The following is a 56,587-nucleotide window of genomic DNA, read 5'->3' as shown; positions in this document are numbered from 1 at the left end:
GGCCGTCCTGATCGAACGCAACGGGCGCGGAATCAGGCTCACCGACGCGGCCGGCCTGCTGGCCGACCACGCCGACCGCATCCTGGCCATGGTCGAGACCGCCGAGGCGGACTTCGAGGCGCTGCGCGGCGCGGTGGTCGGCCGGCTCTCGGTCGGCGCGTTCCCCACCGCCGCCAGGGGGTTGATGCCGGAGGCCATCCGGTTGCTCCGCGAACGCCACCCCGAGCTCGAACTGGTCATGTACGAGCGTGAGCCGGAGCGGCTGACCAACGCGGTGAGCCGCGGGGAGATCGACCTCGTCGTGGTGCAGGACTGGTTCAACCAGCCCATGGCCGTACCCTCCGGGCTGTCCAAGTCCATCCTCACCGACGACCAGGCGGACGTCGCGCTCCCCGCCGGGCACCCGCTCGCCGACCGCGACACGGTGCAGTTCTCCGACCTGGCGGGGGAGCGCTGGATCAGCTCCTCGCCCGGCACGGTCTGCCACGGCTGGCTGATGTTCACCCTCCGCTCGGCCGGGGTCGAACCCGACATCCGCTGCATGGCGGACGAGTACGCGACCCAGTTCGCCCTCGTCGCCGCCGGGCAGGGCTGCGCGGTCGTCCCGCGTCTGGGCCGGTGCGAGGTGCCCGCCGGGGTGCGCATGGTCGCGGCGGCACCTCAGCTCACCCGGCGCATCTACGCGCTGTGGCGGACCGAGACCGCCAGGCGCCCGGCGGTCCGCGCCGCCGTCGACGCCCTGCGGCACGCGGTGCGGCAAGACCCGTCCCGGCCGGCTTACGGGACGTAAGCGGGCAGGTGGGGAGAGGGCGGCGCCCCGGTCGGCCGGTAGGCTGAACCGCTGACGGAACACTCGGCGAGGAGCTAGGTTGAGCATCACCACAGTCGTTCACCTGCTGCGGCATGGTGAGGTCGAGAACCCCAACGGCATCCTGTACGGGCGGCTGCCTGGCTACCATCTCTCCGAGAACGGTCGGCGGATGGCCGAAATCGTGGCGAAAGCCGTCGCCCACCGGGACATCGTCGCCCTCTACAGCTCACCGCTGGAGCGCGCGCAGGACACCGTCAAGCCGATCGCCGAGGCGCTCAGCCTGGAGGTCCGCACCGACGCCCGGCTGATCGAGTCGGAGAACGTCTTCGAAGGGCTCACCGTCGGGGTCGGGGACGGCTCGCTGCGCAGCCCGCGCCACTGGAGGTACCTGTGGAACCCGTTCCGCCCGTCGTGGGGTGAGCGGTACATCGACGTGGTGCAGCGGATGAAGGCCGTGATCGACGAGGCCAGGGAGTCCGCCCGGGGGCACGAGGCGCTCCTGGTCAGCCACCAGCTCCCCATCTGGATCATCCGGATGGCCACCGAGGGCCGCAGGCTCTGGCACGACCCGCGGCGGCGGCAGTGCATGCTGGCGAGCCTGACCACCCTCACCTTCGACGGCGACCGGCTGATCAGCGTCGGCTACTCCGAGCCCGCGGCGGAACTGGTGAAGCGCCCCAATGCCAGAGGCGCCCGTCCTCGCCGATAGAGTGATGCTCTACCGCCTGTAGTTGGAGACCCTCCCTCATGCCCATTGATCGCCGTGGTCGAATTCGCATGGGCGCCGCCGTGGCCGCGGCGGCCGTGCTGCTGCTCGGCGGCTGCGCGGGAAACTCCGGGACGCAGACCGGCCCGGGGACCGACGACACCAGGTTCATCGGCGGAACCGGCCAGGTCCAGAAGTTCACCGAGCGCAAGCCGGCCCCGGCCGTCGAGGGCACCACGCTCGCCGACAAGCCCTTCAAGCTGAGCGACCTCCGCGGCAAGGTGGTCGTGATGAACTTCTGGGCGTCCTGGTGCGCGCCCTGCCGCTCCGAGGCCCCCGCGCTCAAGCAGGTCTACGACGAGACCAAGGCCCGCGGCGTGGAGTTCGTCGGCGTGGACTTCAAGGATCAGAAGGAGAGCGCCAAGGCGTTCGAACGGACCTACAAGATCGAGTACCCGAGTCTGTTCGATCAGCCGGGCCGGGTCGCGCTCGCGTTCCAGGGGTTGGTGTCACCCAACGCCATCCCGTCGACCCTGATCATCGATCGGCAGGGGAAGATCGCGGTCCGGATCACCGGGGAGGCCGCCTACAGCCGGTTGAAGGCCGTCGTCGACGAGCTGGCGGCCGAACGATGACCTCGCTCGTCGAATCGGGCTCCCTGCTGCTCGCCCTGCCCATCGCGGTCCTCGCCGGCATCGTCTCCTTCCTCTCCCCCTGCGTCCTGCCCCTCGTCCCCGGCTACCTCTCCTACGTCACCGGGATGACCGGGGCCGACGAGCGACGCAGACGGATGATCGCAGGCAGTCTGCTCTTCGTGGCCGGCTTCGCCGCGGTGTTCGTGTCGGCAGGGGCGCTCTTCGGGGGTCTCGGTGCCGCGCTCCTCATGGAGCAGGAGCTGATCACCAAGATTCTCGGCGGACTCACCATCCTGCTCGGCCTCGCCTTCCTCGGGTTCATCCCCGGACTCCAGCGCGACATGCGGATCAACCGCGTGCCCGCGGCCGGGCTGGCGGGCGCCCCGCTGCTCGGGGTGGTCTTCGGGCTCGGCTGGACCCCCTGCATCGGCCCGACCCTCGCCGTGGTGCTCGCCCTCTCCCTGGACCAGGGGAGCGCGGGCCGCGGCGCCGTACTCTCCCTCGCCTACGCACTCGGGCTCGGCCTGCCGTTCGTGCTCGCGGGCCTGATGTACGCCAAGGCGCTGAAGGCGATCCCCGCCCTCAGGAAGCACTCACGCACGATCATGAGAGTCGGCGGGGGCATGCTCGTCGTGGTCGGGCTGCTGCTCGTCACCGGGCTGTGGACCGACTTCGTGGTGAGCCTGCAGACCTGGGTCGGCTCGTTCGAGCCGGTGCTCTGATGGGGATCGTCGGCTGGGCCAGATGGGCGTGGCGTCTGCTCACCTCGATGCGGACGGCGCTCATCCTGCTCTTCCTGATGGCCCTCGCCTCGATCCCGGGCTCGCTGCTGCCCCAGCGGGGGATCGTGCCCGAGGACGTCGTCGCGTTCTACAAGGAGAACCCCACCCTCGCCGAGGTCTTCGACCGGCTCTGGCTCTTCGACGTCTTCGCCGCCCCCTGGTTCGCGGCGATCTACCTGCTTCTGTTCACCTCGCTCACCGGCTGCGTGCTGCCGAGGCTCCGCAAGCACCTGGCGGAGATCCGCCGCAAGCCCCCGGCCGCGCCGCGCAACCTGAACCGGCTGCCCCACCACGGCTCCTACCGGACCGACGTCGAGGGGGAGCAGGCGCTCGCCGCGGCGCAGACGCTCCTGCGCAAGCGCCGCTACCGGGTCGTCGCCGGTCCCGGCTGGGTCGCCGCGGAGAAGGGGTACCTGCGGGAGACCGGCAACCTGTTCTTCCACTTCGCCCTGCTCGGCCTCCTGTTCGCCATCGGAGCCGGGGCGCTGTACGGCTACCGCGCCAACGTGATCGTCACCGAAGATGAGGGTTTCGCCAACACGGTCGCCGTCTACGACAAGTACACGCCGGGGAGCCTGGCGACGGAGGAGTCCCTCCACCCGTTCTCCTTCCAGCTCGACGACTTCAACGCCACGTACGTGCTCCAGGGCGACCGGCGGGGACAGGCGCTGGACTTCGTGGCCAGACTGCGGGTCCAGGACCGGCCGGGCGCGCCGGAACGGACCTTCGACCTGCGGGTCAACGAGCCGCTGGAGACCGGCGGGGCGCAGGTCTACCTCCTCGGCCACGGCTACGCGCCGACCTTCCGGGTCGTGGACGGCGAAGGCAAGGTCGCCTTCGACGGGCCCGTGCCCTTCCTCCCCGCCGAGCAGGCCACCTTCACCTCCGAAGGGGTGCTGAAGGTCCCGGACGCCAAGCCGGCCCAGCTGGGGGCGCTCGGGCTCTTCCTCCCGACGACGGTCCCGGTGGGGGAAGGCTTCGGCTCGGCGTTCCCCGGCATGATCAACCCGACCGTGAACCTGTTCGCCTACCACGGCGACCTGGGGCTGCGGAAGGGACCGCAGTCGGTCTACCAGCTCGACACCGACGAGATGACCCTCGCCGCCAAGACCGAGAAACCGCTGAACGTCGGTGAGACCCTTACCCTCCCCGAAGGACGCGGCTCGATCACCTTTACCGGGGTCCGCGAGTGGATCAGCCTGCAGATCGCCTATGACCCGGGCCGTCTCCCCGCGCTGATCGCCTCCAGCGTCGCGGTGCTCTCCCTGGTGCTCTCGCTGACCGTACGGCGCCGCAGGGTGTGGGTACGGCTGTCCGACGGCAACCTCGAGGTCGGCGGGTTGCTCAAGACCGAAGGCTCGGCCGACGGTTTCGCCGGCGAGTTCGGCGACATCGTCACATCGCTGCGCGGCGTCGTGCAGCCCGTCAAGGAGTGATCAGTATGCCTCCCGCACAGGCGGACACCGGCCTGGCCGCGCTGAGCGACCAGCTCATCCTCTTCACCGTCCTGCTGTACGTCGTGGCGATGTTCGCCTACGCGATCGAGCTCGCCGGCGCCCGCGCCCGCCGTACCGCGCAGAAGGCGAAAACCCCGGCGCTCGCCACCGTCGGCGGCGACACGGCGCCGCCCGAGGCGCCGGAGGAACCGGCCGGGCCCGCTCGCGCGTCGGACCGCCTCGCGCTGGTCGGCAAGGCCGCCGTCTGGCTCACCGTCGCCGGCTGGGCCGCCAACCTGGGCTCCGTCGTCACCCTGGGGCTGGCCACCGGCCGGTGGCCCTGGGGGAACATGTACGAGTTCGTGCTCGCGGTCTGCCTGACCGCGGTCACCGGGTTCCTGGTGATGCTCCTGCGTCACCGGGTCCGTTACCTCGGCGTCTTCGTGATGGTGCCGGTCGTGCTCGGGCTCGGCATCGCGGTCCGCTACCTCTACGTGCAGGCCGGTCCCGTCGTACCCGCGCTGAACTCCTACTGGATCGCGATCCACGTCAGCGCCGCGATCATCGCCAGCGGCGTCTTCATGGTGGGCGGGGTCGCCGGGATCCTGTACCTGATCCGCGGCCGGCAGGACGAGAAGGGCCTGCTCAGCAGGCTCCCCTCACGGGAAGACCTGGACCGGGTGGTGCAGCGGACGATCGTCTTCGCCTTCCCGGTGTGGACCTTCGCCGTCATCGCGGGCGCGCTGTGGGCCGACCGCGCGTGGGGGCGCTACTGGGGCTGGGACCCCAAGGAGACCTGGTCCTTCATCACCTGGATCGTCTACGCGGCCTATCTGCACGCCAGGGCGACCGGCGGGTGGGGCGGCAAGCGGGCGATGCTCATTCAGCTGGTGGGGTTCGCCTGCCTGCTGTTCAACCTCTTCGGGGTGAACCTGTTCATCTCCGGCCTGCACTCCTACGCCGGCTTCTAGGTCTGGCCGCGGGTCGCCGTACGCCGTCGGTGACCCGCCCGACCGCACGGGGCCGGGCAACGGACGTGGTGTTCGCTTCGAACCACGGACCGGCCCCGGCCTACTCCGCGCCGGAGGAACCGCTCATTTGGCCTGGGTCGGCGCGTTCAAGCAGCCGCGGGTGTCCGCTGCGCGGCAGGCGGGCCGGCACGTCGCGTGCCGACTGCCCGAGGTCGGCGCGCGGGTGTGCTCCGGCCACGGCGATGATCCCCGGGTGGCCTCCGCCCGGCGTTCACCCTGCTCGCCTCGGCCGACGGTGCCCGATCAGTCGGTTTCGCCCTTGAGGCGCCGATCCAGGTCCCGGAGGAAGTCGGGGTCGTCGTCGGGGCCCCGTGGAGCCTCGCGAGGGGCCCGCTCAGGCGGGAACACGGTGTTCCGGGGTTCTACTGACGGGTCGGTGCGCACGCGGCTTGCACGCCCCAGCAGAAGCCATAGCAGGCTGCCCGCGAGCGGTACCAGCACGATGACCAGGACCCAGAGGAGTTTGGGGAGGTTGCGGGTCTCCTCGTCGGGGGTGGTGATCACGTCGAAGAGACAGTAGAGCCAGAGCGCGAGGATGGCGAGTCCGACCAGCATCGTGGGCATGTCGGCAGCGTAAGCCATCTCAGGGTCGCACGCGTATGGAGGGAACCCGATGGCCGCGCGGAGGTGACGGGGGAATCCGGGGAGGCGTACGGTATGGAGGACCGTTCCTGCGCCACGGCCGCATGGGAGGTGGCATGCGGTATTCAGGCGACCGCTTCTCCGCTTCGGACGATCCGCAGCGGCGGGGTCGTCACCGGCGGGTCAAGTCGGCCTCTGACCGTGTCGATCAAGGCAGGTCGCCCACACGGGCGCCCCGCTGGTGGCAGATGCCGTACTCCTCGCCGTACCGCGGCGGCTCCGCGGACCGGCCGATGGAGCAGCCGGGCTCCTGGGACAGGCGTCAGACGCCGCCGGATCGGCCGCAGTACACCTGGCGCGACTTCGAACTCGACGACGAGCAGCCCCGGGTCCGCCCCAATCCACCGGGCACCCCGTACCTGGGCGACGGCCGGCGCCACTGCGGCGACCTGGAGCGGGTCATCCACCGGCAGTGGGACCACATCCCGCCACCCGAGGCGGTGCGCGCGGTGGAGAGCCTGGCCGCGCTCCCCGAGCAGATCAAGAAGAGGCTCGCCGAGGGGCTCGACGGCATCTACATCGGCCCCGGCGGTGTGCCCGACCTGGACAGCATGGGGTATCTGCGCGGTGCCCCGCTGCCGTCGGGCCGGGCCACCTGGGACGTCTGCGCCGGTGCGTACGGGGATCGCAAGATCGTGGTCGGGGATCGGCCGTCGCCCACCCCGGACGTGATGATGCACGAGGTGGGGCACGCGCTGGACGACATCGACGCGCCCCCCGGAGACTGGCAGTCGGACTCCCCGGAGTTCACCGCGCTGTACCAGCGCTGCCTGCCACACCTGTTCAGCGGATTTCACCGCCAGGGGGCGGGGCTCGGGAAGAAGGAGTTCTTCGCGGACGCCTTCGCCGCGATCGCGTCCCGGCAACGCCCGGCACTGGTGGATATGCTCGGCGGCGACACCCGCACGGCTCTTGACGTGATGCTGTTCTTCAACCGGCGCTACGGGATCTAAGCGGGAGGGCGCGAACTTTCATGTACGTCATCCGGCGGCAGGACGGCATACTGCAGGTGCCGCAGAGCCTGAACACCGAGGACGGGCGGCTCGTGGGTGACGCGTACGTCGAAGTGGGCCCGGACGATCCGGAGTACGAACGGCTCCTCGCCGAGTCGATCACAGAGGAGGAGCTGGCCGGACACCGGCATCGCTGGCGGGAGGAGAACGACGAGCTGGAGCGGCAGTTCCTCGCCTACAAGGCGGAGCAGGAGGCGGAGCCCGACCGCTGACCCGGCGTTCGCGAAAGCGGTTGTGGAAAAAGCCCGGTGCTCACGGCCGGCGCCACCGTGAGCTGGGCGTTACAACCCCGACCCGTTAAATGCGCGGCGAGTCGCCATTCACCCGTTCTGCGATGATCTCCTCGCCTCGCAGTAGGGCGTGTACTTCCGATTCACGGAAGCGCCGATGACCGCCGGGGGTGCGGATGCTACTGATCCGTCCTGCGGCGGCCCACCTAGTGACCGTTTTTGGGTCGACCCTGAAGAGGGCGGCTACCTCTCCAGGTGTTAGCAGACGCTCGCTGCTACTCTCCACAATCTACTCCCCCTCGCGTCCCGCGTCCTGGTGCGGGCGGACAGGCAACCAGTGTGCCGAGCGAAGCCTGATTTATCCGTGGTTTTCACTAAAGATCACGGGATGTTATCGGCTAACTGCCCGATTGTTATATGATAGAGCCTCTTTGGGGCTCTCGTGGGCGTTTCTTTACGAAAACACGTGTTGGGCACACTAGCAGTGACGGCGCCCTGCGCGAAGGGCGACGGACCAATTACCTGTCAGGGATCTGTCCAGGGTGGTGTCGAATGCGCGTAGGCTCGAACCGTGCATCCGATAGTCGTCTACTCCCTGTCGCGGCTGGCCCTGTTCGCGGTCAGCCTGGGCGTGCTGTACCTGATCGGTGCGCGCGACCTGTTGTTGCTGGTCCTCGCCATCTTCGTGAGCGGGCTCGCCAGCTATGTGCTGCTCTCCGGTCAGCGTGACCGGGTCGCCCTCCGCATCACCAAACCGGGCCACCGGACGGCCAAGGAGCGGGTGACCCCCGCCGAACCCGGAGACGGATCCAAAACCTCCGGGTGAGCTTCGCCACGGTTTAGCCACCGCTGGGGAGGGGGAACAAGCCCACCCGCGCGTGGTACTCCCGGCCCAGGGTCACGGTGTCGCTGCCGACCAGCAGACCGCCCGGGTAGGCCAGGAATGCCTTCACGCCGATGCCGCGCTCCCGGGTGGGATTCCAGGGGAGCGCCTTCCCGGTGACCGGGTGGATGGCGCCGATACCGGTACGGGCGACAGCGCCCGGACCTGCGGAGTTGGCCCCTTTGGGGTTGTTCAGCCAGCGCTGGTGACCGCCCACGTAGACCGCGCTTCCGGTGACGGCGACGCTATACAGCGAATCGCCCCCCGTGTAATTAACCCAGGTTGGTGAGAGATTGGCGGACTCCTTGTAGGTTTCCCACCGCGCTGCCGTGTCACATAATTTCGTCGCCCCACCTATCCCACCCGTTGTGACGACAACGAAATACTTTCCATCTGGTGAGAAATCCAAGCCGCGCACATATGAGGGAAAGACCGGACGGCATTCCGCCGCGTAGGCATTGGTCCGCCACTTCGCCACTCGCGCGGTCGCCCCGCCGATGTCCACCAACCCCAGCTGGGGCCGGGAGAGTCCGTTCAAGCGGGTGAACGAGCCGTCCACCGCGAGCCGATCGCCTTGCCGGTTCACCGCGAGCGCGTAGACCTTGGTCGCCCCCTCCCGCGGATGCGAAGGCGTGACCTTGAACGACGGGTCGACCCCGCCGTTCGCCGCGTCGAGTCGCGCGAGCGCCGTACGGGAGCCGCCCACCGCCGTGAAGTCACCCCCCACGTACAGGTGGGATCCGCGGCGGGCGAGGGCGAAGACCGAGCCCCCCGAGACCCCGGCGACGGCGAACCCCGGCACCGGGGCGCCGTCGGCGAGCCGGAGCCGGGTCAGCCCCGGGCGGGGTTCGGCGTCCACCCAGCCGAAGGAGCCGCCCGCGTAGACGGTGCCGCCGTCCCCGGGCGCCAGCGCCCACACGGTGCCGTCGAGATCGGGGGCGAACCCCCGGTCCACCCGTCCGGTGGCCAGGTCGAAGGCGAAGACGTTCCGCCGATCGAACCGCTCGCCCTCCCCCTGCCGCGTGCTCGCCTCCTGGACCTCGGTGAAGCTCCCGCCCACCACCACCCGGTCGCCCACGATCGCGAACGCGTTCACGATGCCGTCCAGCACATGCGGGGTGTGGTCGGCGGGGTCGGCCGAGACGACCCGGCGGTGCGGGACCGTCCCGCCCGCGGCGGGCGCCGGGACGGCCGACGCCCAGGCCAGAGCGATCAGCACGGCCGACGCGGCGACCAGGGGGAGCCGTGGGTGCAGCATTCCTCAAGACCTATCACGCCCGGCGTGTTCGAGTGGTAACTTTCCGTGCGGTTCCGGGCCGTGCCGGGCGACCGATTAGGCTGTTCCGCATGATGCGCGCATCGCTGGAGAAGAAGCCACACGAGGTCGCCGCGATGTTCGACCGCACGGCCGGACGCTACGACCTGGTCAACGATGTGCTCTCGCTCGGCCAGGACCGGCTCTGGCGCAAGATCGTCGCCCAGGCCGTGGACGCGGGCCCCGGCGAGCTCGTCCTCGACCTCGGTGCCGGCACCGGGACCTCGACCGACGCCTTCACCGCGCTCGGGGCACGCGGCATCGCCTGCGACTTCTCCCTGGGCATGCTCGGCACCGGGGTGGCCAGGCGCGGAAGCTCCGGGCTGTACGGCGGCGGGGTCCGCGGGGTGACCTTCATCGCCGGCGACGCGCTCCGGCTCCCGTTCCGGGACGAGACCTTCGACGCGGTGACGATCTCCTTCGCGCTCCGCAACATGGCCGACACCGGCCAGGCGCTGAAAGAGATGCTTCGGGTCGCCAAACCGTCGGCACGGCTGGTGATCTGCGAGTTCTCCCGGCCGACCGTCAAGTCCTTCGACCTGGTCTACAGCCAATACCTCATGCGCCTGCTTCCGATGGTCGGCCGGATGGTCAGCTCCAACCCCGACTCCTACGAGTACCTCGCCGAGTCGATCAGGGACTGGCACGACCAGCCGGCCCTGGCCCGCCTCATCCAGGCTACGGGCTGGAGCAAGGTGGCCTGGCGCAACCTCTCCCTCGGCATCGTCGCCGTCCACCGCGCGACCAAGCCCGCGTAATCCTAAGGAATCCGGCGAATCGGATTCTGCGCGATCGGCGCAGGGAACGATCATCATGGACCCATGGGGGGTTCACCGCGTTCCACCGTGACACGACCGGGCTTGGGGAAGGGCCGGGGCCGCCTCGCCGTGCGGGTGCCCGCCTTCCTCGCCGTCGCCTTTCTCAGCTGGTTCGCGCTCGGCCTGGCCGACATGCTGGACACCGGCTGGAAAGTGCTGGTCATGGGGTTTTTCGGGCTGATTCTCCTCATCGCACCGATCATGCTGTACGTGTTCAGCGGCAAGAACGGGAGGATGGGCTGGCCCACATCGGTTGGCTTCGTGCTGATTCTCCTGCTCTTCTACTGGACGCAGACCGTTCCGGGTGACTGGTATCTGCAGCTGTTCGGGGAGCGGGTCACCGCTGTGGTGACAAGTGAGCGGGAGCGGGTCGACGGCAACGCCGTCTTCCACGATCACCGGCTCGCCCGGCCGGACGGCAGGCCGCTGAACGGACGGCTGGAGTCGTGGGAGGCCTATCCGGTCGGGGAGTCGGTGCTCGTCCTGGCGGATCCGCTGGGGGTGTTCAATCCTCGGCATCGGGGCGGTTGGGCCGAGACTTGGGATATCGTCCTGACTCCGATCTGCTTCGCGGGACTCGTCGTCGTGGGGGCCGCGGCAGTGGCACGCGGCGAGCGCGACCGCCGCCGTGCCCCGGAATCCCAATCGTGACCACGGCACCCTCCGCATCGCGATGGGCGAAGGCGGAGCCGGGGCGTCCAGCCGCAGGAGAACCCGTGAACGTGCCGCCAAAGCGAGCCGATTTCAGTGGGCCTTGTAGATAGGTATCCAGTGGGCCTGATTCTCCACGGTCGGCCCAGGGAGCGGTCACGATGGAGACATGGGTGGTTCGCGGCGTTCCATCGTGCTCCGGATCTTCACATTCCTCGCGGCGCTGTTCGTGGTTCGACGGGTCGTCCGTTCGGCGAGGCCCCAGACATCGGGGTGGCTGGGCGGACGAGGAGGAGACGGCGCTGACCCTGGCGGGCTTCGGCGGTTTGGCGGTCCTGGCGGCCGTCGGCTCGGTCCTCGGGGAACGCAGGCGGCGGACCATGCGAGCACCGCTCAGGCGGTGGCCCCGGCCCGGCGACGTATGGGAGGAGATCCCGTCCTACTTCTAGGACTGCCAAGACCCACCCGAGCCCGGAGCCGACCGTGCGGTCGAGCGAGGTGCGAATCATCATGGAGAAATGGGGTGTTCGTTGAGTACCACCATCGTCTTTTCCGGGTCGGAGCTCGGGTCGCGGTGGGCACTCGGCAAGGTTTGGGTCCGGCTTGATCGTTCTATCGCGGGACGGGATCGCATAGCCGAGGCGAACAAGCCGAGAAGGCGGCGTCGCCGTAGGCGGAGGGCTCGGATCGGCGCAGGGGAGGAGCAGGGCTCCTTCGGTCCGGTTCTCGCCGGCGGAAGCCATCCGGTGGGATCGGGCGGTATCCCGGGACCACGGCGCCTGCGGCCGCGTGCCGCGTGGCTGAAGCCGGGCTGGACCCATACCGTGCTTCGGATCGTGGTCTGTCTTCTCCTCCTGTTCGGTTCCTGGTTCATGATCGGGATAGGCCACTCGCTGGACACGGGGTGGAGGGTGCTGATCGTTCTCCCCGGCATGGCGATGCTCATCGCCCTGCCTCTGGCGGTGACCTTGCTCAGGGAGTGGATGGGTGGGGAGGCGCTCCTCACCTTGATGCTGTGCTTGTTGCTGACCGAAGCTGTACGCACCTTGCCCGGGGACTGGTATCTGCGGGCGTTTGGGGAGCGGGTCACCGCGGTGGTGGCGAGCGAGCGGGAGCGGGTGGACGACGGTGTCACCGTCTACGACTACCGGCTCAAGCGCATTGACGGACGAGCTGTGAACGGGCGGCTGGAGTCAAATGAGAGGTATCCGGTCGCGGAACATGTGCTGGTTCTGGCGGATCCGCTCGGCGTGATCAACCCCCGGCATCGGGGTGGCTGGGCCGTACCGGAGGACGGCCCGGTGACCCTCCTCATCTTCGGCGGCCTGGTGATCGTGGTGATCACGGCGGGAGTCCGCGGTGAGTTCAGGCGCCGCACCTTACGGCCGTGGCCGGGACGGCGGCCTCGCAACCGGGAATTCTGGGCTTACGTCCGGGAGTGACGCGGATTCGGCCGGCGTAGGGCGCAGACCTCCGCAGTGCCTGCCACCACTCCCGATCCGGAAGAGGGAACCTGACCGGTATAGGGATGAGTGGTCGTAAGGATCATGTTATGTCCCCAATGGGAGGTGGGCGGCATCCTTGGGGACTATGTTGAGTTCTCGGGTTGCCGTGCTGCTCAGAACGGGCTGGGGCCGCGTTGTCGTGCAGATCCTCCTCTGGCTTCTGGCCGTCTTCGTGTGCTGGTTCGCGGTCGGGATGGTGGCCGGAATCAACACGGGATGGCAGTGGCTGATCGTCTGGTCACTCGTCGGGGTGCTTGCCCTCGTCGTCATGATCGCGCCGTTCACGATCGTCGATCGGACGAGCTGGTACATATGGTGCTCGTATGCCTTGTTCCTCCTCCTGGCCGTGCTTGTCAGCACCGTGCCCGGGGACTGGTACCTGCGGGCCTTCGGTGAGCGTCTCACCGCGACGGTGGTGGCGAGGGAGTCGAATCCCCGCACCGACGGCTACGACTACCGGCTTGCCGGGCCGGACGGCCGGCCGCTGAGCGGGTTGCTGGAGCTGGATGAGAAGCACCAAGTCCAGGACGAGCTGCTCGTCACCGTCGATCCGCTCGGTGTGCTCAGCCCCCGGCCGCGGGCCGGCTGGTCGAGTGAGTTCGAGTCCATTGTGGCGCTGGCCGGCTTGGCGGGGTGGGTGGTGTTGGAGATCGCAGACGGAGTCGCCGAAGAACGCGAGCGGCGCAGGGTGGCTGCTGCCCCCTCTCCCGCCCCCACGCCAACGAGGAGTCCTGAACGGCACAAGAGCGTGAAACGGCGACGTAAGCGCAAACGTCCTCGGATCGATTCCACGGCGGCCCGGGACAAGTCCCCCGAGTCTTCGTGAACGGGGAAAGTCCGGTGTCCGGCGGCGCTGGACTCGGACTTCTGCGGCGACCGGGTCTGCCATGCCTAATGTTCTCGATAATTCCTGTAGGAATAGTCTAATTGAGATAGAAATCCGGCTATTTCCCTCTTGCGGGGGAAGCGTCATCATTGGCGGTCGTGATGAGTTCTCCGCCGGCCGCGCTGTTCAAGACAGGCTGGGGTCGTGTCGCCGTACGGATCCTCCTCTATCTTCTCGCCCTGTTCGTCTGCTGGCTCGGCATCGGGATCGCCGCGGGGTTGAACACCGGGTGGCAGTGGCTGATCGTGGTGCCGTTCGCGATCGCGCTCTTCCTCGTCCCGGCGGCGCTGGTCGCGATCAGCGAGCGGATGTACTGGCACATGTGGGTTTCGATCGCGGTGTGCGTCGTGCTGTTCGCGACCGGCTTCACCGTGCCGGGCGACTGGTACCTGCGGTTGTTCGGGGAGCGCGTCACCGCGACGGTGCTCAGCCAGGAGAAGACCGTCGACTCCGACGGCGCCACCGTTTACAACTACCGGCTCGCCCGGCCGGACGGCCGTCCGCTGGCAGGGAGGCTGGAGTCCTATGAGGAGTACCGGCTCCCGGCGGACGTGCTTGTCACGGTCGATCCGCTCGGTGTGCTCAGCCCCCGGCCGCGGGGCGGCTGGGCGAGCGGGGTTGAGGTCGAGGTGGCGTTGGTCGGGTTCGCGGTGATGGCTGCGCTGGCGATCGTCGCCGGGCTCAAGGGGGAGACCCGGCGCCGTGCCCTGGGTCCGCCGGTCCGGCGGTGGCCTCGGCCCCGCGACGTCTTCGTATCGCCTGCCGCGGAGAAGCCCGCACCGGCCCCATCCGCCGCCGCCCGCCGGAAGAAGCCGGCTCGGCTCAAGAGCCAGAAGGGCAAACGTCCGCGCTGAGGGGAGTACGTGCCGGTCTTCCGGATCGTGATCCCGGTGCAGCGGATGGTCTCTTTCCGTCTGGATGGTCACACGTCGGGCTCAGCGGTCGTGACGTAGCCGGTACGGCTCCGCGGCTCCGTTCGGGTTCGGTTTCCGAAGGCGCCGCGACCCGCCGTACCGTCCGGACCCCGGCAGGTTCTCCGAATAGGGGGAAGGGCGGACGGTGACCGACGGGGTGACGTCCGATCGGCTTTCGCCGGTGTTGCGGAGAATCGGCCGACCGGTTTCCGCACGGCCGGAGCAAGGAGAGATCACCATGGAGTCATGGGAGGTTCGCCGAGTACCACCTGCCTAGAACGTGGGGATCGCGGCTGGGGTTCGCGGGGAGCTCAAAGCCCGAGAACGTCCCGGCGGAGCGACCTTGTGGAGAGGAGCGGCTCGAGGTCCTCGGCTGGACGCGTGAACGGCCCGGCGGCTTCCGGGCTCCTCGGGTGAGGTGCACGAAACGCCCGAAGAGGCCGCGTGTCGCCGTACGGCGTCCAGGGTCAACAACATGTCTCGCTTAGCGGATGAGCAGCATTATTTGGGGGCTGTGTTGAGTTCTCGGGTCGTCGCGCTGGCCAGAAGGGGCTGGAGCCGCGCCGTCGTGCGGATCCCTTTCCTTCATCTCGTCTTCTTTGCCTGCTGGTTCGTCTTCGGGATGGCAGCCGGACTCGACGCCGGATGGCAACCGCTGCTGATGTGGATTCTCGGGCTGCTTCTCTTTGCCATTTGGTGTGTGCTGGTTGGGAGCGGCGATCGGACGGAGTGGTACGGCGTCACGTTCTTTCTGGGCCTCATGGTGGCGCTGGGTGGTTTCATCGCGCTTGGTGATTGGTACCTGCGGTTGTTCGGGGAGCGCGTCACCGCGACGGTGCTGAGCCAGGAGAAGACCGTCGACCCCGTAGGCGACACCGTTTACAAGTACCGGCTCGCCCGGCCGGACGGCCGTCCGCTGACCGGGAGGCTGGAGTCCTATGAGGACTATCGGCTCCCGGCGGACCTGCTCGTCACGGTCGATCCGCTCGGCGTGCTCGGCCCCCGGGAGCGGGGCAGCCAGGCGGATGAGGACATGCAAACAGTCACGCTGATCTGCTACGCGGTATGGATCGCCGTGGAGATCCTAGATCAAGGCATCATGCGGCGGCGTGGGGCTCGGATCCCTGCGCCTGACCCTGAAGAAGAAGAGGCCTGACCAGCACAAGAGCGAAAAGCGGCGACGTAAGCGCAAGAGCTACCGGACCGATTCTCCGGCCCAGGTCGAGTCCCCGGTTCTCCCGTACCGGAGAAGGTCCCGATTCCCCGTAGGCATGGATGTCTTCGAGGTACGGGCCGCCGCCAAGAAGTCGGCTTCGCCTCCCGCCTCGACCTTTGTGGAGAAGCAGGACCCACCCCAGGGCCGGAAGCGAAAGCCCAAGAGCTGACCCGGCGCACGGATGGGCAGGGGCGCCGCCGTCGGTCGGGCGGCGTGTCGCCGTACAGTCCTGTGGTCGTCGGTGCGGCGACTTGGCGCTAGATCGTTAAATCCGACTATTTCCGGATGGGCGAGAACGCGGCAGGATCGGGGGTCGTGACGTTTCCGGTACGGCTGCCGCGGCTCGCGCCGCGCGGCCGGTCCGAAGATCGTCACGAGCCGCGCAGGCGCGCCGCCCGAAGGCCGATGGAGAAAAGAAGTGTGAGGTCAGCGGCGGATCGGGTAGGCGTGGGCGGTGACCGACGGGGCGACGTCCAATCGGTTTTCCGGAAGCACTAAACTTCTGTTTGACATGCTTGTGAAGGCCTTCACAAACGGGCAAAGGGGCGGTCACGGCACAAGCCGTACCTCCCGGGGGGCTGTTTGTGGGGCCACGCCCAGTAAGGCACACCACCATAATCCAGTAGCCACCCCGGTAGGACAGGACAGCCCGTGAGCGAGCCAGCCCCCGCAGTTCAGTCACCGCGCGGCGAGTCGGAAGCCGATGTCATCGTCGTCGGAGCCGGGCCCGCCGGTTCGACGACCGCTTTTTATCTGGCGCAGGCGGGTCTGGACGTTCTCCTCTTGGAGAAGACGCGCTTCCCCCGCGAGAAGGTCTGCGGGGACGGTCTCACCCCTCGCGCGGTGAAACAGCTGATCGCCATGGGTATCGACGTCGACGCGCCCGGTTGGATCAAGAACCGCGGGCTGCGGGTCATCGGCGGCGGGATGAAGATCGAGCTCCCCTGGCCGGAGCTGGCCGACTACCCCGAGTACGGGCTGGTCCGCACCAGATACGACTTCGACGAGATCCTGGCGAACAACGCCGTACGCGGCGGCGCGCGGATGCTGCAGGGCGTCAACGTCACCGGTCCGATCCTGGACGAGCGGAGCGGTCACATCGTCGGGGTCACCGCCAAGCGGGACGGGGAACCCACGACGTTCCGGGCCAAGCTGGTGATCGCCGCGGACGGCAACTCCAGCCGCCTGTCGATCTCGATGGGTCTCAACAAGCGGGACGACCGGCCGATGGGTGTGGCGGTCCGCACCTATTACACGAGCCCGCGGCACGAGGACGACTATCTGGAGTCGTGGCTGGAGCTCTGGGACGACGAGCGGCTGCTCCCCGGCTACGGCTGGGTTTTCGGGGTGGGCGACGGCACGAGTAATGTTGGGCTTGGGCTGCTCAACACGAGTGCGGCCTTCCAGAACATTGACTATCGAGATCTGCTCCGCCGATGGACGAAGAACATGCCGGCCGAGTGGGGTTACGTCGAGGAGAACATGACCGGGCCCATCAGGGGCGCGGCGCTGCCGATGGCCTTCAACCGCCAGCCGCACTACACGCGTGGGTTGTTGCTCGTGGGAGACGCGGGCGGGATGATCAACCCGTTCAACGGCGAGGGCATCGCGTACGCCATGGAGTCCGGCTGTCTCGCGGCGCAGATCGTCGCGCAGGCGCTGGCCCGGCGGACACCGGCTCAGCGTGAGCGTGCGCTGCTGACCTATCCGCGGGTCGTCAAGGACACTTACGGGGGCTATTACACTCTAGGTCGGATTTTCGTGAAGGCCATCGGAAACCCAGAGTTGATGAAGTTCGCGACGCGGCACGGGGTTCCGCACCCGACCTTGATGCGGTTCGTCCTTAAGTTGCTTGCTAATCTCACCGATCGGCGAGGCGACGCCTCAGACAGGATCATCAACGCGCTGTCGAAGATGACCCCCGCGGCTTAACCCATGAGGACCCCGATGATCGCCGTGCCTAGACTCTACGAACGAAACTCCAAGACAAGGGGGGACGCGTAAGCGATGGAGCTGTATGTGCCCATCCTCATTCTCGCCGTTCTCGCGGCGGGGTTCGCGATCTTCTCCGTGGGGATCGCCCCCTTCACCGGTCCCGCACGATGGAACCGGGCGAAGCTTGACGCCTACGAGTGCGGCATCGAGCCCACTCCGCAGCCTGTCGGCGGTGGGCGATTCCCGCTCAAGTACATGATCACGGCGATGCTCTTCATCGTCTTCGACATCGAAATCATCTTCCTGTACCCCTGGGCGGTCGCCTTCGACCAGTTGGGGCTCTTCGGGTTGGTCGAGATGGTGCTGTTCATCGTGACCGTTCTGGTCGCCTACGCCTACGTGTGGCGCAGGCGCGGTCTGGACTGGGACTAGCGGTGTTCACCACAGCGTCGTTCACATCGGGCCCGCCGTCGCCGGCACGGGCGGCCGGGTCCGCAACCCCCACCCGGACGAGGAGGTGACGAGATGGGTCTTGAAGAGAAAATCCCCGGCGGGGTGATCCTGACCACAGTCGAGCAGGTGGCCGGCTGGGCGCGGAAGAACTCCGTCTGGCCCGCGACCTTCGGCCTGGCCTGCTGCGCCATCGAGCTCATGGCGACGGGTTCCCCCAAGCACGACCTCGCCCGGTTCGGGATGGAGCGGGCCTCCGCATCGCCGCGACAGGCCGACCTCATGATCGTGGCCGGTCGGCTCAGCCAGAAGATGGCCCCGGTACTGCGGCAGATCTACGACCAGATGGCCAACCCCAAGTGGGTCATCGCCATGGGCGTCTGCGCCTCCAGCGGCGGCATGTTCAACAACTACGCGATCGTCCAGGGCGTCGACCACGTGGTTCCGGTCGACATCTACCTCCCGGGCTGCCCCCCGCGACCCGAGATGCTGATCGACGCGATCGTGAAGCTGCACGACAAGATCCAGAACACCAAGTTCGGCGTTCACCGCCAGAAGCAGATCGATGAGCTGGAGCTCGCCGCGTTGCGTGCCCTGCCGTTGGTCGATCAGGGGACTGCGAAGTGACAGAGCACGCTGAGGATCCCGTTCACCGGCAGGGCATGTTCGGGACGTCGGGCTCGGGTGACACATCCGGCTACGGCGGTCTGGTCGTACGGCGCGGGCAGGGGCTCTCCAGCCCCCGGCCGTACGGCGGCCCCGACGGCGGCGGCACCCCCGGGGAGTTCGACGAGGTCGCCGACGAGCTGGAGCGCTCGCTCGGCGACGAGCTGGCCGACGCGATCGAGCGGGTCGTGGTGGACCGGGGCGAGCTCACCTTCCACATCAAGCGGGAGCGGCTGGCGCAGGTCGCGGCCCATCTGCGGGACAACGCCGCACTTCGCTTCGAACTCTCCCTCGGTGTCTCGGGTGTGCACTACCCCAACGACACCGGACGGGAGCTGCGCGCCGTCTACCACCTCTGCTCGATCACCCACAACCGGCGGATCCGGCTTGAGGTGAGCTGTCCCGACTCCGACCCGCACATCCCCTCCACGGTGTCGGTCTACCCGACGCACAACTGGCACGAGCGCGAGACCTACGACTTCTTCGGAATCGTCTTCGACGGGCATCCCGCGCTGACGCGGATCGAGATGCCGGACGACTGGGTGGGACATCCGCAGCGCAAGGACTACCCGCTCGGCGGCATCCCCGTCGAATACCGCGGCGCCGAGATCCCCGCGCCGGACGAGAGGAGGTCGTACGCATGAGCCCCACCGCGCAAGAGGACGTCTACGCGACTCCGGGTGAGGCGACCGAGGGCAAGGTCTTCACCGTCACCGGCAACGACTGGGACGAGGTCGTCGACGCGGCGGCCCAGCACGAGCACCTTGTGATCAACATGGGCCCGCAGCACCCGTCCACGCACGGGGTGCTCCGCCTGGTGCTCACCCTCGACGGCGAGACCGTGGTCGAGGCCCGGACCGTGATCGGATACCTGCACACCGGTATCGAGAAGAACATGGAGTACCGGACCTGGACCCAGGGGACGACCTTCGTCACCCGCATGGACTACCTGGCGCCGCTCTTCAACGAGGCCGCGTACTGCTTCGCCGTGGAGAAGCTGCTGGGGATCGCCGACCGCATCCCCGAGCGCGCCCAGGCCATCCGGGTGATGATGATGGAGCTCAACCGGATCTCCTCCCACCTGGTGGCCATCGCCACGTACGGCATGGAGCTGGGTGCGACCACCCCGATGCTCTTCGGTTTCCGGGAGCGGGAGATGGTGCTCGACCTGTTCGAGTACATCACCGGCCTGCGGATGAACATGGCCTACGTCCGGCCTGGCGGCGTCGCCCAGGACCTGCCCGTGGGTACCGTCGACAAGGTCGGCGAGCTGCTCAAGGCCATGCCGAAGCGGCTCAAGGAGATGCGCAAGCTTCTCGACGAGAACCCCGTCTACCTGCGCCGGACCAAGGACGTGGCCTACCTCGACCTGACCGGCTGCATGGCGCTCGGGATCACCGGCCCCATGCTTCGGGCGGCGGGCCTGCGCTGGGACCTGCGCAAGTCGCAGCCGTACAGCGGTTACGAGAAGTACGAGTTCGACGTTCCGGTCGAGACCACCTGCGATGTGTACGGGCGATACATCGTGCGCATGGCGGAGATGGACGAGTCGCTGAAGATCATCGAGCAGTGCCTGGACCGGATCGCCGGATCCGAGCTCAAGGGCAAGCCCGTAATGATCCAGGACAAGAAGATCGGCTGGCCGTCGCAGCTCTCCCTCGGGCACGACGGGCTCGGCAACTCCCCGGACCACATCGCGCACATCATGGGCACCTCGATGGAGGCGCTCATCCACCACTTCAAGCTGGTGACGGAGGGCTTCCGGGTACCCCCGGGCCAGGCCTACTCCGCGGTCGAGTCGCCGCGGGGCGAGCTCGGCGCGCACGTGGTCAGCGACGGCGGCACCCGCCCGTACCGGGTGCACTTCCGCGACCCGTCGTTCACCAACCTGCAGGCGGTCCCCGCGACCTGCGAAGGCGGCATGATCGCCGACGTCGTCTCGGCCGTCGCCTCTATCGATCCCGTCATGGGAGGTGTGGACCGGTGACCCCGGAATCCCGAGAGTCCGCCGTACGAGTGCTCTACGAGCGTCTGGAGAGCGACGCCAAAGAGATCATCTCGCGGTATCCCAAGCCGCGCTCGGCGCTGCTCCCGCTGCTCCACCTCGTCCAGTCCGAGGAGGGCTACGTCTCCGACGCCGGCCAGCAGTTCTGCGCCGAGATGCTCGGAATCACCAAAGCCCAGGTCGTGGCGGTGTCGACCTTTTACACGATGTACAAGCGCGCTCCCGCGGGCGAGTACCACGTGGGCGTCTGCATCAACACCCTGTGCGCGGTCATGGGCGGCGACCAGATCTGGGAAGAGCTCACCGAGCACACCGGTGTCGGTCACGAGGGGACGACCCCCGACGGCAAGGTCTCGCTGGAGCGGCTGGAGTGCAACGCCGCCTGCGACTTCGCCCCGGTGATGATGGTCAACTGGGAGTTCTTCGACAACATGACGCCGGAGTCGTCCAAGCAGCTCGTGGACGACCTGCGGGCCGGCAAGGAGGTCGTCCCCCCGCGCGGGCCGGACAAGCTGTGCACCTTCAAGCAGGCCTCGCGCGTCCTGGCGGGATTCCCCGACGGCCTGGCCGGCGAAGGCCCCACCGCGGCCGGGCCCTCCCTGGAGGGGCTGAAGCTCGCCCGGGAGCACGGCTGGACCGCGCCGTCCCCCGATCGTGAAGGGGAGTTCGAATCATGACGCAGCTGACGCCGGTTCTCACCGAGAACTGGGACCGTCCCGACGCCTTCACCCTGAGCGGGTACGGAGACTACTCGGCCGCGCGGACCGCCCTCGGCACCGATCCCGACCGGCTCATCCAGACGGTGAAGGACTCGGGCCTGCGCGGACGGGGCGGCGCCGGCTTCCCCACCGGCCTCAAGTGGGGATTCATCCCGCAAGGGGACGGCAAGGCGCACTACCTCGTCGTCAACGCCGACGAGTCCGAGCCGGGAACCTGCAAAGACATCCCGCTCATGATGGCCAACCCGCACGTGCTCATCGAGGGCGTCCTCATCACGGCCTACGCGATCCGGGCCAACCACGCCTTCATCTACGTGCGCGGCGAGGTGCTGCACGTCATCCGGCGGTTGCAGGCCGCGGTCCGCGAGGCGTACGAGGCCGGATACCTCGGGTCGAACATCTTCGGCACGGGCTTCGACCTGGAACTGGTCGTGCACTCCGGCGCCGGCGCCTACATCTGCGGTGAAGAGACGGCTCTGCTCGACTCGCTTGAGGGATATCGCGGCCAACCTCGGCTCAAGCCCCCCTTCCCCGCCGTCGCAGGCCTTTACGCCTGCCCCACTGTCATCAACAACGTCGAGTCCATCGCCAGCGTTCCCAGCATCGTGGCGAACGGCGCGGGCTGGTTCGCCGGGATGGGGACCGAGAAGTCCAAGGGCTTCGGGATCTTCTCCCTCTCGGGGCACGTCACCAACCCCGGCCAGTTCGAGGCGCCGCTCGGGATCACCCTCCGCGAGCTGCTGGACATGGCCGGCGGGATGCGCGGCGGGAAGCGGCTGAAGTTCTGGACCCCCGGCGGCTCGTCCACCCCGATCTTCACCGAGGAACACCTCGACGTCCCGCTGGACTTCGAGTCCGTCGGGGCGGCCGGGTCCATGCTCGGCACCCGGGCCCTGCAGATCTTCGACGAGACCACCTGCGTGCTGCGCGCCGTGCTCCGCTGGACCGAGTTCTACGCGCACGAGTCGTGCGGGAAGTGCACGCCGTGCCGTGAGGGCACCTACTGGCTCAAGCAGATCCTGCGCCGGCTGGAGAAGGGCCAGGGGACCGAGGAGGACATCTCCACGATCACCGACCTCGCCGACAACATCCTGGGCCGCTCCTTCTGCGCACTCGGCGACGGAGCGGCGAGCCCGATCCACTCGTCGGTGAAGTACTTCCGCGACGAATACCTCAAGCACTTCGAGCTGGGCCACTGTCCGTTCGACCCAGCCGCCTCGACCCTCTGGGGGGCCGGCAAATGACCGTGCAAAGTACTGAGCAGGCTCGGGTCCCGGTCGAGCTGGTGACCGTCACCATCGACGGATTCCAGATCTCGGTGCCCAAGGGGACCTTGGTGATCCGCGCGGCCGAGCAGCTGGGCATCCAGATCCCCCGGTTCTGCGACCACCCGCTGCTGGACCCGGTCGGCGCCTGCCGGCAGTGCCTGGTGCACATCGACGGCATGCCCAAGCCGCAGGCCTCCTGCACCATCACCTGCACCGAGGGCATGGTGGTCAAGACCCAGCTGACGTCCGAGGTCGCGGACAAGGCGCAGCACGGGGTCATGGAGATGCTCCTGATGAACCACCCGCTGGACTGCCCGGTCTGCGACAAGGGCGGCGAATGCCCCCTGCAGAACCAGGCGATGTCCAACGGGCGCGGCGAGTCCCGGTTCGAGGAGACCAAGCGGACCTTCCCCAAACCGATCCCGCTCTCCACGCAGGTGCTGCTCGACCGGGAGCGCTGCATCCAGTGCGCCCGGTGCATCCGCTTCCAGGACCAGATCCCGGGCGACCCGCTCATCGAGTTCTTCGAGCGGGGGGCCAAGGAGCAGGTCGGTGTCGCGGACGGCGAGCCGTTCCAGTCCTACTTCTCCGGCAACACCATCCAGATCTGCCCGGTCGGCGCGCTGACCGGCGCGGCCTACCGCTTCCAGGCGCGGCCGTTCGACCTGGTCTCCACCACCACCGCGTGCGAGCACTGCGCGAGCGGCTGCGCGCTGCGCACCGACCACCGGCGCGGCAAGGTCACCCGGCGCCTGGCCGGGGACGACCCGCAGGTCAACGAGGAGTGGAACTGCGACAAGGGCCGCTGGGCGTTCGCCTACGCCACCCAGCCCGACCGGCTGCGCACCCCGCTCATCCGGGACGAGGAGGGCAAACTCGTGCCCGCCTCCTGGCCTGAGGCGCTGGAGGTGGCGGCCAAGGGGCTCGCCGCGGCGGCGGGCCGGGCCGGTGTGCTGGTCGGCGGCAGGGTGACGGTCGAGGAGGCCTACGCCTACGCCAAGTTCGCCAGGCTGGCCCTGAACACCAACGACATCGACTTCCGCTCCCGTCCGCACTCGGCGGAAGAGGCCCAGTTCCTCGCGCACGCGGTCGCCGGGCGCGGGATCGAGGTCTCCTACGGCGATCTGGAGCAGGCGCCCGCCGTACTCCTCGCCGGGTTCGAGCCCGAAGAGGAGTCCCCGATCGTCTTCCTGCGGCTGCGCAAGGCGGTACGCAAGCGCGGCCTGCGGGTCTTCGCGCTGGCGCCGTACGCCACCCAGGGGCTCGGCAAGCTGGACGGGACTCTGCTGCGGGCCCTGCCCGGCAGCGAGGCCTCGGCCATCGGCGAGCTGATCACCGGTGACAACCCGCTCCCCGAAGGTTCGATCATCCTCGCCGGAGAGCGGCTCGCCGCCATGCCCGGCGCGCTGTCGGCGCTGGTACGGCTGAGCGCCACCAGCGGTTCGCGGCTAGCCTGGGTGCCCCGGCGGGCCGGTGAACGCGGCGCAGTCGAGGCCGGCGCGCTGCCGAACCTGCTGCCGATCGGCCGCCCGGTCGTCGACGAGACGGCCCGTGGCGAGGTCGCCAAGCTCTGGAACGTCGGCTCCCTCCCCGCCGAGCCCGGCCGGGACTTCGCCGGCATCCTGCGGGGAGCACTCGACGGCGAGCTGGACGCCCTGCTCATCGGCGGGATCGACCCCTACGACCTGTCCGATCCGGCGGCCGCGCTGGCCGCGCTGGAGAAGACCCCGTTCATCGTCTCGCTGGAGATCCGGGCGAGCGCGGTCACCGACCGGGCCGACGTGGTCCTGCCGGTCGCGACGGTCGCCGAGAAGTCCGGCACGTTCGTCAACTGGGAGGGCCGCGGACGGGTGTTCGAGGCCGCGCTCCCCGTCCCGGGCGTCATGAGCGACCTGCGGGTGATCGGCGCCGTCGCCGACCGGATGGACGTGCACCTGGCGCTCCCCGACCCGGCCGCGGCCCGGCGGGAGCTGGGTACCCTGGGTGCGTGGCGCGGATACCGCCTCATGGCACCCTCGATCTCCGGCGGGGCCCCGGCCGCTCCGGAGCAGGGTGAGGCTATCCTCACCACGTGGCGGCTGCTCCTTGACGACGGTCGTCTCCAGGACGGGGAGCCCTTCCTCGCCGGTACGGCCAAGGCGGCCGAGGCGCTGATCTCGCCGGCCACGGCCGCGGAGCTCGGCGTCGTGGACGGGAGCAAGCTCACCGTGTCGACGCATCGGGGGTCGGCGACCCTCCCCGTCAGGGTGGGCGACCTGCCCGACCGCGTCGTGTGGCTGCCGGAGAATTCGCCGGGCTGCGCCGTACATCGTGATCTCGGTGTCGACGCGGGCGCCGTGGTGGCGATCAGGAGCGCGGAATGAGAGCGACGGATGAGCACCGCACGCGTGGCGAGCGAGGAATGGTGAGCTACCGATGACCACAATGCTGGCAGGGCCGATCGGGCCCAGCCTGGCCGACTTCGGCAAGGATCCCTGGTGGATCAGCCTGATCAAGGCCGTGTTCATCTTCGTGTTCTTGATGCTCGGAGTGCTGTTCGGCGTCTGGACCGAACGCAAGCTCATCTCCCGCATGCAGAACCGGTACGGCCCCAATCGGGCGGGTAAGTTCGGCCTGCTGCAGTCGGTGGCCGACGGCCTCAAGATGGGGTTGAAGGAAGACCTGATGCCACGCACGGTGGACAGGGTCGTCTTCTTCCTGGCGCCGGTCATCATCGCGGTCCCCGCGTTCCTCGCGTTCTCGATCGTGCCGTTCGGGCCGATGGTGTCGATGTTCGGGGTGCAGACCCCGCTCCAGCTCACCGACCTGCCGGTCGCGGTGCTCTTCGTCCTGGCGATGGCGTCCATGGGCGTCTACGGCATCGTGCTCGCCGGCTGGGGTTCGCGTTCGCCGTACGCGCTCCTCGGCGGTCTGCGGTCGAGCGCCCAGGTGATCTCCTACGAGATCGCCATGGCGCTCTCCCTGGTGGCGGTCTTCCTCTTCGCCGGCACCCTCTCCACCTCGGAGATCGTGAACGCGCAGGCGGCCGGGGGAACCTGGGAGATCGGCGGACTGAGCATCCCGCTGCCCTCGTGGTACGTGGTCATGCTCTTCCCGTCCTTCCTCATCTACGTCGTCACCATGCTGGGTGAGACGAACCGGGTCCCGTTCGACCTGCCGGAAGGCGAAGGCGAACTCGTCGGCGGATTCCACACCGAGTACTCCTCGTCGCTGAAGTTCGCGATGTTCATGCTCGCCGAGTACGTCAACATGTTCACCGTCTCGGCGCTCGCCATCACCATGTTCTTCGGCGGCTGGCAGGCGCCGTGGCCGATCTCCCTCTGGGACGGGGCCAACACCGGCTGGTGGCCGATGCTCTGGTTCTTCGGCAAACTCGTGATCGCCTTCTGCTTCTTCGTCTGGGTGCGGGCGTCGCTGCCCCGGGTCCGGTACGACCAGCTCATGGCACTCGGGTGGAAGCTCCTCATCCCGATCAGCCTCGCCTGGATCGTCCTCGTCGCCACCGTGCGGGCGCTCCGCCTGGAGGGCGGCGACAGGACCCTGGTGATGGCGATGCTCGGGGTGATCGTCGTGGTGATCGGCGTCCTGTACTACGCGTTCGACACCTCGCGCGAGCGGAAGAAGAAGGACCAGCAGGCCCAAGTACGGGAGGAGTTCGCGCGGCTGCGCAACGAGCCCACCGCCGGTGGCTTCCCCGTACCGCCGCTTGACCTGCCCCACTACCACGGCGTCAGCTCGCGGCCGGCCGTGACCCGGGCCGACTCCAAGGAGGTCACGAGTGAAGCCAAAGTCTGAGCCCGCCAAGGGACTGACCGACTGGCTGAACCCCGTCAAGGGGTTCGGGGTCACCTTCTCCACGATGTTCAAGAAGGTGGCGACCGTTCAGTATCCCGAGGAGAAGCGGCCCACCGCGCCCCGGTTCCACGGCCGGCACCAGCTCAACCGCTGGCCGGACGGCCTGGAGAAGTGCGTGGGCTGCGAGCTCTGCGCCTGGGCCTGCCCGGCGGACGCCATCTTCGTGGAAGGCGCCGACAACACCGAGACCGAGCGCTACTCGCCCGGTGAGCGGTACGGCCGGACGTACCAGATCAACTATCTCCGCTGCATCCTCTGCGGACTCTGCATCGAGGCGTGCCCGACCCGGGCGCTCACGATGACCAACGAGTACGAGCTCGCGGACAGCAGCCGCGAATCGCTGATCTACACCAAGGAGATGCTGCTCGCGCCGCTCAGCCCGGGGATGGAGGCGCCGCCTCACCCCATGCGTCTGGGCGACACCGAAGAGGACTACTACCGGTTGGGACGTAAAGATGGGTGAAGCCATCACGTTTTGGGTGCTCGCGGTGGTGTCCGTGACCGCGGCGCTCGGAATGGTCTTCAGCCGCCGGGCGGTGTACTCGGCCCTCATGCTGGCCGTGGTCATGCTGTCGCTCGCGGTGCTCTACGCCGTACAGGACGCCCCGTTCCTCGCCGTGGTCCAGGTGATCGTCTACACCGGCGCGGTGCTGATGCTGTTCCTGTTCGTGCTCATGCTCGTGGGCGTGGACTCCTCGGACTCACTCGTCGAGACGATCAAGGGTCAGCGGTTCTACGCGGCGATCGCCGGTCTCGGCTTCGCGGCGCTGCTCGGGCTCGCGATCGGCAACGTCGCCCTCGGCGCGCCGAAGGGCCTGGCCGAGGTGACCAAGGCCGGTAACGTCCCCGCGGTCGCGGAGCTCATCTTCACCCGGTACGTCTTCGCGTTCGAAGTCGCCTCGGCGCTGCTCATCACCGCGGCGCTCGCCGCGATGGTGCTCGCGCACCGGGAGCGGCTGCGGGCGAAGCCGACCCAGAAGGACCTCTCGCGCGACCGGTTCCTCACGGACAACCCGGCGGGCCTGCCCGGCCCCGGCACCTACGCCCGGCACAACGCGATCGACATGCCCGCGCTGCTGCCGGACGGATCGGTCTCGCCCCTCTCGGTCAGTCCGGTCATCGCCCGGCACGAGTCGGGGGCGGTCGTCCGCCCCACCGACCCCGAGATGGTCAAGTCCTATGTGGCGGCCGCCCGCGAGCGGGACGCCGAGGAGGAGTCCATGAGTCTTACCCGCGAGGCTGAGGCGGAGACGCCCGGCGGGGAGAAGGAGGAGAAGTGACCACGCACTACCTGGTGCTCTCCGCCCTGCTGTTCACCATCGGCGGGATCGGCGTGCTGGTGCGCCGCAACGCCATCGTGGTGTTCATGTCCGTCGAGCTCATGCTCAACTCCTGCAACCTCGCGTTCGTCGCGTTCTCCAGGATGCACGGGAACCTCGACGGGCAGCTGATGGCGTTCTTCGTGATGGTCGTCGCGGCGGCCGAGGTCGTCGTGGGTCTCGCCATCATCGTGACCATCTTCCGAACCCGCAGGTCGGCGTCTGTTGACGATGCCAACCTGCTGAAGTACTGAGGGGCCACAAGTGTCGCCTGCTGAGATCACCCAGTACTCCGGCGGTGGCGTGATCGGCGTCTCCTGGCTGATGATCGCTCTGCCGCTCGCCGGTGCGGCCATCCTGCTACTGGGCGGACGCCGTACCGACCGCTGGGGTCATCTCCTCGGCGTCGCGATGTCGCTCGCCTCGTTCGTGGTCGCGGTCCTGACGTTCGTCGCGCTGCTCGGCCGGGACCCGGCCCAGCGCCGGCTGGACATCGCCCTGTTCGACTTCATCCCCGCGGGTTCGCTGGACGTCAAGATGGGTCTGCTGATCGACCCGCTCTCGATCTCCTTCGCGCTGCTGATCACCGGTGTGGGCACGCTCATCCACATCTACTCGATCGGCTACATGTCGCACGATTCCGATCGCCGGCGGTTCTTCAGCTACCTCAACCTGTTCGTCGCCGCGATGCTCCTGCTGGTGCTGGCCGACAACTACGTGGGCCTCTACATCGGCTGGGAAGGCGTCGGTCTCGCCTCCTACCTGCTGATCGGGTTCTGGCAGTTCAAGCCGTCGGCGGCCGTCGCGGCCAAGAAGGCGTTCATCATCAACCGGGTCGGCGACGTCGGCCTGGCGATCGGCATCTTCACGCTCTTCGCCACCTTCGGCACCGTGGGCTTCAAGCCGATCTTCGAGAACGTGGGCGGAGCCTCCGCCGGCGTGATGACCGCGGTCGGCCTCCTGCTCCTGCTCGGCGCGGTCGGCAAGTCCGCCCAGCTCCCGCTGCAGGCCTGGCTCTTGGACGCGATGGAGGGCCCGACCCCGGTCTCGGCCCTCATCCACGCGGCGACCATGGTCACCGCGGGCGTCTACCTGATCACCCGGTCCAGCCCGATCTTCGAGGCCGCGCCGACCGCCCAGCTCGTCGTGACGATCGTCGGAGCGGCGACGCTCCTGTTCGGTGCGATCATCGGTTGTGCCAAGGACGACATCAAGAAGGGCCTCGCCGGGTCCACGATGTCGCAGATCGGGTACATGTTCCTGGCGGCGGGGCTCGGCGGGGCGGTCGGCTACGTCGCCGCCATCGCCCACCTGCTGACGCACGGCTTCTTCAAGGCCGGCCTGTTCCTCGGCGCCGGCTCGGTCATGCACGCCATGAACGACGAGGTCGACATGCGCAGGTACGGCGGGCTGCGCAAGATCATGCCGATTACGTTCGGCACGTTCATGCTCGGCTACCTGGCGATCATCGGGATCCCGCCCTTCGCGGGCTGGTTCACCAAGGACTCGATCATCGAGGCCGCCGTGCAGAAGCACTGGATCCTCGGTGCCGCGGCGATCCTGGGCGCGGCGCTCACCGCTTTCTACATGTCCCGAATGGTCTTCATGACCTTCTTCGGGGAGAAGCGCTGGGAGCCGGACACCCACCCGCACGAGTCCCCCGCCAACATGACCGGGCCGATGATCCTGCTCGCGATCGGTTCGGTGTTCGGCGGTGCCTTCCTCGTGCTGGGCGACCGGTTCATGACCTTCCTCGCCCCGGTCATCGGCGCGCCCGGTCCGGAGTACCACGGTTTCCAGCCGCTCGCTCCGCCGGGGATCATCACGTTCGTGCTGGTCCTGGCCGGTATCGGGATCGCCTGGACGATGTACGGCAAGCGCCCGGTCCCCGTGGTGGCACCGCGTGGCTCGTTCGCCACCGTCGCCGCCCGGCGGGACCTGTTCGGCGACGCGCTGAACGAGGCGCTGTTCATGCGGCCCGGCCAATGGCTCACCCGGGTCTCGGTCTGGTTTGACAACCGAGGGGTGGACGGCTTGGTCAACGGCCTCGCGGCGACGATCGGCGGAACGTCGGGCCGGCTCCGGCGGGTACAGACCGGCTTCGCCCGCTCGTACGCAATGTTTGTGTTCGTCGGTGCGGTCCTCGTGACCGGCGCCCTGCTCCTGGTAGGGACCCTGTGATGCCTTGGCTCTCGATCCTGATGGGCGTGCCGGTACTGGGCGCCGTCGGCGTGGCGCTGATCCCCAAGGGGCGTGAACAGCTCGCCAAGCAGCTCACCCTGCTGGTGTCGCTGATCGTCTTGGCGCTGACCGTCGCCATGGCGGTTCAGTTCAACCCGTCGGGCGACCGGTTCCAGTTCGCCGAGAAGTACAGCTGGATCCCCAGCTTCGGGGTGAGCTTCGGCGTCGCGGTCGACGGGATCGCGCTCGTCCTCATCGTGCTCTCCGCCATCCTCGTGCCGATCGTCGTGCTCGCCTCGTGGCGGGAGGCCGACCAGGCCGGGACGGTGCCGGAGTCCGGTGCGGCGGCGCCGAAGCCGAAGCGGTCCGCCAAGACCTACTTCGCCCTGCTGCTCGTCCTCGAGGCGATGATGATCGGTGTCTTCGCGGCCACCGACGTCTTCCTCTTCTATGTGTTCTTCGAAGCGATGCTCATCCCGATGTACTTCATGATCGGGTCGTACGGCGGTCCGCAGCGGTCCTACGCGGCGGTCAAGTTCCTGCTGTACTCGCTCTTCGGCGGCCTGCTCATGCTGGTGGCCGTCATCGCGCTCTATGTGGTCGCCGACAAGAACACCTTCATGTTCCCCGAGCTCATCGGGGCGATCCAGGACCCGAACGTCCAGAAGTGGCTGTTCCTCGGATTCTTCATCGCGTTCGCGGTGAAGGCCCCGCTGTGGCCGTTCCACACCTGGCTGCCCGACGCCGCGGCCCAGGCGCCCACCGGCGCCGCCGTCCTGCTCGTGGGTGTGCTGGACAAGGTCGGGACCTACGGAATGCTCCGGTTCTGCCTGGAGCTCTTCCCGGACGCGTCGAAGTACTTCGCCCCGCTCGTGATCACCCTCGCGGTGATCGGGATCATCTACGGGGCGATCGTCGCGATCGGCCAGAGCGACATCAAGCGGCTCATCGCCTACACCTCGATCTCGCACTTCGGGTTCATCACCCTCGGGGTGTTCGCGATGACCCGGGACGCGGGCGCGGGGGCGACCCTCTACATGGTCAACCACGGGTTCTCCACCGCGGCGCTCTTCCTCATCGCCGGGTTCCTCATCTACCGGCGGGGATCGCAGCGCATCGACGACTTCGGCGGCGTGCAGAAGATCGCTCCGGTGCTCGCGGGCGCCTTCCTGATCGCGGGTCTGTCCGGTCTGGCGCTGCCCGGCCTGTCGACCTTCGTCTCGGAGTTCCTCGTGCTCATCGGGACCTATGAGCGCTACATCGTCCCGGCGGTGATCGCGGCGCTCGGCATGGTCCTGGCGGCGATCTACATCCTCTGGATGTACCAGCGGATGATGAACGGGCCCACCGCCGAGTCGGTGCGGAACATGCCCGACCTCAACGGCCGGGAGAAGTGGGTGCTCGCCCCGGTCATCGCGGTGATCATCGTGCTGGGCTTCTATCCCAAGCCGGTGCTCGACGTGATCAACCCGGCGGTCCACCACACGCTGCAGAGCGTCTCGGTGACCGAGCCGCAGCCGGCCGTACCGGCCAGCGCCGACAAGAAGGGGGCAGGCCAGTGATCTCGGCGCCCACGATTGAGTACCTGGAGATCGCGCCGCTTCTGCTGGTGTTCGGCGCGGCCATCATCGGCGTGCTGGTCGAGGCGTTCGCCCCGCGTCACCTGCGCTCGGCGTTCCACATCCCGCTGACCCTGCTCGCCATCGCCGGCGCGTTCGTCCTCACCGTGCTGCTCGCGGTGGACAAGACCAGGACCGTGGCGGTCATGGGGGCGCTCGCCATCGACGGCACCACGCTCTTCCTCTGGGGGACGATCCTGGTCCTCGCCTTCATCAGCGTGCTGCTGATGAACGACGAGGGGCAGTTCGTCGCCCAGGCGGCCGCGGTGCCGGGCAGCGCCGAGGAGCAGGAGGCCGTCCTGGAGGGACAGGCGCAGACCGAGGTCTACCCCCTCGCGCTCTTCGCCATCGGCGGCATGCTGATCTTCCCCGCCTCCAACGACCTCCTCATGCTCTTCGTGGCCCTGGAGGTCATGTCGCTCCCGCTGTACCTGCTGTGCGGGCTCGCCCGCCGTCGCCGCCTGCTCTCGCAGGAGGCCGCGGTGAAGTACTTCCTGCTCGGCGCGTTCTCCTCGGGATTCCTCCTGTACGGCATCGCGATGCTGTACGGCTACGCGGGCTCGCTCGACCTGGCGAAGATCAGCGCCGCTCTCGGCACCGTCAGCGGAATGGACCCGCTGCTCGTCCTGGGTACGGCCCTGCTCGGGGTCGGCATGCTCTTCAAGATCGGTGCGGCGCCGTTCCAGGCGTGGAAGCCCGACGTCTACCAGGGCGCGCCCACCCCGGTGACCGCGCTGATGGCCTCGGGCACGCTGGTCGCGGCGTTCGGCGCGCTCCTGCGGGTCTTCTGGGTCGCCCTCGGCAACCTGGACTGGGACTGGAGCCCGATCCTGTGGGGGGTCGCCATCCTCACCATGGTGATCGGCGTCATCCTGGCTATCACCCAGACCGACATCAAGCGGATGCTCGCCTACTCCTCGATCGCGCACGCGGGTTTCCTGCTCACCGCGTTCGTGGCCACCGGGGGTCCGGAGCAGAACCGGGTCGCGCTCTCCTCGATCCTGTTCTACCTGGCGGCGTACGGTGTCACCACGGTCGGCGCGTTCGCGGTCGTCACAATGGTCAGGGACACCGGTGGCGAAGCCGGGCACCTGTCCCGCTGGGCGGGGCTCGGCAAGAGGTCGCCGATTCTGGCCGGGGTGTTCGCGTTCTTCCTTCTGGCATTCGCCGGAATCCCGCTTACTTCCGGATTTCTCGGGAAATATGCTGTTTTCCAGGCGGCTGTTGCCGGAGGGGCGACTCCTCTGGTGATCGTGGGTGTCGTGACGTCGGCGATCGCGGCGTTCTTCTACGCTCGTGTCATCGTGTTGATGTTCTTCAGCGAGCCGGCGGCCGACGGGCCGGTCATCGCGGCGCCCACGGTGGGCACCGCGCTGGTCGTGGCCCTCGCCGCCACGGTCACCGTGGTCCTCGGGGTGCTGCCCCAGCCGATGCTGGACCTCGCCGGGGCCGCCGCCCGCTCGCTGTTCGTTTACTAAAGGAGTCTGATGGGTTCCCCGCCGGTTGTGGACCTCCCGTTCGTCGACGAACAGGTGGCCACCGCCCTGTCCACCGGGTTGGAGGCGGTCGAATCCCGACTCCGTGAAGCGGTCGTGAGTGAGGACGCCTTCATCACGGAGGCGTCCCAGCACCTCATGCCGGGAGGCAAGCGGTTCCGGGCCACGCTGGTGCTGCTCGCGGCCCAGTTCGGCGCCGCCGACGCCCCCGGTGTGGTGCCGGGGGCCGTGGTGGTCGAGCTGACCCACCTCGCCACCCTCTACCACGACGACGTGATGGACGGGGCACTCGTCCGGCGGGGCACGCCCTCCGTCAACGCCAGGTGGAGCAACACCCTGGCCATCCTCGTCGGCGACTACCTGTTCGCCCGGGCTTCCCGGGTCCTCGCCGACCTCGGCGAGGAAGCCATTCAGATCCAGTCGGAGACCTTCTCCCGGCTGGTCCGCGGCCAGATCAAGGAGACCATCGGACCGGCGGACGGGGACGATCCGATCGAGCACTACCTCCAGGTGCTCGCCGACAAGACCGGATCCCTCATCGCCACCTCCGGGCAGTTCGGGGCCATGCTCTCCGGCGCCCCCGCCGACGTGGTGAACAGGATCACCCGGGCCTGCGAGGCGATCGGGGTGGCATGGCAGCTCTCCGACGACATCCTCGACATCGCCTCCTCCTCGGTCGAATCCGGGAAAACCCCTGGTACCGACCTGAAGGAGGGCATCCGTACCCTTCCGGTCCTGCATGTGCTCGCCTCCACCGACCCCGGTGACGACAAGCTCAGGGACCTGCTCAGCGGAGACCTCACCGACGACGGCCTGCACGCCGAGGCGCTCGCCCTGCTCAGGGCCAACCCGGCGATGGACCGTGCCCGGGCCGAGCTGCAGTCCTGGGCCGACCGCGCCCAGGCCGACATCTCCGGCCTGCCGGACATCCCCGCCAAGGCAGCCTTCGAAGCTCTCTGCGGCTACGTGGTCAGCCGTACCGGCTGACCGTTCCATCCTTGACCGTCCCGTCCGGCGACCACGCTGTCGCCGTACGGGATGCAGTCGTTTTCCGGCCGTTGGGCCGACGCCCGATCAGGGACGTGTACAGACCCGCCTCCGGCCTTCCGCGAGGGTCAGATCACACCCCGCAGTTGAACCGGTCACACCATGCGCCGAACCCACAGATGATCGTTGTGGTGTGCGCACCCCATGGGGTGCAGTCAGCGCAACGATCACCTGGTGAACGGGCTGCGCCGGCTTGGTGTTGGTGGAGTCCCGGGGCCCGCGTGTCTGTGGCCGTGCGTTGTTCGCATGATCGTTGTGGTGTGTGCCCCCTTGGGGGTGCGGATAGCGCAACGATCACCTGGTCTGGGTTGCCGGGCGGGTGGGAGCCTGGTTCGGCGTGGACACCGACCACAGTGACCAGGCTGTCGCCGTACGGGACCGGGGGTGGAGTGGGCCGCGTGCCGCCGTACGGGATGCCGGGTCAGACCCGCTCGGGTTCGGGGAGCGGAGGAGTGCTTTCGAGGGTCCTGGCCTTGGCTTTGGCGGTTTCGCGGAGACCGTCCCAGGTGAAGATCATGAGTGCGACCCAGACGATGGCGAAACCGATCCAGCGGCTCGGCGGCATCGCCTCGCGGGCGATGAACACCCCGGCGAGGAACTGCAGGACGGGCGCGATGTACTGAAGCAGGCCGATCGTGGTGAGCGGCACACGGAGGGCCGCCGAGGTGAACAGGATGAGCGGGATGGCCGTGACGATCCCGGATGCCACGATCAGAGTCGTGTGAGCGGCCCCGTGGTCTCCGAAGGTCGACGCGCCCTGGCCGTAGAGGAAGGCGATGTATCCGAGCGCGGGGATGACCAGGAAGAGCGTCTCGACCGCGAGGCTTTCGGCGGCGCCGACTTGGGCCACCTTCTTGACCAAGCCGTAGGTGCCGAAGGTCGCCGCGAGGATCAGGGCGATCCATGGCGGTCTGCCGTAGTCCACCGTCAGCACCAGTACGGCGACGGCACCGAGGCCGACCGCCGCCCACTGCCACGGACGCAGCCGCTCACGGAAGACCACCACACCGAAGAGGATGCTGACCAGCGGGTTGATGAAGTACCCGAGGGAGCTTTCCACGACTCTGTCGGTGTTGACACCGTAGATGTAGACGCCCCAGTTGACGGAGATGATGAGGGCGGCCAGTGCGAGCAGGCCGATGGTGCGCGGTCGGCTGAGGAGTTCGCGCACCCAGGACCAGTGTCGGCGTAGGGCCAGAATGGCGATGACCACCAGGAGGGACCAGGCGATCCGATGGGCCAGGATCTCCACGGCGCCGGAGGGCTTTAGAAGCGGCCAGTAGAGCGGGAAGAGCCCCCACATGCCGTATGCGGCGGCGCCGTACAGCACCCCCCGCTGGGACTCACGCATCGTTCACTTTCATAGGATGATTCTGCGTCTTCAGCATGTTTCACGACAAATTAGATCTAGTCTTGAGATTTATTAAGGAATACTAAACAGTCCGGCGGGGTTGTCGCCCTACGCTGGGGCGTCTGCCACAGTGGGGCGTGGAGGTGGCACCATGGGCTGGCTGTTTGGACGTGACAAGACCCGAATGATCTCTGCGGAGGAGGCACTCCCCGGACGGGATGAGAGCATCCCCGTGCCCGCACGGCACGCCGTCCTGGACGCCCCTCTTGCCCCACCGTACCCGGACGGGACAGAGATAGCCGACTTCGGGCTCGGCTGTTTCTGGGGGGCTGAGCGCATCTTCTGGCGGACCAAGGGCGTGGTCTCCACCCTCGTCGGATATGCCGGTGGATACACCCCTAACCCCTCATATGAAGAAGTGTGCAGCGGGCGGACGGGCCACACCGAGGTCGTCCGGGTCGTCTACGACCCCGCGCAGGTTTCGTACGGCGAGCTGCTCCGCGTCTTCTGGGAGGCACACGACCCCACCCAGGGCATGCGCCAGGGCAACGACGTCGGCACCCAGTACCGTTCCGCGATCTACACCCACTCCCCGGAACAGCAGGAGCAGGCCCTCGCGTCAAGGGACTCCTACCAGAAGGTCCTCAACGACGCCGGCTACGGCGACATCACCACAGAGATCGCCAAAGCGGGTGAATTCTATGCAGCTGAGGACTATCACCAGCAATATCTGCACAAAGTGCCCAACGGCTACTGCGGCATCGGCGGTACGGGCGTGAGCTGCCCCGTCGGCCTCACCACCGGCGAAGCCTGATCCACATCCGGCTGTGTCGAAGCCCGGTTAGGGGGTCACTGCGCCTGCACTCGGAATATGGCAGCGGCACTGGTCAGCCTCTCCGTTGGAGGAGGAGGGTGACGAAGCCCAGGATTCCCCGGTAGCCGTGCAGCCACATGGCGCGGTGCTCCAAGGCGGCCGCGCGGGCTGTTTCGGCGTCCGGGCCGGGGTTCTCGTTGGCCCAGCGCAGCAGGGTCCCCGTCCAGGACCATTCGTAGTCGTCCCATTCGGATAGGTCACTGGTGTACGCATAGACCGTGTCGAAGCCGGCGGACTCGGCGACGGCGACGGTACCCGCCAGATCGAGGTACTCCGAGGGCTCGGTGCCCAGCCGGGTGAGCGCCTCCGGCGTCGGCTCCCGCTCCCAGAAACCCTCGCCGATGAGCGCCAGCCCATTCGGCCGCAGGTAGCGCCGTACGCGTTCGACGGTGGGGCGCAGACCGCCGAACGCGTGCGTCGCCCCGACGCAGACCACCAGGTCGTATCGCTCGGCCACCGGGAAATCCTCGGCCGACCTCTTGTGCAGCCGAATGCGCTCCCAGACGCCCTGGATCTCCGCGTGCCCCTCGGCCGTGTTGAGCGCGTCGGCGGAGATGTCGACGCCGTCGGCGGTCGCGTCCTCGTACAGCGCGAGCGCACGCAGCGTCCAGGATGCCTCGCCGCAGCCCAGATCCAGGATTCTCGCCCCTTCCGGTAGCCGGGCCCGGCGCAGCAGCCGGGTGACCTGTGCGCCGGAGACGGGTGCGGCGATGGGATGGTCTCGATGAGCGAGATGGCTGATGAACTGGCGTTCCATGGAATCAATCAGTACATGTTTTAGATCCCCAACGGCTACTGCGGCCTCGGCGTCGCGTGTCCGATTGGAGCCGTCCATGTCCGGTAGGGACCGGGAAGAGCGCATATCGTTACGATCATGCTTCCTGCGTACCGTCGAATCCATCTCCGGCTGATGGCGGAGGCCCCACCCGAGAACAGCGGTGCCATCGCTGCCGAGCTGGTGCGCGTGCTTGGTGAATATGGCGAGGTGACGGTCACAGAGGACGGCCCCTACTGGAAGATACCGGAGCATCTTGAGTTCAACGCGGAGTTGATTCCGAGAGGCGGTACCGCCGAGTGCTTCGACGATCTGAGTAAGGGGAGCGGCTGGACGGGCACGGGCGACGACGGCCGTGTCTGGAACCGGGCGGAAGAGGATTTCCTGCATCCCGCTCTGCGCTGGGCCTCGCTCGACGCGCTGGAGGCGCCGTTCCCGCCGCGATTCAACGCGGATGACCTGGTTATCATTCGAGACTGTCAGACGGCTCGGGATGGAAAACTGGTCGGAGTGGAGGCGACCGTGGTCGGCTTCTCGCCCCCGTCGCCCGATGTATGGGAGTACCTGGTGCTTCCGGTCGGCCGAGAGCTTGTCGAGGACTTCGCAGAGCACGAGTTGGCGCCCACCGGGCGTCGTACGGAGGCCGCCGGCGAACCGATGCGGATCAGCGTCGGCCGGGACGGCGAGATCACCGGCGTTTCCCAGCCGCCGACTCGCTGACAGCCGTCCCTCCGGAAGCGGCGGCTTCGTGTCATCGGCTCTCGGCGTGGAAGCCTCTCACATCCCCGTCCTGGTGAGAAAGCCGACGATGCGGGTGTTGAGATCGGCGGCCTCGTGCCATGGCATCGCGTGGTGGGAGAGGGGCAGCACCGCGGTCTCCGCGTGTGGCAGGAGGCGCCGGACGGCGGATGCGACACGGTGATGGGCGTGGGTCCTGCCGCGCCCGGCGAGGAGCACCAGGGTCGGTGTCGTGAATGCGCGCAGCTGGTCCGGCTTTGGCCGCTTCCCGATCACATACTTCACGTCGGGAAACCGCACAGTCAGGTCGTACAGCCGTAGCCAGGTGGGGTCGAATTCCAGGCCGCCGGTCTCCCAGGCCAGGAAGGCCCGCGAGCGAGAGGCGGTCGGCTTGATGAGGGCCGGTAGCGCGTGTGCCAGGTAGTTCACCCGGAAGCCGCCGAAACAGTGCGACGGGTCGAGGAGAACGAGTTGCCTGACCCGCCCCGGTGCGTGGAGGCCGTAGGTCAGGGAGAGCCACCCGCCGTAGGAGTGCCCGCATATGGCGGTGCTCTCGATCCCGAGCCCGTCGAGCACCCCGTCCAGCCAGCCGAGCAGGTCGGGGACCGTACGAGGAGGACGCTCACCCCGGATGCTCCGCCCCGGCTCGCCGATGCGGTCCACGGCGTACACCCGATGCCGGCGCGCGAGCTCGCCGACGTTGGCGAACCAGATCGTCGCGGTGGTGCCACCGCCGTTCAACAGGATCAGCGGCGGGCCGTCCACGGGCCCGCACGCGTTCACCCGCGTCACGCCGTACGCCGACGGCAGGTCGATCGGCTCGACCTGGACCGGCCAGCGCTCCAGCACCGCGTCATAGGCGGCGAGAAAGGCCGTGCTCGCGCCATGGCCGTTGTCGGACATGCCTCACCTCGACAATTGGCTCGCCCAGCGAGAATCTCGATGAGCAAGATATTGTCATAATAGGTGCGGCAGTGAGGATGCGGAAGGTGGCCGACGACGTGCACGACCAGGACGCCGGAATGCGGGTGGTGCATCTGCTGCGCGCCATCACCGTGGAACTCGACCAGCTTGGGGCGAGGTTCGCCGCCCGGCACGCTCTCCACCCGACCGACGTGCGCGCGCTCATCTGCCTCCTGGACGCCGCTCGTACGGGCGAGCCCGCCACCCCGGGAACGTTGGGAGCGCGCCTCGGTCTCAACTCCGCCGGCACCACGGCGCTGGTCGACCGTCTGGAGAAACTCGGTCATGTACGCCGGGAACGCGACAGCCGAGACCGCCGACGCGTGCTGCTTAACGTGGATGAGAGCGCCGTCACCCTCGGATGGAGCTTCTTCGGCCCGCTCATCCACGAGGTCGTCGCCGTCATGGGACGGTTCGACGCCGCGGACCAGGCGACCATCGAGCGTTTCCTGACAGACGTACACGAGACTGTCACCCAGCAGCGAACCTGCCAGGAGTAGTAACCGTTGCTGAGCACAATGCCGATCAAGTGAGTCCGCTTACCTTCGTTCTTGCCCAAGCAGCCGAAGGGGATCCTGTAGCGCAGCCTCACGGTGAGCTGACGACTTGGCAGGACGGCGCGTCGACATCTTCTGCTCAGAACGTATTCTGACTTATGCTGGTGGAGTGAGCATTAGCCATGCGGACGCTGTCACCTTCTCTGATTTGTCCAGGAATCCCCGAGCTGTCGCCGAACGAGCAGCGCGTCTGGGGCGAGTACGCGTTACGCATCGCGATGCCCCGGACTTCTACCTGACTGCGGCAGATCGCGAGGAGGAGCGCGACCGAACTTTGGCGACGGCGTCCCGCCTGTTCCTCGCCTTGATCAAACATGATCCGACCGCGCATGCCCTGGTCATAGCCATGCCGGAGGTTTTCCCCTGGGTGCGCCACCTTTCTCCGGCCGAGCTACGTGCTTTCACGCTCGAGCTGGTCGAGGCGCTCTCCGACGCCGCAGAGTTGGACGTCGATGCCACCAGCCAAGAGGTCATTGCAGGCTGGCGGGCAACTGCACGGATCAAGGCCGATCCCGCACAGTACGCTGAGGCCCGCAAACCGACGAGTGGTGACTTCGGCCCGGTAGAGGTCTCGGTATGAGCCCGAAGCGTGGAAATCGGGTTACAGTGCCACCGCTGGATAGCGAGTGGGACGTTCGGTTTGGCACCAGCGACGCGGTCAGGGGCTGGGAAGAGTTATGCCGGCATGCCCTGGCCAATACGCGCCATACTGCGTGCTGATCCCCGCTCACGCGGCAAGCCACGACCGTCAACATCGCCTCCGCGGAGATCTTGCCGTTCATCGCCACAACGGAAAGGACCTTGAGCAATGGGAGTTCGAGGTCACCAGCGGTGGACGTGTCCGCTACGCCATTGACGACATCACCCGCACCGTATGGGTTGTCCATGCATCGCCGCGACACCCGAAGGACACAGAGTAGACGGTGAGAACGGCGATTCGAAGGTGATCATCACGCTGGTGCCCAAGCCTGCGGGATCCCTCTCCAAACCGCTTTCGCAAACTCGAACCCGAGGTTCCTTCACTACGACTCAAGAGCGGAATCGACCTGAGGCCGTACGACCGGCAGGTGATGTCTGAAGCGAAGTGTCACTTGGGGCGGACACGGCGGCTGGGTATCGTCACGCGGGATGTCGGCCACGTCGGGACCTGTAGACGGTGAACGTCCGGGTCGGCCCATGTGGGGTCGACCCGGACGTTCACTATCGGGCCAGGGCTATCGGCTGAGGTCGAACCGGTCGAGGTTCATGACCTTGGTCCAGGCCGCGACGAAGTCGGTGACGAACTTCTGCTTGGCGTCGTCGCTCGCGTAGACCTCGGCGAGCGCGCGCAGCTCGGAGTTCGATCCGAAGACGAGGTCGGCCCGGCTGCCGGTCCACTTGACCTCGCCGGTGGCGTCGTCGCGTCCCTCGAAGGTATTCGCGTCCGCCGACGTCGCCGTCCACGTCGTGCCCAGGTCGAGCAGGTTGACGTAGAAGTCGTTGGTCAGCGACCCCGGGGTGGCGGTGAAGACGCCGATCGGCGACTGCTGGTGGTTCGCGCCGAGGACGCGGAGGCCACCGACGAGGACCGTCAGCTCGGGCGCGCTAAGGGTCAGCAGGTTCGCCCGGTCGATCAAGAGGTACTCGGCCGGCAGCCGGACGCCCTTCCCGAGGTAGTTGCGGAAGCCGTCGGCGACCGGTTCGAGCGCCGCGAACGACTCGACGTCGGTCTGCTCCTGCGACGCGTCGGCGCGGCCGGGCGTGAAGGGGACCTCCACGTCGAAGCCGGCGTTCTTGGCGGCCTGCTCGACGCCCGCACCTCCGGCGAGCACGATCAGGTCGGCGAGGGAGACCTGCTTGCCGTCCGTCTGGGCGGCGTTGAAGGCCTCCTGGATCCCCCGCAGGGTGCGCAGCACCGTCGCAAGCTGGTCGGGGTCGTTGACCTCCCACCCGCTCTGCGGCTCCAGGCGGATACGCGCGCCGTTGGCGCCGCCCCGCTTGTCGCTGCCGCGGAAGGATGAGGCCGACGCCCACGCGGCGGACACCAGCTGGGACACCGACAGGCCGGAAGCGAGAACCTTGCTCTTCAGCGCCTTGACGTCCTCGGCGTCGACGAGCTCGTGCGTCACCGCGGGGATGGGGTCCTGCCACAGGAGCGTTTCGGCCGGGACCTCAGGGCCAAGGTACCGGGCGATCGGGCCCATGTCGCGGTGGGTCAGCTTGAACCAAGCCCGGGCGAAGGCGTCCGCGAGCTCCTCGGGGTGGTCGAGCCAGCGCCGGGTGATCTGCTCGTAGACCGGGTCCACGCGGAGCGAGAGGTCGGTCGTGAGCATCGTCGGGGCGTGGCTCTTCGCCGAGTCGTGGGCGTCGGGTACGGTGCCCGTGCCGGCGCCGTCCTTCGGCCGCCACTGGTTCGCGCCCGCGGGGCTCTTGAACAGCTCCCACTCGTAGCCGTACAGGATCTCCAGGAAGCTGTTGTCCCAGGTGATCGGGGTGTTCGTCCAGATCCCCTCAAGACCGCTGGTGATCGTGTCGCCACCCTTGCCGGTACCGAAGGTGCTCTTCCAGCCAAGGCCCTGCTGCTCGATCGGAGAGCCCTCGGGCTCGGCGCCGACGTGGTCCGCGGGGCCGGCGCCGTGGGTCTTGCCGAAGGTGTGACCACCCACGATCAGGGCGGCCGTCTCCTCGTCGTTCATCGCCATCCGGCGGAACGTCTCACGGATGTCGCGGGCCGCGGCGAGCGGGTCCGGGTTGCCGTTCGGGCCCTCCGGGTTGACGTAGATGAGCCCCATCTGTACCGCACCGAGCGGGCTCTCCAGCTCCCGGTCACCGGTGTAGCGCTCGTCGCCGAGCCAGGTGCTTTCTGGACCCCAGTAGACGTCCTCGTCGGGCTCCCAGACGTCCGCGCGACCGCCGGCGAAGCCGAAGGTCTCAAAGCCCATCGACTCCAGGGCGACGTTGCCGGTGAGGATCATGAGGTCGGCCCAGGAGAGCTTCTGGCCGTACTTCTTCTTGACCGGCCAGAGCAGGCGGCGGGCTTTGTCGAGGTTTCCGTTGTCCGGCCAGCTGTTGAGCGGCGCGAAGCGCTGCTGACCGGCCCCGCCACCGCCGCGGCCGTCGCTGATCCGGTACGTGCCCGCGCTGTGCCAGGCCATCCGGATCATGAACGGGCCGTAGTGGCCGAAGTCGGCGGGCCACCAGTCCTGCGAGGTCGTCAGCACCTCCGCGATGTCCCGCTTCACGGCGGCGAGGTCGAGGGTCTTGAACGCCTCGGCGTAGTCGAACTCCTCACCGAGGGGGTTGGCCACGGCGGGGTTCTTGGCAAGAATCTTCAGGTTGAGCCGCTCAGGCCACCACTGGCGGTTTCCGCCACCCTGAGTCGGGTGCGGGGCCCGTCCGTGCGCGACCGGGCAGCCGCCGCCCTCGGTCTTCGCACCTTCGACTATTGGATCATGTTTCTCAGACATGGGAATCCTTCCGAGTGGTGGAACAATTGGGGCATAAGCCCCAATAGATGACCTCGGCCTCATCGATCGAGAAGCCCCGGTCGTCGGACGCGGTCAGACAGGGCGCCTCGCCGACCGCACAGTCGACATCGGTGACGACACCGCACGATCGGCAGACGAGATGGTGATGGTTGTCCCCGACGCGGCCTTCGAACAGGGCCGGGCTGCCGGGAGGCTCGATGCGACGGATGAGCCCCACCGCGGTAAGCGCGTGCAGGGCCTCATATACGGCTTGAAGCGAGATATGACCTACGCGATCGCGTACTCCCGAGGCGATCGCCTCGACGCCGAGGTGGTCACCGTTGCGGACGGTCTCGAGCAGCGCGACGCGGGCAGCCGTCACCCGCAGTCCCACACTGCGCAGGTCGTCGGCGGTGGTCGGAGCCTGGGGTCCGGTCATTGCCCCAACCTACCCGCCTAAACACGAACCATGCAAAATAACGACTTGTCCAAGTTTATTGCGATGTGGGCTGGTCGGCCGGGCATGGGCTTGGGGTTTGCCCTGGTCAGGGGTTCCGATGGCGGTGCGTACGGCGGAGCGAGGGACGGAGGCGTCGTTGGCCGACCTCGTCGCCGCTCGTTTCGACGTGTTCACTTCAGGAGTGGTACGGGGCAAGCCGGCGAAGTCGCCGACCGAGAAGGCCGGACTGTTCGGGGGCTTGAGTGGCTGGGGCAGGCACAGGCCGTACCGGAGTCGGTCGGCGAACTCGTAGGCCGAGGTTCCAGTAGGCGGATGACGCCATGTCTCAACGGTCCCGCCGCTATCACGGATCAGCGGCGGCCCTCACGTCACCTGTTCGCCCCTGCCTGGCTCACCGAGCTTCTATGGAGTCGTCGATGACCTGGACCGTTGGGTCGCTCTCGGTTCGTTCGGGCGCATGGCTCACGCCTCAGTCGTATGTCACCTCATCGCGACTGTTCGACGGCAACTCATCAAAACTGTGAAGTACAACCCTTGCCGAGCTCTTGATTTGTGATCCACCCCTGTCAGAATGGCGTACATAACCAGTCAAGTTCATAGTTGGGAAGCGGGAAACAGGTGGTGTTAAGGAGGGTTTCCTGCTGAAGGGAGCATGAAGTGACTACGCGGCGAGTGCGTCTCACGGTGCTGGCGACGTTCATAGCCGGCTTGCTCACGGTATTCAGTGGAATAGCCAATGCGGAAGCCAGTCAAGGATACGCCGTCAGGGATGAGGGGCCATTCATCACACAACCCGGCTGTGAATCCTTTAGAGCCTGGATCCACAACCCGCCGAAGTACATCGCCGAGGATCCCTGCTTCCAGCGTGTTGGCGGCCCTCGCCATGGTTACTGGTACTTCCGCTTGGTGTACTCCATCGATTCGGAATCCTAGAAACCGATCCCACATTCCCGTCGCGCGGCAGCGTAGGGCGTGCCCTGGTAGAGAGCTTCAAATCTGCGCGTGTCATGCGTTCTCATCATCGATGTGGGCGCCTTGATTCTTGACTAAACATCTGAAATACGGAAAGACTCCCCCGAAGGGAATACCAAGTGACTGCACGAAAATTGCGTCTAGCGGTACTGGCAACCCTTATGGTCAGCATGTTCACGGTAAGCAGCGGCATCGCGAACGCGGACGCCGCCTGGACTTACAGATCGAGGGTTGTGGGACCATACAGCACCTTCGCGGCATGTGACTGGGACAGGTACTGGCTGCACTATCCGCCAGAAAGTTCCACCGGCTCCTGCTATCAGGACACAGGTGGCTGGTACTTCGTCAACATATATTCCATCGATTAGAATTCGCCGATCAGGTCGGCTGCGATGCTACGGAACATCGAGTTTCGTCAATGTCTTGCGTATTAGGCTTGCGAGTTGCTGGTTGAGCCAGCCTCCCAGCTGAAGGGCGGGTGAAATGGATAGACAGCGAGTACGTCTGGCGCTACTGGCGGCAAGCATGATCGGATTTCTCGCGGTATCCGGTGGTGTCGCCAATGCGGCATCCGGTCCCATCTATGCAACCAGGTATGAAGGGCCATTCGCCACGCAGGCAGCCTGTGAATCCTATCGGGCTTGGATTCACGATCCGCCGTGGTACATCGCTCAGCACCCCTGCTGGCAGCGGACTGGCGGTGCCGACCACGGCAAGTGGTTCTTCACCCTGCTGTACGACATCAGATAAGCAGCCGGGTTTCAAACTCGACTTCATCATGGTGCGTTACCCCGGCTCACCAGAGGCCGTGATAGGTGAGGTTCACCGCCAAGGTGGCCACTGCCAGGGAGAAGAACACGGACCAGAAGCGGAAATCGTAGTCACGGGCTCGTAGGTGGGCACCGAACGCGCCAAGGAAGTACAGCACCAGGCCGGCGGCGGCCAGCGTGCCCAGCAACGGGACGACAAGCCCGACGAGCAGCCCCAGCGAGCCGGCCGCCAGCAGCGCACCCAGGAAGGGGAGCCAGGACCAAGGCACGCGCATCTTCTTCGCCTGGGCCTTGGGGGTCGGGTGGCCGGTCAAGTTGGCGAAGGCGACCCAGCCGTTGGCGGCCGAAGCGAGGACGGTGACCACGAGATAGACGGCGAACACGAAGATTTCCTTGTCTCTGTGAGGTTGTCCGCCTCACGGACGGGACAGGGCTCCAAAGAGTGACGGATCCTCCTGTGGTATGGGTCACATCTCGACGCCGGTCAGTTTCTCCGGGTTGCTGACCACGTGCACCGTCTCGATCGCTCCGTCCAGCAGATGCAATGTGATCGCCAGCACCGGGCTGCGTCCCGAGTAGACGACGATCCCCGGGCCGCCGTTGACCTGGAGTACCTGCGCGTGTGAGCCGTCGGGTCTGCGCTTGGAGAGAATGACGATCGCGCGGGCCACGTACTCGTACCCGTGAATCGGCTTGCGGGGCGCGCCGGTGATACCACCGCCGTCGCTCACCATCGTCACGTCCGGCGCCAACACCTCCATCAGGGACTTCAGGTCGCCGCCGAGACAGGCGGCCAGGAACCGTTCGGTGACCTGCCGTTTGGTCGCCTCATCGGTGTCGTAGCGGCGACGGCGGGCCTCGACCGCCTTCTTGGCGCGGTGCGCGACCTGCCGTACCGAGGCGTGGTTGCGCCCGAGCAGGCGCGCTGTCTCCAGATGGCTGTAGCCGAAGGCCTCACTCAGCACGAACACCGCGCGTTCCATGGGTGACAGCGTCTCCAGCACGAACAGCATCGCGGTCGACACCGAATCGGCGAGCACCGCGCTCTCGGCGACATCCGGGCCGGTGAGCAGCGGCTCCGGCAGCCACGGGCCGACGTAGTGCTCTCGCCGTACCTGCGCGCTGCGAAGCCGGTCGATCGCCAGCCGGGTGGCCACCCGGACCAGGTAGCCTTCCGCGTCCACGACCGTCGCCACGTCGACGCGGCTCCAGCGCAGCCAGGCGTCCTGCACCACGTCCTCGGCTTCGGTGACACTGCCCAGCACCCGGTACGCCACCGCGTGCAGCAGTCCGCGATGTTCGGAGAACGTCCGCTCGGCCGACACGGGTTTCAGCGTTGGGGGGTGGGGAGGCGGTCGTAGCGGGAGAGTTGGCGGGTGCCGAAGGACCAGTGGGCGGTTTGGCGGAAGCGGGGGTCGTTGTGGAGTTCGAGGGCGTTGCCGTAGCTCTTCTTGTTCTGCACCAGCCAGATGCGGGTGAGGCCGGTGAGCGCCTGGCGGAGGCGGTCGGGGGGGAGTTCGCCGAAGAAGGTGTCGGCGTGGAGGGTGCGGGTGTCGAGCCCCGCGACGGAGTCGGGGTAGGGCAGGACCGACATCCAGTTGCCGGCGGGCACGTAGAGGACGGCGTCGCCGGGGCGGGCGTGGTCGCGGAGGGCGTGGGCGAGGGCGCGTAGATCGTCGGGTCTGGTGCCGGGTTCTCTGATGACGGCGTGGGCGGGGCCCACGAATCCGGCGATCAGTGCGAGCAGGACCACCGGCACCAGGTAGGCCGGTGCGCGGCGGGTGACCCAGGTGACGGTACGGGTGACTCCGGCTCCGGCGGCGAGCGCCAGCGCGCCCACGCAGTACAGGACGTAGCGCGGGTAGAAGATCGGCTGCACGGTGAGGGAGATGGCGACCATCAGGCCGATCGGGAGCACCAGCCAGGGAAGGGCGACGGTGCGGACCGTCGGGGTGAGCGGCACGCACAGTCCGATGACGGCGAGTGCCAGGACCGTCCAGATCACCACGGGGTTTCCGCCGAAGACCAGCCAGCGCAGGTGCCGGATCGTGCCGAGGTCGGGCCGGGGAAGCCAGGAGATCAAGCCGACCTGACTCCGGGCGGCCAGGGCGAGCGGGGCTGCGAGCGCACAGGCGGTGCCGGCCGCGAGGAACCAGCGGGACCAGACTCCCTCCTGGCGCCGCCGGAGCAGGACGGCCGCATGGGCGGGCAGGATGAACAGGGCGTAGAGGTGCAACCAGGACGCCACTCCCAGCATGAGCGCGTAACCCGCCCATGGCCGTACCCGCTTCGGATCCTGCTCGACGGTGACCACGAGCAGGTAGGTGGCACCGATGACCAAGGCGGTGACCAGGGCGTACTGGCGGGCCTCCTGGGCGTAGCGGCTGACCATGGGGAGCAGGGCGTAGATGAGGCCGGCGCACAGGCCTGTGGTGGTGGAGTCGATTCTGCGGCCGAGGGCGGCCAGGATTCCGGCGGTCGCCGCGGTGGCGATCACCGAGGGCAGCCGGGTGACGATCTCGCCGGTGCCGCCGAGCCAGATGACGCATTTCAGCAGGACGTAGTAGAAGGCGTGCGCCAGATCCATGTGCTGCAGGATCGTCGGCAGGTCCGACCAGGGGCGGCCGGCGATCGAGACGGACACCCCTTCGTCGGCCCAGTAGGACACGGCGTCTATCCGCCACAGGCCGAGGGCCAGGGCCACCGCGGCCGGCATCAGCACGATCAGCGTGGAAGCGCGAGGCGCCCGGATTCTCAACGTTCCCCCGAGTCATACGGGCGCACGGGCGGCCGGCGTCTTCTCACCCCACGAGACGACGTCGCTCGTTGTCGTGACCTATCGGAAAGATCACAAGCACCCCTTTAGGTAAGGATACTGACGTTGCTTGACATGAATCGGCTGAACTCTGTGAGTGGCATATTCATGTCGTGGAAGCCTCGCGATCTGAATTCGGTCCCAATGACGGTCTGGCTGTCAAAGTCGGCGTTGCCCCGCACATCGCGAGTATCGGTGAGCGAGCAGCGGTGAGTAGCCCGCCCGCGAAGTGCGTCCTGAAGCGCTACGTGACGATGCTGCAGCACTTTTCCACGCTGTGAAGTCCACCACTGAGTACGACGAATCCGGAGGCTGCTTCAGAACCAACGAAATATGGGCCTGAGCTGCGGTAAGGCGGTGTCTCGTGGTGGATCTGCCGAGGGGTACATGGTGAATCTGCCGCAATGGTCGTGGTGGATCTGCCGCGTGATCCATGGTGGATTCGCCGGTTCACACGGGGCCGTGGAAGAAAGAAGAGAAGCAGGAGAGGCGGTCACCTGATGGGGAAGGTGACCGCCTCTGGGAGGTCTCGGCCTGAGGAGGGTGCGGGACTCAGGTCGAGATCAGGGTGTCAGCAGGGGAGCTTGATCTTCGAGGCGTTCTCGGCGACCTTGGGCAGGGAGTCGGCGAGGCTGACCTTGATGACGGCGGAGCCGTTCTTGGCGCCCTTGGGGACGGTGAAGGTCTGCTCTTTGCCGTCAGGCTTCCGTTGGCTGTGCTGCACGTCCTTCCCGTGTACATACTGCTCTCCGAGGTAGCGGTAGGTCTGCTTGTCGAAGACGAGCTGGGATTTGACGCCCCTGTCGTCGACCATGCCGAGGGCGAAGCCCGGCCGCCCGGCGGCGTCTGTGGCGTTCGCGTCGACCTCGATGCCGTCGATCTCTTGGGCGAGCTGGAGGAGGGCGGCGGTCAGCTTGGGGTTGAGTACGGCTTGGTTGACGAGCGTCTGGATGGCACCCCAGTACCGGAGTCTCTTGGGTATCGCGGTGTACTTCGCCCCCTCCGCCTGGACCTTGGCTCGCAGTGCGTTCAATTCGGTCGGCCAGTCCGCGAGCTTCCCGGCTTGGGCGCTGTCGTCTACGGGCTTGGTGCAGGTGGGAATGTGCAGCGTGTCGTGGGTTCCGCCGCGCTCGGCGGGGACGGCCAGCCCCGGTAGCTCGATCTTGGGGGTTGTCTCGCGGACCAGGGACGGCTTTCTTCCGGTCACCGGGGTCCAGCGTTCCTCCGTGGCGTCCACCTGCTTGCCGCCCTTCGGCGACTGCCAGTAGGAGGTGGTGCGGAGCTCGGTGTGGAGGTACTGGTCCGGACGGGGGTTGAGCGTGTCGTTCAGCGCGGTCTGCGCGGCCATCTTCAGGATCTGCTGGGCGTTGGCAGGCGGAGCGGCGAGGATGCCGCCGATGCCCCCCTGATCGGCCGATCCTCCCATCCCGACCTGGACGACGATGACTCCGCCGACCATCGCCGCGGCGAGGCCGCCGGCCAGGCCCAGCCGCAGGCCGTACCGGCGCAGAGGGGAGGTCCGCCGCTTCGACGCGTGTGTCTGCCGGAGCAGCAGGGCCCGGGAGCCGGAAAGCTCCTTGGCGGACGCTTCCGGGATATCCGACCAAAGCGTCTTCAGCTCGGTCATGTCATTCATCGTCGTTCTCCTTGAGGGCGTCGAGGCCCAGTGAGCGCCGGACTTTGGTCCGGGCCCGGTTGAGCCGGGATCGCACGGTGCCGAGCGGGATGCCCAGAGCCCCCGCGACCTCTTCGTAGGTGAGTTCGGCCCAGGCCACGAGCAGCAGCACGTCCCGGTCGCCCTGTTTGAGGCCGGCGAGCGCGGTGACGAGTGGCTTGTTCACGGCCAGGGTGGTGAGGTTGTCCTCGACCAGGCCGCCGGTGATCTCGGCGGGGTGGACGCCGCTGCGCACGTACGCGCGGTAGCGGGCGATCTCGCGGCGGCGGCGTTTGCCGATCACGTTGGAGGCGATGCCGTACAGCCAGGGCCGGGCGTCGGTGTGGTCGAGGTGGTATTTGTGTCGGTGCTGGAACGCCGAGAGGAATGTCTCGGACACCACGTCTTCGGCTGAGTCGGGGCCGAGTCGGCGGGCCGCGTACCGGTGGAGCTGCGGTGCGTGCCGGTCGAAGATCTCCGCGAAGGTCTCAGGCTCCTGCCACGACCGCCGGATCAGGTCCGTGTCGGTGTCTTCAACGATCGTGGGCATAGGTTGTTCGCTCCTTCATGCGGTGCCTTCCGAAGCGTTTGGCGGGGATGTCGGACACCGGGTAATTACCGCTGCGCCCGGGATTGGTTCACGGCAGGAGATATTCCGTTGAGTGGTTTCAGGCCGTCTGATACGACTTACCAGGATCTGGCGGCAAAGGGATGGACGGTGGAGCTGTGCTAACCGGTGACCTGGTACGACTCCGGACGCTGGGTCCGGCGGACTATGCGACCCGGTGGCGCTGGGACAACGATCCCGAGGTGATGCGCTGGCTGGACGACGGTCACCCCGAACCCTTCGCGGAAGCGGTCGCCCGTTTTGAGAGGCAAGACCCGAACTCCTACGCGAACGTGAGCTTCGGGATCGAGCCCCGCGAGGAAGAGCGGCTGATCGGTTTCGTCCGGCTGCGCGACGCCGAGCCGGAGACGGGCAACGCCGAACTCGACATCTATCTCGGCGAGCGCGACGTCTGGGGGCGCGGCTACGCGACGGACGCGATGCGGGTGATCTGCCGATACGGCTTCGACAAGATGCGCCTGCACCGGATCACGCTCTGGGTGGCCGCAGGAAACGCCGCAGCCCGCCGCGTCTACGAGAAGGTCGGTTTCGTCGAGGAAGGCCGGGCTCGGGAGGCCTTCCGGCGCGACGGACGATGGTACGACTCGATCCTGATGGGGCTGCTGGAGTCCGATTTCATCCGCTGACCGCGTCAGCCGTCCGACCCGACAAAAGACCCGATAAGAGTAGACAGTGCAAGAAGTTTCCTCCCCGGCCCCGGCCCGTCCCGGCGCTCAGCCGATGTTCATCATCGGGGCTGCGGCGCTGTGGGGTACGGCGGGTACGGTCGGGGCTTTCGCCCCGGATTCCGCGACTCCGTTGTCGATCGCCGCGGCCCGGCTGGTCATCGGCGGGCTGCTGCTGGCGTTTCTGGCCGGCGGCACGATCGCCGCGACTCGGGCCGCGCCGTTGCCGATGATCAGTACGGCGATCGCGGCGGCGGCCTACCAGGCCTGCTTCTTCTGGTCGGTGAGCCGGACCGGGGTGGCGGTCGGCACCGTGGTGGCGCTGGGCAGCGGACCGGTTTTCACCGGTCTCATCACCTGGTTCGCCGACCGGCGGCGGCCGAGCGGCCGGTGGCTGGCGGCGACGTCGGCCGCCGTACTCGGCTGTGTGGTGCTGACCCTCGGCGGCGCGGTGGGGGAGGTGGATCCGGCGGGGGTGCTGATCGCGCTGCTCGCCGGCTTGGTCTACGCGTTCTACGCGGTGGTGGCCGCCCACATGATCGCCAAGGGTGTCCCGTCGAGCACGATGATGGGGGTGATGTTCGGCGGCGCCGGGGTGGTGATGCTCCCGGTGCTGGCGCTCAGCGATCTGAGCTGGCTCGGCGAGCCGAGCGGGCTGGCGGTCGCCGGCTACCTGGGCTGCGCCACGACGGCGCTCGCCTGTTTCCTGTACGGCCGGGGACTGCGTTCCACCCCGGTGGCCACCGCGTCCACGCTCACCCTGGCCGAGCCGGGGGTCGCGGCCGTGCTCGGGGTGGCGGTGCTGGGTGAGCGGCTCGGCGCGGTCTCCTGGGCCGGGATGGCGTTGCTCGGCGTGAGTCTGGCGCTGCTCGCCGTACGAAGATCGACATAGGGGAGGGTTGCACTGAACCGGGGAGTGTCGTCACAATCGCGGCCATGCACGGCGACCCAGTGCCGGATACCTATGTATATGTGACTGAAGAGGGCGTCGCCCGGCATTATGCCGACGGCAGCGTGGACGCTTTGGCGTGGGAGGACGTCGTCGAGGTCCGGGTGCAGGCCGCCGAGGACTCCGGGCCGGATGTCCTGGTGGTGCTGCTCGACCGAGACGGGCAGGTCTGCGTGGTGCCGCAGTCGGCGACGGATGCGTCGTTCTTCACCCGGTTGCGCTATCTCCCGGAGTTCGATCCGGATCGGCTGGCCGCGGTGGTCGCGGACGCCGACGACATCCAGACCGTCGTCTGGCGGAGCCCGGAGCCGCCCTCGCCGCGGATGGGCCGGGACTTCGACTGAGGCGTAGGGCAGAACTCTGGAACGGTCAAGAGGGTTGCCGAAATCAGGACAGTCCTCATGTGGACATCGTCTCTCTCTGTTTCGGGTCGTAACAGGATGTACCATCCCAGAAGAAATTGGTCGCCTCGTGTCAACCACTGGAGGCGGTGGGGAGTCGGTTAACTGTTGGGCGTCACGCGTGGGAAGGGTGGGTCTCGCGTGCATGGGTCCGAAGTTGTGGGGTTGTCCCCTGCATTAGGGCGTTATAACCGGGTGTCGACCGTTGGAACGAGCAAGTATGTGCTCGCCAGCAGTGCGACCGACTTTGCCTGCGGTCTGGTCGCGGGCATCACGGCCTTGTTCATCAGATTCGACGGAGTCAATCAGCCCTCCGTCATCCCGTACGTGGTGACGAGCATCGCGTTGCCGTTCCTCTGGAGCCTCGCGCTCGTGGTGATGGGGACGTACGACCAGCGGTTCATCGGCATCGGCTCGGACGAGTACCGGCGGGTGGCCAACGCCGGTTTCATCCTCACGGCGGCGGTCGCGATCGTGGCGTACGCCACCAAGACCGACATCGCCCGCGGCTACGTCATCATGGCGATACCGCTGGCCACCGCACTCTCCCTCGTCTGCCGCTTCCTGCTGCGCAAGCGGCTGCACCGGCGCCGGATCGCCGGGCACGACCTGCGCAACGTGGTGGTGGTCGGCCACGCCTCGGCCGTGGCGGACCTGGTCGGCACCTTCAACCGGGAGCGTCACCACGGCTTGGACGTAGTGGCGGTCTGCATCCCGGACGCATCGGCCGCGGGCGCCACCTCCGAGGTGCTCGGGATCCCGGTCCTCGGCGACTTCAGCGATGTGCCCTTCGTGGTCGACCAGGTCGACGCGGAGGTGGTCGCCGTGCTGGCCTGCCCCGAGATGGACGGTACGGCGCTGCGGCGCCTGGCGTGGGAGCTGGAGAAGAGCGACACCGACCTGATCGTGGCGCCGGCGCTGATGGAGGTGGCCGGGCCCCGTACCTCGATCCGGCCGATCGCGGGTCTGCCGCTGCTCCACGTCGAGCACCCCGAGCTGGAAGGCGCCCGTCAGGTGATCAAGGGCGTGTACGACCGGCTCGTCGCGGCGTTCGCCCTGATCCTGCTCTCCCCGGTGTTCGCGATCATCTCGACGATGATCCGGGCCGGCAGTCCGGGTCCGGCGTTCTTCCGGCAGACCCGGGTGGGCAAGGACGGCGCCATCTTCGACGTGTACAAGTTCCGCACCATGGTCGTCGACGCCGAGCAGCAGAAGGTGAAGCTGCTTGAGCTGAACGAGAGCGACGGTGCCCTCTTCAAGATCAAGAAGGACCCGCGGATCACCTCCATCGGGTCCTGGCTCAGGCGTTGGTCGGTCGACGAGCTCCCCCAGTTGATTAACGTGCTGAAGGGGGAGATGTCCTTGGTGGGCCCGCGGCCTCCGCTTCCGGAGGAGGTCGCGCGGTACGGTCACGACGTGCGGCGCAGGCTGGTCGTCAAGCCGGGTCTCACCGGCCTCTGGCAGGTGAGCGGACGTTCCGACCTCAGCTGGGAGGAATCGGTTCGACTTGACCTTCGCTACGTAGAAAACTGGTCCCTCTCGCTCGACCTACAGATCTTGTGGAAGACCTGGCAGGCCGTGTTCTACGGCAGAGGGGCTTACTGAGTGAAGGCACTCGTCCTGGCCGGCGGTTCCGGTACCCGGCTCCGTCCGATCACGCACACCTCCGCGAAACAGCTGGTCCCCGTGGCCAACAAACCCGTGCTCTTCTACGGCCTCGAGGCGATCGCCGAAGCCGGCGTCCGGGAGGTCGGCATCGTGGTGGGGGAGACCGCCGCGGAGATCAAGGAGGTGGTGGGGGACGGATCCGCCTTCGGGCTGGAGGTCACCTACATCCACCAGGAGGCGCCGAAGGGCCTGGCGCACGCCGTACTGATCTCGCGGGAGTACCTCGGCGACGACGACTTCGTCATGTACCTGGGGGACAACTTCATCATCGGCGGGATCACCGAGCTGGTCACCCGGTTCCGGTCGGACCGCCCCGCCGCCCAGATCATGCTCACCAAGGTGAGCGACCCGAGCGCGTTCGGGATCGCCGAGCTCGACGTCGAAGGCCGGGTCGTCGGCCTGGAGGAGAAGCCGGAGAACCCCAAGAGCGACCTCGCCCTTGTCGGCGTCTACCTGTTCTCGCCTGCCGTGCACGAGGCGGTGACGCGGCTCAAGCCGTCCTGGCGGAACGAGCTGGAGATCACCGACGCGATTCAGTGGCTGCTCGACCACGGGCACCGGGTGGAGTCCTCCCTCATCGACGGGTACTGGAAGGACACCGGGAACGTCACCGACATGCTGGAGGTCAACCGCCTCGTGCTGGAGTCGGTTGAGCCCTCCGTCCTCGGCACGGTCGACGAGACGTCCGAGCTGATCGGCCGGGTGGTGATCGAGCCGGGCGTCGAGGTGACCGGGTCGCGGATCATCGGACCGGTGATCGTGGGCGCGGGGTCGCAGGTCCGCGACTCCTACATCGGCCCGTACACCGCGGTGGCCGGCGACTGCCAGGTGATCGACAGTGAGATCGAGTACTCCATCGTGCTCCGTGGCGCGTCCATCCGGGGGGTACGGCGGATCGAGGCCTCGCTCATCGGGCGCGAGGTGGAGGTCACCCCGGCACCCCATGTCCCCAAGGCCCATCGTCTGATTCTGGGCGACCACAGCAAGGTACAGATCAGTCAATGAAGGTTCTGGTAACCGGCGGCGCCGGTTTCATCGGCTCGCACTATGCCCGTCGCCTGGCCGCCTCCGGCGCGGACGTGACGGTGCTCGACAAGCTCACCTACGCGGGCAACCTCGCGAACCTGGAGGGTGTCGCGCACCGTTTCGTGCATGGCGACATCTGCGACGCGGCGCTGGTCGGCGAGGTCGTCCCCGGGCACGACCTGGTGGTCAACTTCGCCGCGGAGTCGCACGTCGACCGCTCCATCGTCGGCGCGGGCGACTTCGTCACCACGAACGTGGTCGGGGTGCAGATCCTGATGGACGCCTGTATGGCGGCGAAAACCCCCCGGATCGTGCAGGTGTCCACCGACGAGGTGTACGGCAGTATCGAGCTGGGCTCCTGGAGTGAGGGGGCCTCGCTCTCGCCGAACTCCCCGTACTCGGCGGCGAAGGCCGGCGGCGACATGATCGCGCTCGCCTACGCCCGTACCCACGGCCTGCCCGTCTCGATCACCCGCTGCGGCAACAACTACGGGCCCAACCAGTTCCCCGAGAAGGTCATCCCCCTCTTCACCACCAACATCATCGAGGGGAGGAAGGTCCCGCTCTACGGGGACGGCGGGAACGTCCGGGACTGGATCCACGTCGCCGACCACTGCCGGGGGATCGAGCTGGTGGCCGAACGCGGCCGGCCGGGCGAGGTCTACCACATCGCCGGAACCGCGGAGATCACCAATCTGGAGCTGACCCGGCGGCTGCTCGACGCGCTCAAGGTCGACTGGAACGAGGTGGAGCGGGTCCCCGACCGCAAGGGGCACGACCGGCGCTACTCCCTCAACGACGACAAACTCCGGGCAATCGGCTACACGCCGACCGTCGAATTCGAGCAGGGGCTCGCCGACACCGTGCGCTGGTACCAGGACAACCCGCAGTGGTGGCAGCCGCTCAAGGCGGCCGGGCGGTGAAATGGCTCCTCACCGGTGCCCGGGGGATGCTCGGCACCGACCTGCTCGCCCGGGCGGCGAGCGAAGGCGAGGTCGTGGGCCTCGGCCGCGCCGAACTCGACCTGCTCGACCCGGACGCGGTACGCCGGGCCGTGCGCGCACACCGCCCGGACGTGGTGGTGAACTGCGCGGCCTGGACCGCCGTGGACCTCGCCGAGGAGCGGGAGGGGGACGCGCTGGCGGTGAACGGCACGGCGGTGCTGCCGCTGGCGGCCGCGTGCGGCGAGGTGGGCGCGAAGCTCGTCCAGATCTCCACCGACTACGTCTTCGACGGGGCCGGGAGCAGCCCGTACCCGGAGGACGCGCCGACGACGGTCCCGGTCAACGCCTACGGCCGTACCAAACTCGCCGGGGAGCGCGCGGTCCTTGAGACCCTCCCCGACCTCGGGTACGTGGTCCGGACCGCTTGGCTGTACGGCGCCCGCGGCCACAACTTCGTCAAGACGATGATCAGGTTGGCCGGGGAGCGGGACACCGTCGACGTGGTCGACGACCAGCTCGGCCAGCCCACCTGGTCCGCGGACCTCGCCGACGCGCTGGTACGGCTGACGCTGGCCGACGCCCCGGCCGGGATCTACCACGGGACCAGCTCGGGCGAGACCACCTGGTACGGGCTGGCGCGGGAGATCTTCACCCTGCTCGGCCTGGACCCCGCCCGGGTCCGGCCGGTCTCGGCCGCGGTGTACGCCCGGCCCGCCCCGCGCCCCGCCTACAGCGTGCTCGGCCACGACGCGTGGGCCAAGGCGGGGCTGGCGCCGATCAGGGATTGGCGGGCCGCTCTGGAGGGCGCCTGGCCGGCGATGGCGGCCTGATCCGATGTACGTCTCCTCCAGCCGGAGTTCCGACGCGGCCTCAGGCGTGCCGCGCCGGATGGCCCTC

Annotated in this window: 57 protein-coding genes (2 of these 57 only partly in view); 44 read left to right on the top strand and 13 right to left on the bottom strand. The window is 67.7% G+C overall.

Annotation, left to right across the window (positions count from 1 at the left end; all coding sequences use genetic code 11):
- From RUR_RS33205 to ccsB, 6 genes are all read left to right on the top strand, one after another.
- Positions 1-790: the 3' portion of a LysR family transcriptional regulator gene (locus tag RUR_RS33205; protein ID WP_283139180.1), read on the top strand. 134 nt of this gene lie to the left of the window's left edge; the window shows 790 of its 924 coding nt (coding positions 135-924); its start codon lies beyond the left edge, outside the window; its stop codon occupies positions 788-790.
- Positions 791-869: 79 nt separating this feature from the next.
- Positions 870-1,520, top strand: a complete 651-nt coding sequence (locus tag RUR_RS33200) for a histidine phosphatase family protein (protein WP_283139179.1) — start codon at positions 870-872, stop codon at positions 1,518-1,520.
- 68 nt (positions 1,521-1,588) lie between these two features.
- Positions 1,589-2,152, top strand: coding sequence for a TlpA family protein disulfide reductase (locus RUR_RS33195; protein WP_283139178.1), 564 nt, complete (start codon positions 1,589-1,591; stop codon positions 2,150-2,152).
- The gene (locus RUR_RS33190; protein WP_283139177.1) at positions 2,149-2,874 is read left to right on the top strand and encodes a cytochrome c biogenesis CcdA family protein; all 726 of its coding nucleotides are present in this window, start codon (positions 2,149-2,151) and stop codon (positions 2,872-2,874) included. The genes RUR_RS33195 and RUR_RS33190 overlap by 4 nt, the downstream gene beginning before the upstream one ends.
- On the top strand, positions 2,874-4,370 hold the full coding sequence (resB, locus tag RUR_RS33185; RefSeq protein ID WP_283139176.1) for a cytochrome c biogenesis protein ResB: 1,497 nt from the start codon (positions 2,874-2,876) through the stop codon (positions 4,368-4,370). Before RUR_RS33190 ends, resB begins: the two co-directional genes overlap by 1 nt.
- Before the next feature lie 5 nt (positions 4,371-4,375).
- Entirely contained in the window at positions 4,376-5,341 is a 966-nt protein-coding gene (gene ccsB, locus RUR_RS33180) for a c-type cytochrome biogenesis protein CcsB (protein WP_283139175.1), read from the top strand.
- 303 nt (positions 5,342-5,644) lie between these two features.
- On the opposite strand, the gene RUR_RS33175 is transcribed toward ccsB, so the two are convergent.
- Positions 5,645-5,965, bottom strand: coding sequence for a PLDc N-terminal domain-containing protein (locus RUR_RS33175; protein ID WP_283139174.1), 321 nt, complete (start codon positions 5,963-5,965; stop codon positions 5,645-5,647).
- A 134-nt stretch (positions 5,966-6,099) separates the two neighbouring features.
- Between RUR_RS33175 and RUR_RS33170 the strand changes: the two genes are divergently transcribed.
- Together RUR_RS33170 and RUR_RS33165 are read left to right on the top strand one after the other, a co-directional pair.
- A complete protein-coding gene (locus RUR_RS33170) occupies positions 6,100-6,996 on the top strand; it encodes a hypothetical protein (RefSeq protein WP_283139173.1) in 897 nt (298 codons plus the stop codon).
- A 20-nt stretch (positions 6,997-7,016) separates the two neighbouring features.
- A complete protein-coding gene (locus RUR_RS33165; RefSeq protein ID WP_283139172.1) occupies positions 7,017-7,268 on the top strand; it encodes a hypothetical protein in 252 nt (83 codons plus the stop codon).
- A gap of 85 nt (positions 7,269-7,353) precedes the next feature.
- Here RUR_RS33165 and RUR_RS33160 read toward each other — a convergent pair whose 3' ends face one another.
- Complete coding sequence (locus RUR_RS33160) at positions 7,354-7,572, bottom strand: BldC family transcriptional regulator (RefSeq protein ID WP_283139171.1); 219 nt, start codon at positions 7,570-7,572, stop codon at positions 7,354-7,356.
- A 285-nt stretch (positions 7,573-7,857) separates the two neighbouring features.
- Between RUR_RS33160 and RUR_RS33155 the strand changes: the two genes are divergently transcribed.
- Positions 7,858-8,112, top strand: coding sequence for a DUF4229 domain-containing protein (locus tag RUR_RS33155; protein WP_283139170.1), 255 nt, complete (start codon positions 7,858-7,860; stop codon positions 8,110-8,112).
- 13 nt (positions 8,113-8,125) lie between these two features.
- Here the strand turns inward: RUR_RS33155 and RUR_RS33150 are convergent, their stop codons facing one another.
- Positions 8,126-9,427, bottom strand: a complete 1,302-nt coding sequence (locus RUR_RS33150; protein ID WP_283139169.1) for a hypothetical protein — start codon at positions 9,425-9,427, stop codon at positions 8,126-8,128.
- Positions 9,428-9,516: 89 nt separating this feature from the next.
- On the opposite strand from RUR_RS33150, the gene RUR_RS33145 reads away from it, so the two are divergent.
- The 23 genes from RUR_RS33145 (at position 9,517) to RUR_RS33035 (ending at position 33,974) form a co-directional block, all read left to right on the top strand.
- Positions 9,517-10,242: a demethylmenaquinone methyltransferase gene (locus RUR_RS33145; RefSeq protein ID WP_283139168.1), complete on the top strand. Its 726-nt coding sequence runs from the start codon at positions 9,517-9,519 to the stop codon at positions 10,240-10,242.
- A 63-nt stretch (positions 10,243-10,305) separates the two neighbouring features.
- Entirely contained in the window at positions 10,306-10,953 is a 648-nt protein-coding gene (locus RUR_RS33140; RefSeq protein ID WP_283139167.1) for a TMEM199/VMA12 family protein, read from the top strand.
- Positions 10,954-11,114: 161 nt separating this feature from the next.
- On the top strand, positions 11,115-11,402 hold the full coding sequence (locus tag RUR_RS33135; RefSeq protein ID WP_283139166.1) for a hypothetical protein: 288 nt from the start codon (positions 11,115-11,117) through the stop codon (positions 11,400-11,402).
- Between the two features lie 387 nt (positions 11,403-11,789).
- Entirely contained in the window at positions 11,790-12,395 is a 606-nt protein-coding gene (locus RUR_RS33130) for a hypothetical protein (RefSeq protein WP_283139165.1), read from the top strand.
- A 148-nt stretch (positions 12,396-12,543) separates the two neighbouring features.
- Positions 12,544-13,284 (top strand): hypothetical protein, encoded by a 741-nt coding sequence (locus RUR_RS33125; protein WP_283139164.1) that lies wholly within the window; start codon positions 12,544-12,546, stop codon positions 13,282-13,284.
- Positions 13,285-13,445: 161 nt separating this feature from the next.
- Positions 13,446-14,198: a hypothetical protein gene (locus RUR_RS33120; protein ID WP_283139163.1), complete on the top strand. Its 753-nt coding sequence runs from the start codon at positions 13,446-13,448 to the stop codon at positions 14,196-14,198.
- 535 nt (positions 14,199-14,733) lie between these two features.
- Positions 14,734-15,414, top strand: coding sequence for a hypothetical protein (locus RUR_RS33115; protein ID WP_283139162.1), 681 nt, complete (start codon positions 14,734-14,736; stop codon positions 15,412-15,414).
- 711 nt (positions 15,415-16,125) lie between these two features.
- Complete coding sequence (locus tag RUR_RS33110; RefSeq protein WP_283139161.1) at positions 16,126-17,406, top strand: geranylgeranyl reductase family protein; 1,281 nt, start codon at positions 16,126-16,128, stop codon at positions 17,404-17,406.
- A 75-nt stretch (positions 17,407-17,481) separates the two neighbouring features.
- The gene (locus RUR_RS33105) at positions 17,482-17,841 is read left to right on the top strand and encodes an NADH-quinone oxidoreductase subunit A (protein ID WP_283139160.1); all 360 of its coding nucleotides are present in this window, start codon (positions 17,482-17,484) and stop codon (positions 17,839-17,841) included.
- Between the two features lie 93 nt (positions 17,842-17,934).
- Positions 17,935-18,486: a NuoB/complex I 20 kDa subunit family protein gene (locus tag RUR_RS33100; protein WP_283139159.1), complete on the top strand. Its 552-nt coding sequence runs from the start codon at positions 17,935-17,937 to the stop codon at positions 18,484-18,486.
- Positions 18,483-19,169, top strand: coding sequence for an NADH-quinone oxidoreductase subunit C (locus RUR_RS33095; RefSeq protein ID WP_283139158.1), 687 nt, complete (start codon positions 18,483-18,485; stop codon positions 19,167-19,169). The genes RUR_RS33100 and RUR_RS33095 overlap by 4 nt, the downstream gene beginning before the upstream one ends.
- Positions 19,166-20,512: an NADH-quinone oxidoreductase subunit D gene (locus RUR_RS33090; RefSeq protein WP_283139157.1), complete on the top strand. Its 1,347-nt coding sequence runs from the start codon at positions 19,166-19,168 to the stop codon at positions 20,510-20,512. The genes RUR_RS33095 and RUR_RS33090 overlap by 4 nt, the downstream gene beginning before the upstream one ends.
- Positions 20,509-21,207, top strand: coding sequence for an NADH-quinone oxidoreductase subunit NuoE (gene nuoE, locus RUR_RS33085; RefSeq protein WP_283139156.1), 699 nt, complete (start codon positions 20,509-20,511; stop codon positions 21,205-21,207). Before RUR_RS33090 ends, nuoE begins: the two co-directional genes overlap by 4 nt.
- Positions 21,204-22,493 (top strand): NADH-quinone oxidoreductase subunit NuoF, encoded by a 1,290-nt coding sequence (gene nuoF, locus RUR_RS33080; RefSeq protein ID WP_283139155.1) that lies wholly within the window; start codon positions 21,204-21,206, stop codon positions 22,491-22,493. The genes nuoE and nuoF overlap by 4 nt, the downstream gene beginning before the upstream one ends.
- Complete coding sequence (locus RUR_RS33075) at positions 22,490-24,880, top strand: NADH-quinone oxidoreductase subunit G (protein WP_283139154.1); 2,391 nt, start codon at positions 22,490-22,492, stop codon at positions 24,878-24,880. Before nuoF ends, RUR_RS33075 begins: the two co-directional genes overlap by 4 nt.
- Before the next feature lie 52 nt (positions 24,881-24,932).
- The gene (nuoH, locus tag RUR_RS33070) at positions 24,933-26,312 is read left to right on the top strand and encodes an NADH-quinone oxidoreductase subunit NuoH (RefSeq protein ID WP_283139153.1); all 1,380 of its coding nucleotides are present in this window, start codon (positions 24,933-24,935) and stop codon (positions 26,310-26,312) included.
- A 13-nt stretch (positions 26,313-26,325) separates the two neighbouring features.
- Complete coding sequence (nuoI, locus tag RUR_RS33065; RefSeq protein ID WP_283139872.1) at positions 26,326-26,835, top strand: NADH-quinone oxidoreductase subunit NuoI; 510 nt, start codon at positions 26,326-26,328, stop codon at positions 26,833-26,835.
- Entirely contained in the window at positions 26,828-27,652 is an 825-nt protein-coding gene (locus RUR_RS33060) for an NADH-quinone oxidoreductase subunit J (protein ID WP_283139152.1), read from the top strand. Before nuoI ends, RUR_RS33060 begins: the two co-directional genes overlap by 8 nt.
- Positions 27,649-27,945, top strand: coding sequence for an NADH-quinone oxidoreductase subunit NuoK (gene nuoK / locus RUR_RS33055; protein ID WP_283139151.1), 297 nt, complete (start codon positions 27,649-27,651; stop codon positions 27,943-27,945). The genes RUR_RS33060 and nuoK overlap by 4 nt, the downstream gene beginning before the upstream one ends.
- 70 nt (positions 27,946-28,015) lie before the next feature.
- Entirely contained in the window at positions 28,016-29,872 is a 1,857-nt protein-coding gene (gene nuoL / locus RUR_RS33050) for an NADH-quinone oxidoreductase subunit L (RefSeq protein WP_283139871.1), read from the top strand.
- Positions 29,872-31,434 carry an NADH-quinone oxidoreductase subunit M gene (locus RUR_RS33045; protein WP_283139150.1) on the top strand — a complete coding sequence of 521 codons (1,563 nt, stop codon included), beginning with the start codon at positions 29,872-29,874 and terminating at the stop codon, positions 31,432-31,434. Before nuoL ends, RUR_RS33045 begins: the two co-directional genes overlap by 1 nt.
- Positions 31,431-32,969 (top strand): NADH-quinone oxidoreductase subunit NuoN, encoded by a 1,539-nt coding sequence (gene nuoN, locus RUR_RS33040; RefSeq protein ID WP_283139149.1) that lies wholly within the window; start codon positions 31,431-31,433, stop codon positions 32,967-32,969. The genes RUR_RS33045 and nuoN overlap by 4 nt, the downstream gene beginning before the upstream one ends.
- Before the next feature lie 9 nt (positions 32,970-32,978).
- Positions 32,979-33,974 carry a polyprenyl synthetase family protein gene (locus tag RUR_RS33035; protein WP_283139148.1) on the top strand — a complete coding sequence of 332 codons (996 nt, stop codon included), beginning with the start codon at positions 32,979-32,981 and terminating at the stop codon, positions 33,972-33,974.
- Positions 33,975-34,455: 481 nt separating this feature from the next.
- Here RUR_RS33035 and rarD read toward each other — a convergent pair whose 3' ends face one another.
- The gene (gene rarD, locus RUR_RS33030; protein ID WP_283139147.1) at positions 34,456-35,385 is read right to left on the bottom strand and encodes an EamA family transporter RarD; all 930 of its coding nucleotides are present in this window, start codon (positions 35,383-35,385) and stop codon (positions 34,456-34,458) included.
- Between the two features lie 151 nt (positions 35,386-35,536).
- On the opposite strand from rarD, the gene msrA reads away from it, so the two are divergent.
- Positions 35,537-36,199 (top strand): peptide-methionine (S)-S-oxide reductase MsrA, encoded by a 663-nt coding sequence (msrA, locus tag RUR_RS33025; RefSeq protein WP_283139146.1) that lies wholly within the window; start codon positions 35,537-35,539, stop codon positions 36,197-36,199.
- Between the two features lie 73 nt (positions 36,200-36,272).
- On the opposite strand, the gene RUR_RS33020 is transcribed toward msrA, so the two are convergent.
- On the bottom strand, positions 36,273-37,016 hold the full coding sequence (locus RUR_RS33020) for an SAM-dependent methyltransferase (RefSeq protein WP_283139145.1): 744 nt from the start codon (positions 37,014-37,016) through the stop codon (positions 36,273-36,275).
- Positions 37,017-37,133: 117 nt separating this feature from the next.
- Between RUR_RS33020 and RUR_RS33015 the strand changes: the two genes are divergently transcribed.
- Positions 37,134-37,754: a hypothetical protein gene (locus RUR_RS33015; RefSeq protein ID WP_283139144.1), complete on the top strand. Its 621-nt coding sequence runs from the start codon at positions 37,134-37,136 to the stop codon at positions 37,752-37,754.
- Between the two features lie 57 nt (positions 37,755-37,811).
- Here RUR_RS33015 and RUR_RS33010 read toward each other — a convergent pair whose 3' ends face one another.
- Positions 37,812-38,675 (bottom strand): alpha/beta fold hydrolase, encoded by an 864-nt coding sequence (locus RUR_RS33010; RefSeq protein ID WP_283139143.1) that lies wholly within the window; start codon positions 38,673-38,675, stop codon positions 37,812-37,814.
- 77 nt (positions 38,676-38,752) lie between these two features.
- Between RUR_RS33010 and RUR_RS33005 the strand changes: the two genes are divergently transcribed.
- The gene (locus RUR_RS33005) at positions 38,753-39,235 is read left to right on the top strand and encodes a MarR family winged helix-turn-helix transcriptional regulator (RefSeq protein ID WP_283139870.1); all 483 of its coding nucleotides are present in this window, start codon (positions 38,753-38,755) and stop codon (positions 39,233-39,235) included.
- A gap of 166 nt (positions 39,236-39,401) precedes the next feature.
- Positions 39,402-39,872 carry a hypothetical protein gene (locus RUR_RS33000; protein WP_283139142.1) on the top strand — a complete coding sequence of 157 codons (471 nt, stop codon included), beginning with the start codon at positions 39,402-39,404 and terminating at the stop codon, positions 39,870-39,872.
- A gap of 634 nt (positions 39,873-40,506) precedes the next feature.
- Here RUR_RS33000 and katG read toward each other — a convergent pair.
- The 7 genes from katG to RUR_RS32965 form a co-directional block, all read right to left on the bottom strand.
- Entirely contained in the window at positions 40,507-42,738 is a 2,232-nt protein-coding gene (gene katG / locus RUR_RS32995; protein WP_283139141.1) for a catalase/peroxidase HPI, read from the bottom strand.
- On the bottom strand, positions 42,731-43,177 hold the full coding sequence (locus tag RUR_RS32990; RefSeq protein WP_283139140.1) for a Fur family transcriptional regulator: 447 nt from the start codon (positions 43,175-43,177) through the stop codon (positions 42,731-42,733). Before RUR_RS32990 ends, katG begins: the two co-directional genes overlap by 8 nt.
- A 1,789-nt stretch (positions 43,178-44,966) precedes the next feature.
- A complete protein-coding gene (locus tag RUR_RS32985) occupies positions 44,967-45,323 on the bottom strand; it encodes a DoxX family protein (protein WP_283139139.1) in 357 nt (118 codons plus the stop codon).
- A gap of 84 nt (positions 45,324-45,407) precedes the next feature.
- Positions 45,408-46,265, bottom strand: coding sequence for an RNA polymerase sigma factor SigJ (gene sigJ, locus RUR_RS32980; protein ID WP_283139138.1), 858 nt, complete (start codon positions 46,263-46,265; stop codon positions 45,408-45,410).
- A 5-nt stretch (positions 46,266-46,270) separates the two neighbouring features.
- The gene (locus RUR_RS32975; protein ID WP_283139869.1) at positions 46,271-47,656 is read right to left on the bottom strand and encodes a glycosyltransferase family 39 protein; all 1,386 of its coding nucleotides are present in this window, start codon (positions 47,654-47,656) and stop codon (positions 46,271-46,273) included.
- A gap of 670 nt (positions 47,657-48,326) precedes the next feature.
- Positions 48,327-49,391: a CU044_5270 family protein gene (locus RUR_RS32970; protein WP_283139137.1), complete on the bottom strand. Its 1,065-nt coding sequence runs from the start codon at positions 49,389-49,391 to the stop codon at positions 48,327-48,329.
- A complete protein-coding gene (locus tag RUR_RS32965; protein ID WP_283139136.1) occupies positions 49,384-49,959 on the bottom strand; it encodes an RNA polymerase sigma factor in 576 nt (191 codons plus the stop codon). The genes RUR_RS32970 and RUR_RS32965 overlap by 8 nt, the downstream gene beginning before the upstream one ends.
- Positions 49,960-50,135: 176 nt before the next feature.
- Between RUR_RS32965 and RUR_RS32960 the strand changes: the two genes are divergently transcribed.
- The 8 genes from RUR_RS32960 to RUR_RS32925 all read left to right on the top strand — a co-directional run.
- Positions 50,136-50,663: a GNAT family N-acetyltransferase gene (locus tag RUR_RS32960; protein ID WP_283139135.1), complete on the top strand. Its 528-nt coding sequence runs from the start codon at positions 50,136-50,138 to the stop codon at positions 50,661-50,663.
- A gap of 46 nt (positions 50,664-50,709) precedes the next feature.
- Positions 50,710-51,594 carry an EamA family transporter gene (locus tag RUR_RS32955; protein ID WP_283139134.1) on the top strand — a complete coding sequence of 295 codons (885 nt, stop codon included), beginning with the start codon at positions 50,710-50,712 and terminating at the stop codon, positions 51,592-51,594.
- A 44-nt stretch (positions 51,595-51,638) separates the two neighbouring features.
- Entirely contained in the window at positions 51,639-51,995 is a 357-nt protein-coding gene (locus RUR_RS32950) for a hypothetical protein (RefSeq protein WP_283139133.1), read from the top strand.
- Between the two features lie 279 nt (positions 51,996-52,274).
- A complete protein-coding gene (locus RUR_RS32945; protein ID WP_283139132.1) occupies positions 52,275-53,657 on the top strand; it encodes a sugar transferase in 1,383 nt (460 codons plus the stop codon).
- Positions 53,658-54,725, top strand: a complete 1,068-nt coding sequence (locus tag RUR_RS32940) for a glucose-1-phosphate thymidylyltransferase (RefSeq protein WP_283139131.1) — start codon at positions 53,658-53,660, stop codon at positions 54,723-54,725.
- Positions 54,722-55,669 (top strand): dTDP-glucose 4,6-dehydratase, encoded by a 948-nt coding sequence (rfbB, locus tag RUR_RS32935; protein WP_283139130.1) that lies wholly within the window; start codon positions 54,722-54,724, stop codon positions 55,667-55,669. Before RUR_RS32940 ends, rfbB begins: the two co-directional genes overlap by 4 nt.
- Positions 55,666-56,520, top strand: coding sequence for a dTDP-4-dehydrorhamnose reductase (gene rfbD / locus RUR_RS32930; protein WP_283139129.1), 855 nt, complete (start codon positions 55,666-55,668; stop codon positions 56,518-56,520). Before rfbB ends, rfbD begins: the two co-directional genes overlap by 4 nt.
- A 4-nt stretch (positions 56,521-56,524) precedes the next feature.
- A protein-coding gene (locus RUR_RS32925; protein ID WP_283139128.1) for an MFS transporter crosses the window boundary here: on the top strand, positions 56,525-56,587 show its 5' portion. The gene runs 1,176 nt beyond the window's last position; the window shows 63 of its 1,239 coding nt (coding positions 1-63); its start codon is at positions 56,525-56,527; its stop codon lies off the right edge, out of view.

This window comes from Rhizohabitans arisaemae, assembly GCF_025996515.1.
GTDB classification, from domain to species: Bacteria; Actinomycetota; Actinomycetes; order Streptosporangiales; family Streptosporangiaceae; genus Rhizohabitans; species Rhizohabitans arisaemae.
Note: the sequence above shows the minus strand (reverse complement) of the source record. Positions and strands in the feature narration are given on the sequence as shown.

Coding starts and splice junctions, on each gene's coding strand:
- RUR_RS32990 (WP_283139140.1), bottom strand. CDS start 43,177: ATGACCGGACCCCAGGCTCCGACCACCGCCGACGACCTGCGCAGTGTG.
- RUR_RS33165 (WP_283139172.1), top strand. CDS start 7,017: ATGTACGTCATCCGGCGGCAGGACGGCATACTGCAGGTGCCGCAGAGC.
- msrA (WP_283139146.1), top strand. CDS start 35,537: ATGGGCTGGCTGTTTGGACGTGACAAGACCCGAATGATCTCTGCGGAG.
- RUR_RS33090 (WP_283139157.1), top strand. CDS start 19,166: ATGAGCCCCACCGCGCAAGAGGACGTCTACGCGACTCCGGGTGAGGCG.
- RUR_RS33150 (WP_283139169.1), bottom strand. CDS start 9,427: ATGCTGCACCCACGGCTCCCCCTGGTCGCCGCGTCGGCCGTGCTGATC.
- RUR_RS33195 (WP_283139178.1), top strand. CDS start 1,589: ATGGGCGCCGCCGTGGCCGCGGCGGCCGTGCTGCTGCTCGGCGGCTGC.
- RUR_RS33010 (WP_283139143.1), bottom strand. CDS start 38,675: ATGTCCGACAACGGCCATGGCGCGAGCACGGCCTTTCTCGCCGCCTAT.
- rfbB (WP_283139130.1), top strand. CDS start 54,722: ATGAAGGTTCTGGTAACCGGCGGCGCCGGTTTCATCGGCTCGCACTAT.
- RUR_RS33115 (WP_283139162.1), top strand. CDS start 14,734: ATGTCTCGCTTAGCGGATGAGCAGCATTATTTGGGGGCTGTGTTGAGT.
- ccsB (WP_283139175.1), top strand. CDS start 4,376: ATGCCTCCCGCACAGGCGGACACCGGCCTGGCCGCGCTGAGCGACCAG.
- RUR_RS33190 (WP_283139177.1), top strand. CDS start 2,149: ATGACCTCGCTCGTCGAATCGGGCTCCCTGCTGCTCGCCCTGCCCATC.
- katG (WP_283139141.1), bottom strand. CDS start 42,738: ATGTCTGAGAAACATGATCCAATAGTCGAAGGTGCGAAGACCGAGGGC.
- RUR_RS32970 (WP_283139137.1), bottom strand. CDS start 49,391: ATGAATGACATGACCGAGCTGAAGACGCTTTGGTCGGATATCCCGGAA.
- RUR_RS32975 (WP_283139869.1), bottom strand. CDS start 47,656: ATGCCGGCCGCGGTGGCCCTGGCCCTCGGCCTGTGGCGGATAGACGCC.
- RUR_RS33175 (WP_283139174.1), bottom strand. CDS start 5,965: ATGCCCACGATGCTGGTCGGACTCGCCATCCTCGCGCTCTGGCTCTAC.
- RUR_RS33075 (WP_283139154.1), top strand. CDS start 22,490: ATGACCGTGCAAAGTACTGAGCAGGCTCGGGTCCCGGTCGAGCTGGTG.
- resB (WP_283139176.1), top strand. CDS start 2,874: ATGGGGATCGTCGGCTGGGCCAGATGGGCGTGGCGTCTGCTCACCTCG.
- RUR_RS33100 (WP_283139159.1), top strand. CDS start 17,935: ATGGGTCTTGAAGAGAAAATCCCCGGCGGGGTGATCCTGACCACAGTC.
- RUR_RS33170 (WP_283139173.1), top strand. CDS start 6,100: ATGCGGTATTCAGGCGACCGCTTCTCCGCTTCGGACGATCCGCAGCGG.
- RUR_RS32950 (WP_283139133.1), top strand. CDS start 51,639: ATGCACGGCGACCCAGTGCCGGATACCTATGTATATGTGACTGAAGAG.
- RUR_RS33015 (WP_283139144.1), top strand. CDS start 37,134: ATGCTTCCTGCGTACCGTCGAATCCATCTCCGGCTGATGGCGGAGGCC.
- RUR_RS33120 (WP_283139163.1), top strand. CDS start 13,446: ATGAGTTCTCCGCCGGCCGCGCTGTTCAAGACAGGCTGGGGTCGTGTC.
- nuoL (WP_283139871.1), top strand. CDS start 28,016: ATGATCGCTCTGCCGCTCGCCGGTGCGGCCATCCTGCTACTGGGCGGA.
- RUR_RS33140 (WP_283139167.1), top strand. CDS start 10,306: ATGGGGGGTTCACCGCGTTCCACCGTGACACGACCGGGCTTGGGGAAG.
- nuoH (WP_283139153.1), top strand. CDS start 24,933: ATGACCACAATGCTGGCAGGGCCGATCGGGCCCAGCCTGGCCGACTTC.
- nuoF (WP_283139155.1), top strand. CDS start 21,204: ATGACGCAGCTGACGCCGGTTCTCACCGAGAACTGGGACCGTCCCGAC.
- RUR_RS33020 (WP_283139145.1), bottom strand. CDS start 37,016: ATGGAACGCCAGTTCATCAGCCATCTCGCTCATCGAGACCATCCCATC.
- RUR_RS33135 (WP_283139166.1), top strand. CDS start 11,115: ATGGAGACATGGGTGGTTCGCGGCGTTCCATCGTGCTCCGGATCTTCA.
- RUR_RS33035 (WP_283139148.1), top strand. CDS start 32,979: ATGGGTTCCCCGCCGGTTGTGGACCTCCCGTTCGTCGACGAACAGGTG.
- rarD (WP_283139147.1), bottom strand. CDS start 35,385: ATGCGTGAGTCCCAGCGGGGGGTGCTGTACGGCGCCGCCGCATACGGC.
- RUR_RS33125 (WP_283139164.1), top strand. CDS start 12,544: ATGTTGAGTTCTCGGGTTGCCGTGCTGCTCAGAACGGGCTGGGGCCGC.
- RUR_RS33105 (WP_283139160.1), top strand. CDS start 17,482: ATGGAGCTGTATGTGCCCATCCTCATTCTCGCCGTTCTCGCGGCGGGG.
- RUR_RS33005 (WP_283139870.1), top strand. CDS start 38,753: ATGCGGAAGGTGGCCGACGACGTGCACGACCAGGACGCCGGAATGCGG.
- RUR_RS33045 (WP_283139150.1), top strand. CDS start 29,872: ATGCCTTGGCTCTCGATCCTGATGGGCGTGCCGGTACTGGGCGCCGTC.
- RUR_RS32965 (WP_283139136.1), bottom strand. CDS start 49,959: ATGCCCACGATCGTTGAAGACACCGACACGGACCTGATCCGGCGGTCG.
- RUR_RS33060 (WP_283139152.1), top strand. CDS start 26,828: ATGGGTGAAGCCATCACGTTTTGGGTGCTCGCGGTGGTGTCCGTGACC.
- RUR_RS33145 (WP_283139168.1), top strand. CDS start 9,517: ATGATGCGCGCATCGCTGGAGAAGAAGCCACACGAGGTCGCCGCGATG.